General features: G+C 65.3%; 49 protein-coding genes and 1 pseudogene (2 of these 50 cut by a window edge). 29 read left to right on the top strand and 21 right to left on the bottom strand.

Going from position 1 to position 57,671, the window contains the following annotated elements:
* The 4 genes from ACFU5V_RS34190 to ACFU5V_RS34175 form a co-directional block, all read right to left on the bottom strand.
* Window positions 1-1,583, bottom strand: the 5' portion of a protein-coding gene (locus ACFU5V_RS34190; RefSeq protein WP_378704666.1) for a class I adenylate-forming enzyme family protein. The gene continues 31 nt to the left of window position 1, outside the view; the window shows 1,583 of its 1,614 coding nt (coding positions 1-1,583); it begins with the start codon at window positions 1,581-1,583; its stop codon lies off the left edge, out of view.
* A gap of 204 nt (window positions 1,584-1,787) precedes the next feature.
* Window positions 1,788-2,777 carry an amidohydrolase family protein gene (locus ACFU5V_RS34185; RefSeq protein WP_378704664.1) on the bottom strand — a complete coding sequence of 330 codons (990 nt, stop codon included), beginning with the start codon at window positions 2,775-2,777 and terminating at the stop codon, window positions 1,788-1,790.
* 70 nt (window positions 2,778-2,847) lie between these two features.
* Window positions 2,848-3,933 (bottom strand): aldo/keto reductase, encoded by a 1,086-nt coding sequence (locus ACFU5V_RS34180; protein ID WP_378704661.1) that lies wholly within the window; start codon window positions 3,931-3,933, stop codon window positions 2,848-2,850.
* A gap of 95 nt (window positions 3,934-4,028) precedes the next feature.
* Entirely contained in the window at window positions 4,029-4,406 is a 378-nt protein-coding gene (locus ACFU5V_RS34175; protein WP_378704659.1) for a putative quinol monooxygenase, read from the bottom strand.
* 237 nt (window positions 4,407-4,643) lie between these two features.
* Here ACFU5V_RS34175 and ACFU5V_RS34170 point away from each other — a divergent pair, with 237 nt between their 5' ends.
* The 10 genes from ACFU5V_RS34170 to ACFU5V_RS34125 all read left to right on the top strand — a co-directional run bounded on the left by ACFU5V_RS34170 (window position 4,644) and on the right by ACFU5V_RS34125 (window position 14,517).
* Window positions 4,644-6,002 carry an MFS transporter gene (locus tag ACFU5V_RS34170; RefSeq protein WP_378704657.1) on the top strand — a complete coding sequence of 453 codons (1,359 nt, stop codon included), beginning with the start codon at window positions 4,644-4,646 and terminating at the stop codon, window positions 6,000-6,002.
* Between the two features lie 124 nt (window positions 6,003-6,126).
* Complete coding sequence (locus ACFU5V_RS34165) at window positions 6,127-6,789, top strand: RraA family protein (RefSeq protein WP_378704655.1); 663 nt, start codon at window positions 6,127-6,129, stop codon at window positions 6,787-6,789.
* Window positions 6,786-7,442 carry an RraA family protein gene (locus ACFU5V_RS34160; protein ID WP_378704652.1) on the top strand — a complete coding sequence of 219 codons (657 nt, stop codon included), beginning with the start codon at window positions 6,786-6,788 and terminating at the stop codon, window positions 7,440-7,442. Before ACFU5V_RS34165 ends, ACFU5V_RS34160 begins: the two co-directional genes overlap by 4 nt.
* Complete coding sequence (locus tag ACFU5V_RS34155) at window positions 7,439-8,107, top strand: RraA family protein (protein ID WP_378704649.1); 669 nt, start codon at window positions 7,439-7,441, stop codon at window positions 8,105-8,107. Before ACFU5V_RS34160 ends, ACFU5V_RS34155 begins: the two co-directional genes overlap by 4 nt.
* Window positions 8,104-8,490: a RidA family protein gene (locus ACFU5V_RS34150; RefSeq protein ID WP_378704646.1), complete on the top strand. Its 387-nt coding sequence runs from the start codon at window positions 8,104-8,106 to the stop codon at window positions 8,488-8,490. Before ACFU5V_RS34155 ends, ACFU5V_RS34150 begins: the two co-directional genes overlap by 4 nt.
* 419 nt (window positions 8,491-8,909) lie before the next feature.
* Window positions 8,910-10,133 carry a cytochrome P450 gene (locus ACFU5V_RS34145; RefSeq protein WP_378704644.1) on the top strand — a complete coding sequence of 408 codons (1,224 nt, stop codon included), beginning with the start codon at window positions 8,910-8,912 and terminating at the stop codon, window positions 10,131-10,133.
* A gap of 3 nt (window positions 10,134-10,136) precedes the next feature.
* Complete coding sequence (locus ACFU5V_RS34140; RefSeq protein ID WP_378704641.1) at window positions 10,137-10,910, top strand: enoyl-CoA hydratase/isomerase family protein; 774 nt, start codon at window positions 10,137-10,139, stop codon at window positions 10,908-10,910.
* A gap of 61 nt (window positions 10,911-10,971) precedes the next feature.
* A complete protein-coding gene (locus ACFU5V_RS34135; protein ID WP_378704639.1) occupies window positions 10,972-12,582 on the top strand; it encodes an AMP-binding protein in 1,611 nt (536 codons plus the stop codon).
* The gene (locus tag ACFU5V_RS34130; RefSeq protein ID WP_378704636.1) at window positions 12,579-13,736 is read left to right on the top strand and encodes an acyl-CoA dehydrogenase family protein; all 1,158 of its coding nucleotides are present in this window, start codon (window positions 12,579-12,581) and stop codon (window positions 13,734-13,736) included. Before ACFU5V_RS34135 ends, ACFU5V_RS34130 begins: the two co-directional genes overlap by 4 nt.
* A 28-nt stretch (window positions 13,737-13,764) precedes the next feature.
* Window positions 13,765-14,517 (top strand): SDR family oxidoreductase, encoded by a 753-nt coding sequence (locus tag ACFU5V_RS34125; RefSeq protein ID WP_378704633.1) that lies wholly within the window; start codon window positions 13,765-13,767, stop codon window positions 14,515-14,517.
* 322 nt (window positions 14,518-14,839) lie between these two features.
* Here the strand turns inward: ACFU5V_RS34125 and ACFU5V_RS34120 are convergent, their stop codons facing one another.
* On the bottom strand, window positions 14,840-15,163 hold the full coding sequence (locus ACFU5V_RS34120; RefSeq protein ID WP_378704631.1) for a hypothetical protein: 324 nt from the start codon (window positions 15,161-15,163) through the stop codon (window positions 14,840-14,842).
* 466 nt (window positions 15,164-15,629) lie between these two features.
* Window positions 15,630-15,752: a hypothetical protein gene (locus ACFU5V_RS34115; RefSeq protein ID WP_378704628.1), complete on the bottom strand. Its 123-nt coding sequence runs from the start codon at window positions 15,750-15,752 to the stop codon at window positions 15,630-15,632.
* Window positions 15,753-16,070: 318 nt separating this feature from the next.
* Between ACFU5V_RS34115 and ACFU5V_RS34110 the strand changes: the two genes are divergently transcribed.
* Window positions 16,071-16,448, top strand: a complete 378-nt coding sequence (locus ACFU5V_RS34110; protein ID WP_378704627.1) for a serine recombinase — start codon at window positions 16,071-16,073, stop codon at window positions 16,446-16,448.
* Window positions 16,449-16,469: 21 nt separating this feature from the next.
* On the opposite strand, the gene ACFU5V_RS34105 is transcribed toward ACFU5V_RS34110, so the two are convergent.
* Entirely contained in the window at window positions 16,470-16,634 is a 165-nt protein-coding gene (locus tag ACFU5V_RS34105) for a hypothetical protein (RefSeq protein WP_378704624.1), read from the bottom strand.
* Window positions 16,635-17,732: 1,098 nt separating this feature from the next.
* On the opposite strand from ACFU5V_RS34105, the gene ACFU5V_RS34100 reads away from it, so the two are divergent.
* Window positions 17,733-18,401 (top strand): NADPH-dependent F420 reductase, encoded by a 669-nt coding sequence (locus ACFU5V_RS34100; RefSeq protein ID WP_378704735.1) that lies wholly within the window; start codon window positions 17,733-17,735, stop codon window positions 18,399-18,401.
* Window positions 18,402-18,670: 269 nt separating this feature from the next.
* On the opposite strand, the gene ACFU5V_RS34095 is transcribed toward ACFU5V_RS34100, so the two are convergent.
* Window positions 18,671-19,423, bottom strand: a complete 753-nt coding sequence (locus ACFU5V_RS34095) for a nucleotidyl transferase AbiEii/AbiGii toxin family protein (RefSeq protein ID WP_378704621.1) — start codon at window positions 19,421-19,423, stop codon at window positions 18,671-18,673.
* Window positions 19,413-20,480 (bottom strand): winged helix-turn-helix domain-containing protein, encoded by a 1,068-nt coding sequence (locus ACFU5V_RS34090; protein ID WP_378704619.1) that lies wholly within the window; start codon window positions 20,478-20,480, stop codon window positions 19,413-19,415. The genes ACFU5V_RS34095 and ACFU5V_RS34090 overlap by 11 nt, the downstream gene beginning before the upstream one ends.
* Window positions 20,481-20,964: 484 nt before the next feature.
* On the opposite strand from ACFU5V_RS34090, the gene ACFU5V_RS34085 reads away from it, so the two are divergent.
* The 3 genes from ACFU5V_RS34085 (at window position 20,965) to ACFU5V_RS34075 (ending at window position 22,577) form a co-directional block, all read left to right on the top strand.
* Complete coding sequence (locus ACFU5V_RS34085; RefSeq protein WP_378704618.1) at window positions 20,965-21,276, top strand: hypothetical protein; 312 nt, start codon at window positions 20,965-20,967, stop codon at window positions 21,274-21,276.
* Window positions 21,277-21,528: 252 nt separating this feature from the next.
* Window positions 21,529-21,876, top strand: coding sequence for a hypothetical protein (locus ACFU5V_RS34080; protein WP_378704616.1), 348 nt, complete (start codon window positions 21,529-21,531; stop codon window positions 21,874-21,876).
* Between the two features lie 530 nt (window positions 21,877-22,406).
* On the top strand, window positions 22,407-22,577 hold the full coding sequence (locus ACFU5V_RS34075; RefSeq protein ID WP_378704613.1) for a hypothetical protein: 171 nt from the start codon (window positions 22,407-22,409) through the stop codon (window positions 22,575-22,577).
* Window positions 22,578-22,726: 149 nt separating this feature from the next.
* On the opposite strand, the gene ACFU5V_RS34070 is transcribed toward ACFU5V_RS34075, so the two are convergent.
* A complete protein-coding gene (locus ACFU5V_RS34070; RefSeq protein WP_378704733.1) occupies window positions 22,727-23,338 on the bottom strand; it encodes a hypothetical protein in 612 nt (203 codons plus the stop codon).
* Window positions 23,339-24,361: 1,023 nt separating this feature from the next.
* Here ACFU5V_RS34070 and ACFU5V_RS34065 point away from each other — a divergent pair.
* The 4 genes and pseudogenes from ACFU5V_RS34065 (at window position 24,362) to ACFU5V_RS34050 (ending at window position 27,956) form a co-directional block, all read left to right on the top strand.
* On the top strand, window positions 24,362-25,423 hold the full coding sequence (locus tag ACFU5V_RS34065; RefSeq protein WP_378704611.1) for an IS110 family transposase: 1,062 nt from the start codon (window positions 24,362-24,364) through the stop codon (window positions 25,421-25,423).
* A 265-nt stretch (window positions 25,424-25,688) separates the two neighbouring features.
* A pseudogene (locus ACFU5V_RS34060) lies at window positions 25,689-26,660 on the top strand (IS481 family transposase).
* A gap of 87 nt (window positions 26,661-26,747) precedes the next feature.
* Entirely contained in the window at window positions 26,748-27,341 is a 594-nt protein-coding gene (locus ACFU5V_RS34055) for a hypothetical protein (protein WP_378704608.1), read from the top strand.
* Window positions 27,342-27,401: 60 nt separating this feature from the next.
* Window positions 27,402-27,956 (top strand): hypothetical protein, encoded by a 555-nt coding sequence (locus ACFU5V_RS34050; RefSeq protein WP_378704606.1) that lies wholly within the window; start codon window positions 27,402-27,404, stop codon window positions 27,954-27,956.
* Window positions 27,957-28,232: 276 nt separating this feature from the next.
* On the opposite strand, the gene ACFU5V_RS34045 is transcribed toward ACFU5V_RS34050, so the two are convergent.
* Entirely contained in the window at window positions 28,233-29,756 is a 1,524-nt protein-coding gene (locus tag ACFU5V_RS34045; protein WP_378704604.1) for an aldehyde dehydrogenase (NADP(+)), read from the bottom strand.
* A gap of 817 nt (window positions 29,757-30,573) precedes the next feature.
* Window positions 30,574-31,680, bottom strand: coding sequence for a mandelate racemase/muconate lactonizing enzyme family protein (locus tag ACFU5V_RS34040; RefSeq protein WP_378704602.1), 1,107 nt, complete (start codon window positions 31,678-31,680; stop codon window positions 30,574-30,576).
* A gap of 366 nt (window positions 31,681-32,046) precedes the next feature.
* Between ACFU5V_RS34040 and ACFU5V_RS34035 the strand changes: the two genes are divergently transcribed.
* From ACFU5V_RS34035 to ACFU5V_RS34015, 5 genes are all read left to right on the top strand, one after another.
* Window positions 32,047-33,336, top strand: a complete 1,290-nt coding sequence (locus tag ACFU5V_RS34035) for a D-arabinono-1,4-lactone oxidase (RefSeq protein ID WP_378704600.1) — start codon at window positions 32,047-32,049, stop codon at window positions 33,334-33,336.
* Between the two features lie 131 nt (window positions 33,337-33,467).
* Entirely contained in the window at window positions 33,468-34,154 is a 687-nt protein-coding gene (locus tag ACFU5V_RS34030; protein WP_378704597.1) for a GntR family transcriptional regulator, read from the top strand.
* Window positions 34,155-34,666: 512 nt separating this feature from the next.
* Window positions 34,667-36,139 carry an aldehyde dehydrogenase family protein gene (locus tag ACFU5V_RS34025; protein ID WP_378704594.1) on the top strand — a complete coding sequence of 491 codons (1,473 nt, stop codon included), beginning with the start codon at window positions 34,667-34,669 and terminating at the stop codon, window positions 36,137-36,139.
* Between the two features lie 157 nt (window positions 36,140-36,296).
* On the top strand, window positions 36,297-37,184 hold the full coding sequence (locus ACFU5V_RS34020; RefSeq protein ID WP_378704592.1) for a dihydrodipicolinate synthase family protein: 888 nt from the start codon (window positions 36,297-36,299) through the stop codon (window positions 37,182-37,184).
* Window positions 37,185-38,137: 953 nt separating this feature from the next.
* The gene (locus ACFU5V_RS34015; protein ID WP_378704589.1) at window positions 38,138-38,803 is read left to right on the top strand and encodes a GntR family transcriptional regulator; all 666 of its coding nucleotides are present in this window, start codon (window positions 38,138-38,140) and stop codon (window positions 38,801-38,803) included.
* Between the two features lie 619 nt (window positions 38,804-39,422).
* On the opposite strand, the gene ACFU5V_RS34010 is transcribed toward ACFU5V_RS34015, so the two are convergent.
* Genes ACFU5V_RS34010 through ACFU5V_RS33995 form a run of 4 tightly spaced genes read right to left on the bottom strand, consistent with a single transcriptional unit; the run spans window position 39,423 to window position 44,694 of the window.
* Entirely contained in the window at window positions 39,423-41,105 is a 1,683-nt protein-coding gene (locus ACFU5V_RS34010; RefSeq protein WP_378704586.1) for an ABC transporter ATP-binding protein, read from the bottom strand.
* Window positions 41,102-42,034, bottom strand: a complete 933-nt coding sequence (locus tag ACFU5V_RS34005) for an ABC transporter permease (RefSeq protein WP_378704584.1) — start codon at window positions 42,032-42,034, stop codon at window positions 41,102-41,104. The genes ACFU5V_RS34010 and ACFU5V_RS34005 overlap by 4 nt, the downstream gene beginning before the upstream one ends.
* The gene (locus tag ACFU5V_RS34000) at window positions 42,034-43,077 is read right to left on the bottom strand and encodes an ABC transporter permease (RefSeq protein ID WP_378704582.1); all 1,044 of its coding nucleotides are present in this window, start codon (window positions 43,075-43,077) and stop codon (window positions 42,034-42,036) included. Before ACFU5V_RS34000 ends, ACFU5V_RS34005 begins: the two co-directional genes overlap by 1 nt.
* 3 nt (window positions 43,078-43,080) lie before the next feature.
* Complete coding sequence (locus ACFU5V_RS33995) at window positions 43,081-44,694, bottom strand: ABC transporter substrate-binding protein (protein ID WP_378704579.1); 1,614 nt, start codon at window positions 44,692-44,694, stop codon at window positions 43,081-43,083.
* A gap of 305 nt (window positions 44,695-44,999) precedes the next feature.
* Between ACFU5V_RS33995 and ACFU5V_RS33990 the strand changes: the two genes are divergently transcribed.
* Together ACFU5V_RS33990 and ACFU5V_RS33985 are read left to right on the top strand one after the other, a co-directional pair.
* Entirely contained in the window at window positions 45,000-45,233 is a 234-nt protein-coding gene (locus ACFU5V_RS33990) for a hypothetical protein (RefSeq protein WP_378704576.1), read from the top strand.
* Window positions 45,234-45,446: 213 nt separating this feature from the next.
* Complete coding sequence (locus ACFU5V_RS33985) at window positions 45,447-46,607, top strand: MFS transporter (protein ID WP_378704574.1); 1,161 nt, start codon at window positions 45,447-45,449, stop codon at window positions 46,605-46,607.
* A 476-nt stretch (window positions 46,608-47,083) separates the two neighbouring features.
* Here ACFU5V_RS33985 and ACFU5V_RS33980 read toward each other — a convergent pair whose 3' ends face one another.
* The 3 genes from ACFU5V_RS33980 to ACFU5V_RS33970 are packed head-to-tail and all read right to left on the bottom strand — an operon-like array spanning window position 47,084 to window position 50,625.
* Window positions 47,084-48,172, bottom strand: coding sequence for a proline racemase family protein (locus tag ACFU5V_RS33980; protein WP_378704571.1), 1,089 nt, complete (start codon window positions 48,170-48,172; stop codon window positions 47,084-47,086).
* Between the two features lie 15 nt (window positions 48,173-48,187).
* On the bottom strand, window positions 48,188-49,105 hold the full coding sequence (locus ACFU5V_RS33975; protein ID WP_378704570.1) for a dihydrodipicolinate synthase family protein: 918 nt from the start codon (window positions 49,103-49,105) through the stop codon (window positions 48,188-48,190).
* 44 nt (window positions 49,106-49,149) lie between these two features.
* The gene (locus ACFU5V_RS33970) at window positions 49,150-50,625 is read right to left on the bottom strand and encodes an aldehyde dehydrogenase family protein (protein ID WP_378704567.1); all 1,476 of its coding nucleotides are present in this window, start codon (window positions 50,623-50,625) and stop codon (window positions 49,150-49,152) included.
* Between the two features lie 343 nt (window positions 50,626-50,968).
* Between ACFU5V_RS33970 and ACFU5V_RS33965 the strand changes: the two genes are divergently transcribed.
* The 3 genes from ACFU5V_RS33965 to ACFU5V_RS33955 all read left to right on the top strand — a co-directional run bounded on the left by ACFU5V_RS33965 (window position 50,969) and on the right by ACFU5V_RS33955 (window position 55,399).
* Window positions 50,969-52,585: a GMC family oxidoreductase gene (locus ACFU5V_RS33965; protein ID WP_378704565.1), complete on the top strand. Its 1,617-nt coding sequence runs from the start codon at window positions 50,969-50,971 to the stop codon at window positions 52,583-52,585.
* Window positions 52,582-53,088 (top strand): hypothetical protein, encoded by a 507-nt coding sequence (locus ACFU5V_RS33960; RefSeq protein ID WP_378704562.1) that lies wholly within the window; start codon window positions 52,582-52,584, stop codon window positions 53,086-53,088. The genes ACFU5V_RS33965 and ACFU5V_RS33960 overlap by 4 nt, the downstream gene beginning before the upstream one ends.
* 754 nt (window positions 53,089-53,842) lie before the next feature.
* Window positions 53,843-55,399: an APC family permease gene (locus ACFU5V_RS33955; protein WP_378704560.1), complete on the top strand. Its 1,557-nt coding sequence runs from the start codon at window positions 53,843-53,845 to the stop codon at window positions 55,397-55,399.
* An 812-nt stretch (window positions 55,400-56,211) separates the two neighbouring features.
* On the opposite strand, the gene ACFU5V_RS33950 is transcribed toward ACFU5V_RS33955, so the two are convergent.
* A complete protein-coding gene (locus ACFU5V_RS33950; protein WP_378704557.1) occupies window positions 56,212-57,411 on the bottom strand; it encodes an MFS transporter in 1,200 nt (399 codons plus the stop codon).
* 38 nt (window positions 57,412-57,449) lie between these two features.
* On the bottom strand, window positions 57,450-57,671 hold the final stretch of the coding sequence (locus tag ACFU5V_RS33945) for an ornithine cyclodeaminase family protein (RefSeq protein ID WP_378704731.1). 738 nt of this gene lie beyond the right edge of the window; 222 of the gene's 960 nt are visible here — the last part of the coding sequence; the start codon falls outside the window, past its right edge; it ends in the stop codon at window positions 57,450-57,452.

Raw genomic sequence — 57,671 nt, 5'->3', positions numbered from 1 at the left:
TCTACGAGCGCTACCAGTTCGGCGCGGCGAACCTTGCCGGTTCCGGTGCGCGGGAGCTGTCCGTCGGTCACGGCGACGTAGTCGACGGGGACGGCATACGAGGGCAACTGCTTTCGGCAGTGGGCGTCGAGTGCTGCCGGATCGGTGTCGGCGCCGGCGCCGGCGTCCCACTCCACGACCGCGACCGGAAGTTCGCCCCGGTCGGTGTCGGGTCGGCCGATGACGAACGCCTGGCGGACACCGGGGTAGGCCAGGAGAACATTCTCGACGCCGACCGGGGAGACATTGATTCCGCTGACCTTGAGCATTTCCTTCGTGCGACCGGAGTAGCGGATCCGTCCGTCGGTGCCGAGGCTGCCCATGTCACCGGTGTCGAACCAGCCGGGGCTCGGGAAGGCCACCTCGGTGCGGCCGGTGTCGCGGAAGTAGCCGCTCGTCACCCGCCCTTGAACCAGGATGAGCCCGGTCTCACCGGTCGGGACGGGCTCGCGCGTGGTGGGATCGACGATTCGGATGGTGAAGCCGGGCAACGGTTCACCCTGCGACGTCGCGCGCAGTTCGAGCGGTTCGGTGCAGTCGGTCACCGCGCAGTTGCCGTAGGTCTCGGTGAGACCGTACACATTGCAGATCCCGGGAACGAGCTCCGCTGTCATCCTGAATGTTTCAGGAGGGCCAATGGTGAGACCGGTCCGCAGCGACGGCAGAGCGACGCCGCGACGGTCACGTTCGTCGAGAATGGCCCGGGTCATGTGCCCCATGCCGTAGTAGACCGAGCACTGTTCACGCTCGATCAGGTCCACCGCGGCCGCTGGATCGAACTTCTCCTGGACGATCAGCGCAACACCATGCGTCAGGGCGGCCATCAGTGCGTTGGCGGAGCCGAAGCTGAAGAACAGGGGGATGCCGAGCCACAGTCGGTCATCAGATGTCAGATGCTGCCGTTCGCCGATCTCCCAGCCGTTGGTGATCAGGTCGTGGTGATGCAGCACAACGCCCTTCGGGTCGGCCGTGGTTCCGGATGTGTAGAGGATCGCCGCGGGATCGTTCGCCGCGGCATCCACGCCCTCGCTCCTCGCGGGGGCGGTCTGCGCCAACCGAGCCCACGACAGCGTGCCGGGCGCGGGGTCACCGATCACGACGAGGTGCTCGACGTCGGGGCATCGCGCGACCACGTCGCGAACCATCGGCAGCAGCGGCCGGCCGAACAGCTGTTCGCCGCAGACGACGACGCGTGCGCCGGAATGCCGAAGGACGAAGTCCAGGTCGTCGGCCTTGTACCAGGTGTTCAGTCCCATGAAGACCGCACCGATGGATGCGGCGGCGAGATCGGTGACGATCCACTCCGCGGAATTGGCGGCGATGACCGCCACACGATCTCCTCGCTCGACACCCAGGTCGAGCAGGCCGGCCCCGACACACGACACCAGATCGGCCAGCTCCGAGTAGCTGAGTCGAGTGTCGTTGCACACCAGGGACAGCTCATCCGGTCGGTTGATTGCGAGTTCACGGACCAGGGCCCCGACAGTTATCGCTTGCGGGCGCTCGCCCGCAAGCGATTTCCGGTCTGTACCAGGAGATGTCATTCGCGGTTCCTTCGACTCTGCGGCTCGTTGTTGCTATGGTCGAGCGTTCGGACAACTGAGGCAAGGAACCGTTCCCGTCAATGGAATAGCTTCCCCGCGGTTCCGTATCCGCATGACCTGTTCGGTATCGGTGTCCGGCTCGGATACGACACGGGGCGCACCCGGAAGTGGGTGCGCCCCGTGTCGTCGGCAAAAGCGCCGGTGTCACTTCAAGCGCGAGTACACCGTTCGTGCGTTGTCCTCGAAGACGGCCTGCACCTGATCGGGGGACAGGCTCGGCAGCGACTCGATGACCGGCTTGAGGTCGTCGAGCGGGTTGCCGCTGCCCGGCCGTTCGGTGCCGAACAGGACCCGGTCGGCACCGACGACCCGTACCAACAGGTCCAGCGCCTCGGCGGTGTAGAGGCAGGTGTCGAACCACAGGCGACGCAACGAGTCCTCGAACTCCTCGACATCGACGCCGGCCTCGCGGGACTTGACGTTGGCGGCCTTCCAGCGACCGAGCTGGTAGGGGATCGACCCGCCGCCGTGCGGCACGACGATCTTCAGGGTCGGGAACTGCTCAAGGACCTTACCTCGCGTCAGGGACAGGATCGCGAGGCTCTCCTCGGAGATGAAATGCTCACTGTAGGTTTCGCGGCCGTAGCATGCCGCAGGATGCAGCAGCGCCGGTAGATCGAGGGCCTCGAGCTTCTCGTAGAGCGGGAACCAGTACTCGTCCTCGAGCAGCGGGGACGTGCCGGCGCCTTCACTGGGGTCCGGATTGAGGATCACACCGATGAAACCCAGCTCGACCAGACGGTCGATCTCGTCGAAGGTCTCGGTGACGGGGCGGCCCGCCGACTGCGGCAGGGCACCGACCGGCTTGATCCGGTCCGGGTATTCGGCGGCCTGCAGCGCGATCGCGTCGTTGTTCAGCTCGATCCACTGGCGCACGAGGGGCGCCGCCCGGTGAGAGTGCTTGAGGACGAACGGCCGTGGTGATGTCAGCTGGATGTCGGTGCCGACCTGATCCATGAGTTCGATCTGGTATGCGGCACCGTCGAGCAGCTCGTCCGGATCCGCGGGCTTCGGCGTGGCGCCGGCCCGCCCGGATGCCTCCATGACGGTCCAACGGGCCATGAGGCTGTTGCCCGCAACGGAGGGTCCCTCACCGCGTCCGGCGACGGAATGGGCGTGACTGTCGATGATCATGACGGGTCTCCTGACACTGTCGAGGTCGAAGAAATGCGCGCTCACCGATGAGCGGCGAAAGTTCTCAGGATTACGGGACGAGGACGGGCCCGTCCCGCCAAACCCGGTCGAGTTCGGCGAGGGCATCGGCGGGCAGCGGGCCCTGCTCGGCGGAGGCGACGGCCTGCTCCATCTGCGAGAGGTCAGAGAAGCCACCGAGCACGGTGACCACGCCGGGGGCCGACAGCGTGAAGCGGTAGGCCAGGTCCGCGATGCTGATGCCGGCGCGCTCGGCAACCGGGCCGAAGGCGGCCGCGCGGCGGAGCTCCCGCCCGTAGTGCCCCTCGAACGGGAAGCGGTCCTTCCACTCCGAGACACTCGGCGGAAGAACTCCGGCCTGGGCCGCGGGGGTCAGCACGCCGGCCGCGACGGGGCTGATCACCGACACCGCACACCCGTTCGCGGCAGCGAAGTCGCAGACGTGGTCGTAGTCGACGAAGTTCTCCTCGATATCGGTGAAGAAGCCTTCGCCTCTCCGCCCGGTGACCGGGGTCGGGTTGAGGAGGTTCAGCGGCTGGTTCACGATGTCGAGCACCCCGGAAGCGATCAGGGCGCGCATCAGGTTCGGGTCGTTGTCCTGACCGCTCAGACCGAAGTGGCGGATCAGTCCCTCCCGCTTCAGGGCGGCGATCGTCTCCCACGCGCCGCCCTCGCCGAGAATCTCGTCGAAGGTCAGGTGCGGCAGGTCCTGCATCGGATGGTACGGAGCGTGCGGGTCCGCGATCAGCGGCGCCGACCGGGAGAAGTGGACCCCGTTGTGGATGAGCAGGATGTCGATCGAATCGCGCCGCAGTCGCTGAAGACTAGCCTGCACCGACCGGCGGATGCACTGACCGACCGAACCGGTCAGCAGATGCTCGGGCGTGACCGCTACCTTCGTGGTGACGACCGCGTCATCCCCGCTGCCGCGCAACGCGTTGCCCAGGTTCACCTCCGAGCAACCCATGCCGTAGATCGGCGAGGTGTCGAACGCATTGATTCCCAGGTCGAGTGCCCGTTCGACGGCGGCACGCTGCTCGTCGGGGGAACAGTGGATCATCAGCCCGGCAGCGGTGCCCGCCCCGAAACTGATCTCGGACACCTTCACACCGGTGGTGGGTAACTCTCGGTACTGCATCGAGTGGATCCTCCTGGACGAGTTGTGTTGCGCGGCAACGCTCGGCCGCTGAGTTCGCTGGTTTCGCACGGTGGCCCCTGACTCCGGTGCCCGGGTCAGGTGACCTCGTAGACGACGCTGTTCCAGTCGGCACGCGCGGCCGATGGATTCGAGAACATCCCCCGCGACGAACTCGAGACGGTCGGCTCGGTGCGGATCGTGTCCACCGGGCCACCGCGGAGTCCGTCCATGCCGTCCCGCATGTGACGCCGGGCCAGCGTGTGGAAGTGGTCCTCATAGACGTCGGTGTCGGCGTACGTTTCGTGCATCCACACCACGTTCGGGTCTTCGGCGTCGGCACCGACCACCAACACCTCGGCGACGCCGACCCCTTCCTCCCGGGCTTCGTCCACGTAGCGGGTCAAGACCTCGAGGACACGATCTCGGCAGCCGGGGACCACCGGGATCCGATTGATGACACCGATCCGAGTCATCTGACTCCCTCTCTGTTCGCGCCGTTCCGATCCGGCCCGGTGACCGACCAGGACACCGCGACCCGGCAACGACATTCCCACCAGGTGCGCGGCTTCGACAGGGCGCGTTCCGTTGGGCGGATCCCGGCGCACGCGGTTCCGGCAGACGGAATCCGACCTCGGTGCCGGGACGCAGCAGCCCATACCCTTCCGGCGAGCAGTCCAGTGCGCGAACATCCCCAGAGAGGAGTACCGGTGGTGACATCCCCGACGGACCGTGCCCATCAGCGTCGAGTCGTTCTCGCTGCGGGAGTGGGCACGATGATGGAGTTCTACGACTTCGCGATCTTCGGCACAGCCGCAGCGCTGCTCTTCGGTACGGTGTTCTTCCCCACCGCCTCACCGGGGGCCGGAACGCTCGCATCGTTCGCCACGTTTGCCGCGGCCTTCGTCGCGCGGCCGCTCGGTGGAATGGTCTTCGGGCACTTCGGTGATCGGCTCGGACGCAAGCGGTTGCTCCAGATCTCGCTGATCGGCATGGGTGTGTCCACCATGCTCATCGGTGTCCTGCCCACGTACGCCGAGGCGGGCATCCTCGCGCCCGTCCTGCTCGTGATCCTGCGGGTCCTTCAGGGAGTGGCAGCCGGCGGCGAGGTCGGCGGCGCGGTCGTGACCGTGCTCGAACATGCGCCGGTGAACCGGCGAGCAACACTCGGCGCGTATGTTTTCGCATGCCTGTCACTCGGAGGAGTGCTGGCCTCGGCGGTGTTTCTCGTCGTTTCCACTGCGCTCAGCCCGGAGCAGTTCGAGTCGTGGGGGTGGCGTATACCGTTCCTGCTCAGCATCGTTCTGCTGGGGACCGGTATGTACGTCCGCGCGCGGCTCGAGGAGACCCCCGACTTCCGGACGCTCGCCGAATCGGGTGGGACCGCGCGGATTCCCCTGTTCGAGGTGTTTCGCCGGCACTGGCGTCAGGTCCTGCTCGTGGTCGGCGTCGCGGGCGCGTACTCGATCGCGTCGTTTCTCGTCGCGGTGTACGTGATCAGTTTCCTCGCCGGCCCGGTCGGAGCAACCCGTACCTTCACCCTCGTCGCCTTCGTCCTAAGCATGTCGATCTGCGCGGTGTGTGCGGTTGCGGCGGGCCGTGCTGCCGATACCTACGGGCGCCGGCGAGTGCTGGCCGTCGGCCTGGCGGGGGTCGCCGGCGGTGCATACCCATTCTTCGCCGTGGTAGGCGACGGTTCGCCGATTCCGATCTTGATCGTGATGGGAGCGATGGGCGCTGTCGTCGGCATCGTCGGTGGGCCCCTCGGCACCCACTTCTCGGAGGTCTTCCCACCGCGCCTGCGATACAGCGGTTTCTCGGTCGGGTACCAGATGGCGTCCATCGTCGGTGGTGGGTTCGCCCCGTTCATCGCGGCCGCGCTCTACACGGTGGCCGGTGGTCGGGTGTGGGCGGTGGCGCTCTACCTGTCCGGTGCCGCCGTGATCGGCCTGATCTGCCTCACCTGGTTGCCGGACCGAGCTGGACCCCGGGACAGCCGTGACGTCGAGGACACGTCGTCCACCCTCGGGCGTAGCCCGCTCGCTGGGACCGAAGCGCCCTCTACACCATAGGAACAGGGCGAAACCGGCACGCACATTCGGCGACATGCGGTTCCTGTCGCGGTGCCCCGCAACACCCGGGCGATCCCACACCGTGGACGGCCCGGCAACAGCTTCGGAAAGGAAAGGTGGAATTGTGAGTTCCTCACTGTTCGATGGCCTCGACGCGTGCGTCGTGTCCGACGCGATGGACAGCCTTGGGATAGCGAGCCAGGTGGCCGACGGTATCCGTTCACTGTGGGAGGGCGGCCGGGTCGCCGGTCGGATCGTCACCGTGCAGCTAACGGAGGGGACACCGCCTCCCGGACACCCGGTCGTCCACCTGGGCGTGACCGCCATCGAACGATGCGCCGCGGGTGAGGTGATCGTCGTCGACAACGGTGGCCGGACCGCGATGGGAAGTTGGGGTGGCCTCCTCAGCCGTGCCGCGCAACTCGCCGGTGTCGCGGGGATCGTCACCGACGGTGCGGTGCGGGACGTCGACGAAGCCAGGTCGCTGCGATTCCCCGTGTTCGGGCGGGGCGGAGCGGTCCGCACCGCCCGGGGGCGGATCTACGAGCTGGCCACCGGGGCACCCGTGACCGTGGGTGGGTTCGAGGTATCGACCGGTGACTGGGTCGTCGCAGACGGCAGCGGCGTGGTATTCGTGCCCGCCGACCGTGTCGACGAGGTCGCTGCGACCGCCCGGGGCCTCGTGGATCGGGAAGCTGTCCTGCTCGGTCGCGCGGAGGGTGGAGAGTCCCTCGCCTCCGTATTCGGAATCTCGTACGAATCGATGCTCGAAGGAGGACGACGGTGACAATAGCCTCGGAGAACACCACCGTATTCGATGCGGTGACGATCGATCGGGCCGTCCGGTTGGGGACGGCGACGCTGCACGAAGCCGCCGGCCGGATCGGGGCACTGCCCTCGCAGATCGCGCGGATCACCCCCGGACAGTCGTTCGCCGGACCGGCGGTCACCGTGTCCGGACCGCCGGCGGACAATTTATGGCTGCATCGAGGCCTGCTGGCCTCCTCTCTCGGTGACGTGATGGTGGTGACCGTCGGCGGCCACCACGAAGCCGGGTACTGGGGTGAGGTGATGGCGGTGGCCGCCCGATCCCGCGGTGTCGCGGGCGTGGTGATCGACGGGTGCGTGCGGGACAGCGACGCTCTCGCCAACGTGGGCGTGCCGGTGTTCGCGCGCGGACTGTGCATCCGCGGCACCGACAAGGACCCAGACGGTGTGGGGGGCGTGAATGAACCGCTCACGCTGGGCGACGTTGTCGTGTATCCCGGAGACCTGGTGGTGGGCGACGCCGACGGTGTCGTCGACCTTCCGGCGGCCCGCGTCGACGAGATCCTCGACGCCGCGGACGCCCGCATCGCGAAGGAGGCGCGCATCATGGCCGCACTGCGCCGTGGCGAGACCACCGTTGACCTACTCGACCTGCCCAAGGAGACCCGATGACCACCACCGGCACCCGCGACATCGTTGCCGAACTCGCCCGTTACTCCACGTCGGCCCTCTCCGACGCCCTCGACCGACTCGGGATCGAAGGCCAGGCCCTCGGCATCAAGCCGCTCGATCGCGAATTCCGTTTGGCAGGGCGCGCTTTCACCGGCCTCTACCAGCCGGTCGGGGCTGCGGGTGGCACGGTGGGGGACTACATCGACGACGTCCCGCCCGGTAGCGTCGTGGTCCTCGACAATCGGGGCCGGATGGACGCCACCGTCTGGGGTGACATCCTCACCGCTGTCGCGCACCGCCGCGGCCTGGCCGGCACCGTCATCGACGGTGTCTGCCGGGACAGCGCCCGTGCCCTGGAGGTCGGCTACCCGCTCTTCACCCGCGGTTCGACGATGCGCACCGGGAAGGACCGGGTCACCCTTGCCGCGGTGGATGTGCCGGTGACAGTGGGTGAGGTGGTCGTGCATCCGGGGGACATCCTGATCGGCGACGCCGACGGGATCGTCGTGGTACCCGCGTCCAGTGAGGACGAGGTCCTCGAGGCGGCAACCGCGATCGAGGAGGCCGAGGACCGGATTCGTGCGGCGGTCGAGTCGGGTGAACGGCTCGACGAGGCCCGGCGCCGTCTGGCATACCATTCGCTACAGACCAGGATTGACGCGTGAGTGGGCGCCGCGCCGTGCACGTCGAGGGGCTCGAGCACGGGACCAACCCGATTCCCGCGGCGTCCCGTCGTGGCCCGATGCTGTTTACGAGCAACGTGTTCGGCAGAGACCGAACCGACGGCTCCACACCGGAGTCGGTGTCCGACGAGATCGCCCGGACCTTCGACAACCTGCAGACGATCCTGCGGGCCGGTGGATCCGATCTCGGCGCGGTCCTCAAGATCGAGGTGACCCTGTCCTCGCCGAACTACAGGGCCGAGTTGAACGAGCACTGGGAACGGCAGTTCCCGGATGCGAGCGACCGCCCTGCTCGGCACGTCGCGGTGGGGGACCTCCCCGCCGGATTCCGGGTGCAGTTCGCCGCCGTCGCCTACGACGGCTGAACCCGTACCCGAGCCCGCCCGACCTGCAGCACACCACGGTGTGGGCAGGCCGGGCGGTTGGGTGAACTCGGCACCTCGCGACCTGACGGCCCTGTCAATGAGGGCGGGGTGGAGTAAATCGTTGTAGTGCAGTGTCATTCGACGTCCAGTCGGTCCGGCTCGGATCGTCCGATGGGACATCTGCAGCGGGTTTCCAGGTCCATTCCACCATTCGGAACCCTGGATCGGTGATTCCGTCCGGCGCGGGATACCGTGACGACGAACACTCCCCGGAAGTCGTCACCGGTGGAACGCCGCACCTCACGGTACCGGGCGCGCATGAAGGGCCGGTCGGGCACGGTCCCCGGCGGGGAGTGAATGTGGATTTCCGAACCGCTGAACCCACCGGCTGGACCGGTCGAGGAAACGGAGTGACAACGATGTCGGTCGAGACTCAAGAGCTGCGCAGCTACCCGCAGGTTCGGGGAGGGTGCCCGCTGCACCCGCCGAAGGAGTATGCCGGGTGGCGTAAGGAAGACGACGGGATCAGCAGGGTCGGTCTCTGGGACGGGCGGACCGCGTGGGTGATCACCGGGCTCGAGCACGCCCAGGTGCTGCTGAAGGACCCTCGTCTGTGCGCCGATCGGATGCACCCGGACTACCCGTCGGAGGGGCCCGCCCACGCGGTGAAGGGTCCGACCCGGCGGGCGTTCCGGGCGATGGACGGTGAACAGCATTCCTACTACCGGCGCCTGCTCGCCCGTGACTTCGCCCTCCGGACGATCAACGCGATGCGCCCCCGGATGCGGACGATCATCGACGACCTGATTACCGCAATGAGGCAGAAGGGTGCGCCGGCGGACCTGTTCACCGACTTCGCGCTGCCCCTCCCGCTGAAGGTCACCTGCGATCTGCTCGGAGTTCCGGTCGAGGACCAGTCGACCTTCGACCGCTGGATCAACGAGATGCTCGCTAGCAACGGCGACCCGCAGATCGCCGAGAGGGCGGGACAGAACCTGAGCCGCTACCTGCTCGACCTCCTCGACCGCAAGAACACCGTTCCCCAGGACGATCTGATGAGCCGTCTGGCCTCGGGGCCGCTGGCCGCCGGGGAGATCAGCCGCGACGACGCCCTGGTCACCGTGATGATCCTGCTGCTCGGGGGATACGAGTCGACGGCGTCGTCGATCGCGTCGGGCCTTCTCGCGCTGATGCAGAACCCGGAGCAGCTGGCGCGGGTGCGCGCCGGGCTCGAGCCGGACGAGGTCGCCCGGATGGTCGAGGAACTGCTGCGGTTCACCTCGGTGACCGACGTCGGCGCGAATCGATTCGCGCTCGAACGTATCGAGATCGGTGGCAAGGTGATCGAGGCGGGCGAGGGCATCATCTTCCACTTCCCGAGCATCAACCGGGACGAGTCGGTCTACCCCGACCCCGACACACTCGATATCGACCGCAGGACCAACCCCCATCAGGCGTTCGGGTTCGGCCCGCACCAGTGCGTCGGCCAGAATCTCGCGCGCGCCGAGATTCAGGAGGCGATTCCGGCGATCCTGTCGGCGCTCCCGAACCTGCGTCTGGCGGTGCCGGAGGACGAACTGCGGTACCGCGAGCACATGCTCGTCGTCGGCGTCGCCTCGCTGCCCGTCACCTGGGACGAGTGACACATGTCCGACGAAGTCCTCGTGGACCGCGACGGTGCCGTCGCCGTGGTGTCACTGAACCGGCCCGCGGTCAAGAACGCTATCTCGTTCCGGATGTGGGACGAACTGCTGGACATCTTCTCGGGCTTCGCACACGACGACGGTGTCCGGGCGATCGTGCTCCGCGGTACCGGCCGCAATTTCAGTGCTGGCACCGATATTGGGGATCTCAGTGCCGGATCGGGTGAGGCGCCGGACGTGCGTGCCCGGCAGTCGATGCAGCGGATGCGGGTCGTCACCGACGTCGTCGAGATGATGGACGCCCTGCCACAGCCGATCGTGTGTGCGGTACATGGCGTCGCGATCGGCGGCGGGATGGGATTGGCGCTCGGCGGTGACCTCGTCGTCGCCGCGCCTGACGCCTGGTTCCGGGTGGGCACGGTGTCGCTGGGCTCGATGCCCGACGCCGGTGTTCCGATGCAGCTCTATCGTACGGTCGGACTGCGGAGGGCCAAGCAGATCTGCATGCTCGACGAGCCGCTCACCGCGGACGATGCGGAGCGGATCGGGCTGGTCAACCGGGTGCTGGACGCCGACGATGTCGACACCTACGCCCTGACGGTCGCCCGGACACTCGCAGCCGCCCCGGGCGGGCAGCAGGTCCGGATCAAGCGGATGCTGAACGCGCTGCCGGACCGTGGCCTGTCCGGCCATCTCCGGCAGGAGATCCTCGACGTCGGGGACTGTGTCCGTGACGCTGCATACGTTGCGGTCGTGGACGGTTTCGTCACACGCTGACCGGTGCATTCGGCCCGGAGCCCCGGGGCAAAGCGGACTTTGGAGAAGGAAGGGAACAGTCATGGTCGTGTCGCTACCGGAGATGATGATGGCCGCGGCCGAGAGCGAACCGGATCGCGTCGTGCTCCGTGAGGTATCCGGATTGCAACTGGCGAACGACGACCTCGTCCGGCTCGCCGATGCCTGGGGAGCGATGCTGGCAGCCCAGGGCGTCGGACGCGGCGACCCCGTCGCAACCATGCTGCCCAACGGTGCAGCGGGGCATCTCGGCTGGGCCGGAGCCGCCTGGATCGGCGCGATCGAGTTCCCGGTGAACCACGCATTCCCGGTCGACTGGATCGAGCGCATCGTCCGGCAGGCCGGCGTGCGGGTTGCCGTGATCGCCACGGAGTTCGCGGGATTATGGGAACCATTGCTCGGCTCCGGGGCGCTGGAGCGTCTGATCGTGATCTCGGGATTAGAGTGCGCCGAGGTGTGGACGAGCGGCGGAGTCCGCGAGACCGTGCCCCTCGACCCCACCGGGGCCGCGCCGGTCCGGGCCGACCGTTACGACGTGTCCTGCATTGTCCTCACCTCCGGGACGACCGGGCCGAGCAAGGGCGTCGTAATCCCGTGGGGCCAGTGGGAGGCGCGCAGTGTCTCACCGAACATTCCGCTCCGGCACCGAACCCGCGAGTCGGTCTTCTACTGCCCCCTGCCGGTCTTCCACACCGGCGGTCGGGTGTACTTCTACGATGTCGTCCGCCAGCGCAGCGTCCTGGTGACCAGGGAGCGTTTCAAAACCGAGGATTGGCTCGACGACATTCGCAGTGAAGGGTGTACGGGCACCATCCTGATGGGAGCGACCGCCGCCTTCGTGCGCAACGTGCCGCCACGGGAAGATGACCGGGACTTGCCGCTGCAATACGCGCTCATGGCGCCGGTTCCTCGGTGGGTGGACGAATTCAAGCAGCGATTCGGTGTGACCGTGTACACCTCGTTCAGCGCGTCGGAGTACGCCTATCCGATTGTGTCCGGGGACCATTTCGAAGTGTCCGCCGCGAGCGCCGGAAGTTGCGGCATGCCGGACCCGGCGTACGACGTGAGGCTGGTCTCCGCGGACGGACGGGATGCCGGCGTGGATGAGGAGGGGGAGCTGCTGGTGCGGTCCGTACCCTGGGCGAACTCGCTCGGCTACTGGCGACAGCCGGAGCAGTCGGCAGCGGCGTGGCGTGACGGATGGTTCCACACCGGCGACGTCCTGCGCCGCGACGCAAAGGGACGTTTCCACTTCGTCGACCGGGTGAAGGACATGATCCGCCGGCGTGCGGAGAACATCTCGTCCCTCGAGGTCGAGACGGCGGCGCTCGAGCATGCCGACGTCATCGCGGCCGCGGCCTACGGTGTGCCGTCCGACTACGGCGAGGACGAGGTGATGCTCGCCGTTGAGCTCCGCCCCGAGGCCACGGCGGACCCCGACGAACTCCACCGGAATCTCTCGGAACGGTTGCCGCGCTTCGCCGTTCCACGGTATATCGATGTCGTCCCGGTGCTTCCGCGCAATCACACGGCGAAAGTGCTCAAACGCGAGTTGAAAGCGCGGGGAATCACCTCGAGCACCTGGACCTGCCCCGACCAGCGCCCGGCAGCCATGGCGACCGCAACACCCGACCAGAATGGGGAAGCACAGTGAGAGTTGCCTATCTGCCGGAACATCGGGACTACAAGCAGGCGCTCGACGACTTCGTCGCCGGGCACGTCCGACCGTTGCTCGACGATTTCGATCTCGACGACACGATGACTCGTGAGCGGTCACACGAACTGTGGGATGAACTGTTCGGGAACGGAATCCTCGATGAGGTGCCGCGTGACGCGGACGGTGCCTTGGACTGGACCGCAGCCGGAATCCTGCTGGAGTCCCTGGCCTACGGGAACGGCTCGCTGTCATTCATGGCGTTGTCGACCCTGGTGTTCCCGGCGCTGACGTTCGACACGCTCACTCCCGAACAACAACACATCTACGGTCACCTCTTCGCGCGAGGACAATTCCTGGCGGGTGCCTACTCCGAACCCGGGGCAGGATCAAACCCGGCGGAACTGCGCACCACCGCGCGGCGCGTGGATGGCGAGTGGGTGGTGAACGGTACGAAGCTGTGGATCTCGGGTGCCCACCACTCGGACGGGCTGCTGCTGAACTGTTTGATCGACGAGGGCGACGGCAGTGCCCCGACGATGGGGCAACTGCTGCTCGACCGGGCGGTGACCGCATACGAGACCAACGTGATCGACACGATCGGGCTCCGGGCGCACGGGTTGTGCGAGGTCGTCCTCGACGACGTCAGGGCCCCACTCCACGCCCACCTCTCAGCCGACGCGGCGAACAAGACGGAACTGCAGCGAACCCTGCAGCGAGGCCGATTGCTCATGGCGGCGATCGCGGTCGGGATGGCCCAGCGTGCGCTGGACATCACGGTGAACTATGCCGGACAACGCACACAATTCGGTCGCAGTATCGCGGGCTTCCAGCTGATCCAGGAACTCCTCGCGCAGATGTACACCGACGTCACACTGGCGCGGGTCGGCATGTTCTACGGCTTCAGCCGTCTCGACGAGGGACATCCGGTGGCCAAGGAGAGTTCGATGGCGAAGGCGTATGCCACCGAGGCCGCGCTGCGCGTCGCCAACGCCGGCATCCAGGTCCATGGTGCGATGGGCCTGAGCAAGGAAAGCGAGATCGAGACGATCGTCAGAGACGCACGGATGTGCACGATCCCCGACGGGACGACGCAGATTCACAGCCTGATCATCGGACGCGACCTCACCGGTCGATCGGCGTTCGCGTCGTGATCGACGAGACCGGATCGGAGGCAGGGCTGTGGGACGGGTGCAGGACAAGATCGTGATCGTGACCGGTGGAGCCCGGGGGATGGGCGCCGAGCACGCGCGGTTGCTCATATCCGAGGGCGCCCGAGTAGTGATCGGCGACATTCTCGACGACCCAGGACGAGCACTCGCTGCCGAACTCGGCGACACGGCCCGGTTCTACCACCTCGACGTCGCGAGCCCTTCGGATTGGGACGACATCGTCGCATACACGATCGCGGAGTTCGGTGGGGTGGACGTGTTGGTGAACAATGCGGGAATCACCCTTTGGGGTGGTATCGACACTCTCGGACTGGAGCAGTGGCATCGGATGATGGACATCGATGTCACGGGGCCCTTCCTCGGAATGCGGGCTTGCGCAGCGGAGCTGAAGAAATCGACCCGAAATCCGTCGATCGTCAACGTGTCGTCCATCGCCGGCCTGATTGGGTACTCGGATCTCGTCGGCTATGTCAGCGCCAAGTGGGCGGTGCGTGGTATGACGAAAGCGGCGGCACTGGACTTGGCGCCGTTCGGGATTCGCGTCAACTCGGTTCATCCCGGAGTCATCGAGACACCAGCGGCGACCGATCTGGCGGCGGCCCGTAAACACCGCAATCCCATGGGACGTCCCGGTCGTGCGGAGGAAGTATCACGACTTGTATTGTTCCTGGCCGGCGACGAGTCCAGCTTTAGCAACGGCGCTGAATTCGTCGCCGATGGCGGCGACACTGTGGGCTTCCATCAGATTCGTGTAGCCGTGTGAGCACATCTGATTGCCGGCCCATCGACAGAACCTGCGCATCTGGAGCCGGAGCCGATGAATTTCGCAACCATCGAATCAAACATGGTGACAGCGCAGGGTGTCGTTCTGCCGTTGTGAACAGAGCCCCTGCCAGGGATCCCCACTCTGGCGCAAGACACAAAGGAATACCGCGATGACGTCGACTCCCGACCACGCTGCGCGCTCTTGCCCGCCGAGCCCCGAGTTCACCGCCACGGTGAACGCCGGCCCCGAACTGCAGGCTGCCGCAGACGAGGACCGACTTGGAGCCAGATAGAAAAGTCTCCGGAGAAGCGGGGGAAGCTCAGCCGATATAGGGATGTGCCGGGCCGTCAGGCACACGGTGCCTGTCGAGTGCGAGGCCGAAGGTGACCAGGGGGCTGCTGCGAACGACGAGGTGCCGGAACGCCAGCAACCGTGCGTGGGGTCCATCGTCTCCGGTGATGGTGGCGGGGCTGATGCGGGCGGGCAGGAACGGTTCGACCTTCTCGACCGCGGACACCGGGACCGGGTCGGCGCTTTCGACGATATCCAACGGCAGCAGGATGACCCGCAACATGGCCCGGCGTCTCCCGGGCGACGGCGAGGTCGGGTCGCGCCGGCGGGTGACGAGGTCGAGACGTTTCATTTTGTGTTCCATCAATTCTCGACACATCCGGCACTCCAGCGCCGACCCAGGGGTTGGCAGGGGAGATGGTCATCTCACCGGATGTTGTGTGAGTGCGCCTGTCTCGCTCATCCCCGAACTTCCCGGGAAACACGCCCGCTCCGGCCGCGAAGGGGCCGGGGCGGGCGTGCCTGAGGCCGGAAGTTGGCCCCCGATCGGGTGGTTACGCGCGGGGCGGACCGAGAAAACTGCGGTGTGCTTCCATTGAAGTCGGCAGGGTTTTGTGAGCCGTTTTCGCTGCCGTAGAAGATCTGAAAGAGGATGCAGTCGCTGATATTTCCACGTTCCGGACCGTTGTCTTTCCGAAGCTGCTACCTCTGATACGGGCGCGGGTCAGGGCTGTGGGGGCCGAGTTCCCGGGGGCAAAATCATCGATCCTCAGGCAGTGAGGAGGGTGGCGGGGTGCGGTGTTGGCGCCAGTGTCGCGTCAGCTCTTCCGCTTTCGGATGGACTGAGTCGACGCGAGCGCCTTCTCTCGCTTCTCCGCCCGGCGCTCCTTGAGGGCACGTGCGGACTGTTTCGAACTCTTGACGGCGGACTTGTCAGTCATTGTCGGTCCTTTCCGAATCGGCAACCGCGAACTGACCTCGACCATACCCAACAAAAGAAATAAGTCCAGTTCAGCGGCCGAAACGCGGCGGTTCGGTGATGCGCGGGCCGCGGCGACGGGGTCGGTGGGTGCGTCGGCGGCCTGTTCCCGATCCGAGATACTCCCCGACCCCAGTGGCGGCCGGTGCGGTCGTCGTGCGATGTCCGTCGGGAGGTTCCGAGGTGTAAGGGGCGCAGGAAATTTCACGGACTTGCTTATTTCCCACCGATGGCTATGGTGCAGGGCAGCAATAGTGGCATCAATGTGGAGGACTGAAATGTGAGTGCAGCTACCGATCGTCAGTGGGCGGTTCGTGACGCTGTTCTGCGTTGGCTTCTCGCGAAGACAACGGAGGGATATCGCAGCCCGATTCTGGACGCGGATGCCATCGGAGCCGAAGTCGGTTGGGTGGCCTCGGCGCTCACCCGCGACGAAGTCGCCGACGCCTCGATGTTTCTCTTCAAGGAGAATTATGTGACCGGCGTGCCGGTGATGGGTATCGGGATTCCCCGACCGATGCTGACTGTCGCCGGACGTCGGGTGGCCAAGACCGGCAAACCCCTGCGGTACAAGGATGACGCTCACGAAGCGAAGATGCGCCAGCCTCTGGCGGCTCCACTCGCAGAGACCTCCGCGATGACGGCGGCAGTGAAATGACGTAGAGAACGGCTCGGCCGGTCACTCGACGATGAGTACGTGAGCTATGGGGTTGAGCTCGCAACCGCTGCGATCGGCACCGCCTTCGGTGCAGACCACGCCGACACCGACGAGGTCACCCTCGGGACCTTCGTCGCCGAGGTGGGTGTCCGCGAACGCCCACCCCGCGGCGAAGGTCCGACCCACATCGGTCGACTGTTCCAGCGGCCTGCGATCGATACGGCCCGGCCCGCATGCCGGCGACGTCCAGGCCAGGGAACATCACCGCAACAGTCGGAACGATAGCAGGATTCACCTGAGGGTCTCATGGACGTCAAGGTGCTCCGGAGTTCGCAGCGTGGCTGCTGGACGGATCGTGCCGATGGCCCGCAGAGCGACTTACAGTCTCGCCGGTCCGTCGCCGTTCGCGTGGTTCGGCGACGGGCCCGTTGTTCGCCGGTGAGGGTGTAGCGGTCGGCGACCACGTCGCGGCGTTCGCGTAGGGGACCGCATATGACCCTCGCCGGTGCCGGGTCGATCAGTACCGCGGAGATCAAGGCCCGACTCGCCGTGATGTTCGGTGACGACACCCCCGACCCCCTTCGCCCTCATTGCCGACCGCGCGGCTGCGGGCGAACTGAGCCCCACCACATCATGATCCGCACCGGCCGCCCCATTTGGCCCACCCCCGAGGAGGACCTGTCCCGTGAACCTCAATGTCGCCCTGCTGTTACTTGTCCTCGTCGGCGGAATCGGTGGCACCGCCGCCATCCAGGCCGCGTTGCGCCGCGGCGTTTGATCACGCCCCCCGCCAGTCCGACTTGATGTGCTCATCCGGATGTAGCCGCATGCGGGTGTCCCCGTGTGACCCCAGGGAAAGGTGTGGCTGGGTGTCCGAGCGTGGCAGGCCGTCATTTGGGACACTCATGCCTCTCACGCTTCGTCATATCTGGGGGTGTGATCGACAAGGGGAGGGAACGCTTTTGGTGTACAACGTGAGCCCGAATGCGCCGCCGACCTGTTGGACCCGGAGGCCGGCATCAGTACGGACCCCCGCGTCGAAGTCGGCCGGCTACCCGGCCAGCGGCCACCTACGATGACCGCGCACAGGAGCGTGACTCGGCCCGGGGAGCTGGACCAGATGGTGGCGACGCAGCGGGACATCGGCATTCTGAGCCGAACTGTCAAGTATTTGCATCTTATCGAGCGGAATGCGTTCACGCGGAACTATCCGACGGTGTCCGTTGTTGACGCATGCAGTAGGCGTGAAGTATCGCGGCACTACGGCGAAGGGGTACAAGAAATATTCGCATTGGAATCATCGGAGCTGGTCAGATCGGTGGCACGCTGACACGGAGGCTGACTGCGCTCGGTCATGATGTGCGCGTGTCGAACTCTCGGACACCCGACACCCTCGCAGACCTCGAGGCGGAGACCGGCGCAAAGGCGGCACTGAACACCGAAGCCGCCGAGGGTGCAGACCTGGTGATCGTGAGCATCCCGCAGAAGAACGTCGTGGACCTTCCCTCCGACATCCTCGCAGGCGCTGCCGATGGAGCTCCGGTGATCGAGACCAACAACTACTACCCGCAGCAGCGAGACGGATTGATCGCCGCCATCGAAGACGGTCAGGTAGAAAGTGAATGGGTGCAAGAACACCTCGGAGTGCCGGTGTTCAAGGCATTCAACGGAATCTGGTGGAAGCACCTTCTCGAGAAGGGCCTACCGGAAGGGTCGAGCGGCCGGATCGCGCTCCCCGTCGCCGGCGACGACGCACTGAAGAAGCAGGTGGTGTTCGATCTGATCAATCAACTCGGCTTTGACCCCGTCGACGCCGGCACCGTCGAAGATTCCTGGCGGCAGCAGCCGGGAACCCCGATCTACGCCAAGGATTTTGATCGAGAAGCGACGTTGCAGGCACTGGCGCAGGCAACGCCTGAGCGCACAGACGAGTGGCGTGCTGTGGCGGAGTGAGCGATCGGGGCCGAACGGCGGTTGCTGAAAAGAACCACGCCGCGCGGCCGGTGGGTTGGTCCTGGGTGCGACGCGCGCCCAGGCGGCATCGGTACCGAGACCGGGCGGGCGCCCGATCCGGTGGACGGCAAGCCGCTGGGCAGCGTGCGGGCGGTGGACCCGGATCGGGACCTGGTCGATGATTCGACCCCTGGCTCCGGGGCGGCCGGTCTGCACCACACCACATCGCGACCAGCGTTGATTTCGTCTCTCAGCTTGACGTGGCGGCGCTAGCGTTGTGTCGCGTCGGTCAACAGTTCGGCGACCAGGTCGAGGTCGTCGGTGGTGATGTCGCGGCCGCCGACTGCATGGATCCGTTGAAGCGATTGTGGGCGTTTGCGGGTGAACCACAGATCGACGTGGAGAGCGATGTCCTGCGCGGTGGCGGCGTCGACGGAGCGAATCTGGGCCAGTGCCGCCGGGCGGGTGCTCTCGTCGAGCATCAGGTGCACGATGTCGAGCAGGTCGGTGCCCTGCTTGTCCGCCGAGCGATTCATCACCGCTTGGAGTTTCATTGCGATCAGCGGCCCGGGCTCGGCGACCGGGGTGGTGACCGCGACGCGGTCACCGTTGGTGCGGATCACCTCGATGGTCATGTCGGTTGCGGTGTCGTTGGCCCAGGCGTGTGCCGAGGCGTGAAGGCGGTCTCCGGGGTCGTCGCTGGGGTGGTCGAGTTCGACCTGCCGGACTTCGAGCACGTCGACCTTGACTGCTCCGTATCGGGTGGGCAGCAGGACGGCCGCCGGCTCGACCGGTTCGGCGCCGTCGGCGGCGCGCAGGACCTCGAGTTGGGGGAGGTCGCCGAGAAGTCGGTCGACGAGGTCGAGATCGACGGTGGCGCGGTAGGGGTTCGACAACCGTGACAGCACGGCGAGGCCGCCGACGATGACAGGTGCCTGGCCGATGAGTGTACGAACCTCGATGACACCGGCGGCGACGGCGGCCATGGCATCGCCGACGAAGGTGACGTGGTTACCAGACACGGGTCCACCGATCGCCGGGTGTCCAGGCATCGAGGATTTCCCGGCCCCGCCCGAGGTCTTCGGCGAGATCGAGGGCAACGAAGAGCGGATGCGTGAGCGGCCATTCGAGTGGGTTGGTGTCCAGGTCGATCCGGGGCTGGACGGCCGCGGGAACCGGGGCGACCCGCACGGTGGCGTGCGCGTGCCGGGCGGACTCCGCGGTGCCGAGCAGGGTGCTCGCGCGCCGGAGGGTCGAGGGGTCGGGGACGAAGAAGTCGAGGGATTGACCTTCACGGTATGCGAGGGGTGCACCGTAGGCGGCGGCGGCAGCGGAGTCGGTCAGTGCCCACCCGGGCCCGTCGAGCGCGTCGAGACCGAGCCGGAGTGTGCGTTGCAGACTGGTATCGCCCGGTGTCGGGGGCCGGGCCAGGTGAACACGCCGGCTCGTCCACCGGTCGGCGACCTGCCAGAACAGGTCGGTGCCGATCAGGGTGTTGTTCGCGTCGAGGAGGCCGTCTCGTCGCAGGGCGGCGAGGATCTCCGAGACCGTGCTGGGGGAGCGGCCGACCTCGCGCGCCAGCCCGCGCACCGTGCCGGCTCGTTCGGGGCGGCGCAGGATGGCGGTGGCGACCTCGAGTCCGGCCTTGCCGGCGAGCGCCTCGGACCGTGCGGCGCGTTCCTTGACCGGCGCCACGTCGGCGTCGATCACCAGGCGGCCGGTGCGCAGTGCGAGTCGGCCACGCAGGTCGAGGTAGCCGCCGTGGTGGCGGATGAGCACGGTGCGCGCTGCGTCGGTCACCCGGTCGGCCACGACGAGCAACGGTGTGGACGCGGCCGAGGTGGTCGGGGGCGCAATGTCGGTGAGCAGTCGCTCGGCGACGTCGTCGGTGACTAACGTGCGGAACTCCAGTCGGATCGGCACTGCCACGCCGTCCGGGTCCACGACCAGGTCGGCGCGGCTCCCGGATGCGGTCACGGGCGGGCGGGCCTGAATGTCCAACTGCGCGAAGGCATCGACCACGGAGACCTCGATGCCCGCACCCGCGCGCCTCTGGCGCCGTCCGTTCACCGGTCCCATCCTTACAGGTGTTCGGTGTTCGGTCAATACCGAACGCCGAACACGGAACAAATGCCCACGGTGGGGTGTCGGGCGTGCAGGGGGCGGTCACGCGTGGTGTCGCGGCCCGGCCCCGGCCGCGGTGTCGGTGGCCGGCGGTGCGGAGTTGTGTGTGCAGCGCCTTTGAATTCGCTAGAGGTTGTCAGGCGTAGAGGAAATCGATGAAACCGAGCTCGTGCAGCCGCGAGTGACGAGAGTCGAGTAAGGACAGGGCGTTCATGACAATGGCGAGCGCAGGGAATGGGGGACGATGTTGCACTGCTTCTGTCGCGCCACTGAGTGTGGGTTGCTGTACCCGGGTGGCCACCCCCGGCCCCATGACAGGCGACTGCGTCGGGGGCGTTTCTGATCGTGGGTGGTGTTCGTGCAGGTCGGGTCGCGTAACGGGCCGGGCGGTGCCTATGCTCGATCTCGGGAGTTTCACCGAGCGAAGAGGTGCATCAGCATGGCCCGAAACAGCGGCAACCGGCCGGTCGATGGCCCGGAACTGACGGTCGGTGTCCGGGTGCTGGTCCGCAGGAGCGCCGGGGCCGATCTCACCGGTGCGGTGGTCGAGGACTATGGGGCGGTGACCGACCCGGGCGGTGGTGGGCACGAGTGGGCGCCGGTGCATCGGTGGGCGGTCGCGCTCGACGATGGGCGGCTGGTCTTTGCCGACACTGAAGACCTGACCATCGATCCGGGCTCCTTTCGCTCCGCCCCGAATCCGGGCCCGGGTTCGGCCGTGCGGGCACCCGGCCGGCACCGGGGAGAATGATCGGCGGCGGCCGCTTCGTGGCCGGTTCTGGGCGGCGCCAAGCACACTGCACACGAATTGCGCTAGCAGTGAGTCGATTACATGAATGACCGGCTGAGGTCCTGAAGGGGTTACGGCGATCTCACCGCACGATCTGTTGGGGTATGCGTGAGTCGTGGTACAGCTGCACCGGAATGTGTCGTGCGCTGTGGTGTTGTTCGGAACTGACGTTTCAGGCTTACCGTGTCCGGCATGAGAGATGATGAGGCCCGCGTGGCCCGGGCTTTCGCGGGGTGGTTGTCGTCTCAGGGGTGGACGGTCCGTACCGAGGCGGATTTCGTCGAGATCGTTGCCGAGAAGGACGGCCAGAGGCTCTACGTCGAGATCAAGGCTGCGTCGACCGCGCCGGGATTGGATGTCGATACCGCGATCGGGCAGCTCGTTCGGCGGATGCCGAGTGAGGCAGATCAGTCGGTGTCGTTTGCGTTGGTCGTTCGGGACGAGCCTCTTTCGGTGGAGGCTGCGGTGCGGGCACCTCAGCGGATTCTGGATTTGTTGGGGATGGCGCTGTATGCGGTCGATGAGGGCGGTCGTGTGCGGCAGCTCTTCGGCCGCGTGTGACGACAGCCCTGGGCACGAGCCGGGGCCCGTTGCCCCAATGCTGGTTTGTCGTTGTCTGGGGCATCCCGGTCGTTCATGCGGTCAGTGGCCGTGTCGGTGCTCGCGTTTGCGAGCTTGCTCTGACGGGAGCCGGGGGCTGGGAGACTTCGTCTCATGCAGCACTTTCTCGCCGATCATGAACCCCTCGTCACGGTGGTGATGGTTGTGGTCGTGGTAGCGCTCGCCGCTGCTGCGGTGTGGACGATCTTCCGCTGACCGGCACGGTGCCGGACGGTGTCGGTGTCGTCAGTGACGATGTGGCCGGCTGGGTGTGCGCCGACCGTTTGAGATGGCGACGGTGATCCGGGCGGCGGCGGGGTGCGCGATGCGGCGAGCGGTCGTGCCCTGGCGGCTGCTCTGTTGACCAGCGGAGAGGGCATGTCCCCGTCAGTGAGGCATGTGGTCGCGCATGCTGCGCGGCCAGCGGCCGTCTCGATGTCGTCGAGGGTGGCACGATTCTGATGGCGGCTCGCTCGGGCAGGATGAGAGTCGTGAGCGACCGGACTGCAGCCGACCTCGAGCGTGAACTCACGATGCTCGCCTTCGTTCGTGATCGTCTCCGGGCGTCGGAGGGCGATGATGTTCGTCTCCCGACCGCCGCCGTCGATGAGGTTCTCGACGAGCTGGGCAGCCTCGCACGGTCGCCGCGGGTCCCGACCTGATCCGCGCAGTGTTCGGGTCGAGATGACACGTCGTCCCGCTGGTGCTTCGAACGCAGCGGCGCTCGGCCATCGCGCTGGCACGATGGCCGCCGGGTGACATTGTCGGTTTGCTCGGCAGGGGGCTGGAGTGCGCAATCCGTCGCGCGAGGCTATCTCGGTGGTCTGTCGAACTGTTTCCATTCGTGTGCCCAGCGCCGCAGCCGGTTTCGGTGAAACAGTCGGTGTGCGAGGGCTGCAATCAGCAGGATGGTGCCGGCGGTGAGGGCCCAGAGGCCGCAGGCGGCGGTCACCGCGAGGGCGGTGTTTTCCTGGCTGTCGGGGATGGGGCCGGTGAGGTTGCCGTCGGCGTCGACGCTGATGGTGATGGTCTGCCCGGCCTTTGCCGGGGTGTCGGTGGGGACGGCTCCGGTGTGTTCCCCGTGGGGTGTGGTCCAGCGGGCTCGGGCGGTGTTCTGGGTGCCGGCGGGTCGAATCGCGTACTCGGGAATGTCGGGGGCGAGGTAGGTGTCCTCGAGCAGGACCGCGGATACCTGGTGCATGCCGGCGCGCAGCGTCTGGGTTTGCTGTTCGAGCCGGGTATGGGTCGCGGTGCCGAAGGCGGCGACGGGGATCAGCAGCAGAACCACAGTGGCGGTGAGCAGCATGAGGGTGGCCTCGACGCGGTCGCTGGGACGCATCAGGTGGTTGCGGCTCCACGGGCCAAGCCGCCACCACCGAATCGGTGCGGCCACGGGTACCGGTGCCGGTTCCTCCCGACGCATGGTCACCTCCCGCAGGATTTCTGCTTCCCCGTCCTTCGATTGTGCGACGTAATCCGACGCGGCGTTTCCGCACGTTGCTTTGTGAGCGCAGGAAAGGCTCACCCGGGTGTTTCAGCCGGAAGGTTCGCGGCGGTATTCCTCGCCCGGCTCGTGAATGAGTTCGCTGGGTTTGCGGTGCTGGCGCTGCGCGAGTTCGCCGAGCTTGTTGCTCAGCGGCAGTGGCAGTGGAAGTCGGACATGCCGTTTGGGGGAGGCGCCGCTGATGCCCGCGTCTTGCACCAGGGACGGGCAGCCGGCGCCGGGCTCTCGTGCAGGGCTCGGCCCACTCGGTGAGCTCGGCCCACTCGGTGAGCTCGTCGTAATCGGTGTTCTTATCGGTGCTGTTTATCGGTATGTCACCTCTTGTGGGTGGTGGTGCTGGGTGCGCTGTTCGGATACCTGCGTGGATCGGTGGTGCATCGTGTTGCGGTGCAGGGAGCGTCTTCGTCCCCGGCTCCTGACGGATCAGGGACGGTCTCATACGGGCAAGATGCCCGCGCGTCCATCACATGGAAGACCACCATGCCCCCATGCCCATGGTGGGCGATCGCCCATGTCTCGGGAGAGCCGGCACAGAGCGACAGCCCGGCTCGGCGCTCACGAATCTCGACGGGCATCGACACGACGTACCTTCCTCGTGGACTGCGCACCCCTCGGAACAGGCGCTTGCGAGGAGTGGTGCGTTGACAGGGGTGTTGCGTTCTCTACGGCTCTCTAGTTGTAGTTCCGACTTGTATGGGTGTCAGCGGTCGTGATCGGGTCAGCTACCCGTAGCGTTCCGTAGCAGACCGGAAGGGCTGACTCGTGTAGTTCCTGTCGCCCGGATCGTCGGGTTGACCCTGCCTGGGTGTGTCGAACCCTTCCGGTCTGCGTTCGCGGAGTGACTGGAGAGAGGCGTGACCCCAAGCTGCTGTGAGAGGTTACTTGAAGTCGGATTGTCCTCCGCGGATACCCAACCCCTGGCAGAGAAGGGAACCGTCTTCCATGATCGTCATCGGCATCGATCCCCACAAGTCCAGCCACACCGCGACCGCGGTCGACCCCGGCACCAACACCGACCTCGGGTCGATCCGCATCGACTCCACCCTAACCGGCTACAAGACACTGATCGCCTGGGCCAAGACCTGGCCGCAGCGCACCTGGGCGGTCGAGAACGCCTACGGTCTCGGACATCACCTCGCGCAGTGGCTCCTGGCACTCGGGGAGGTCGTCCTCGATGTCCCCACGACCGCCACTGCCCGCGTGCGGGAACTCTCCCGCGGCGGCCGCCGCAAGAACGACCGCATCGACGCAGCCGCGGCGGCGTGCGTAGCCGCAATGCAAGGCGACGCCCGTCCGGTCGATCCGGAGGGCTCGGCCGAGATTCTCGGACTGCTCGATGAGCGACGAAATAATATGTCGAGCAGTAGAACTCGGATCATGAATCAGCTTCACGCGCTACTTCGGCAGCTGCTTGCCGGTGGTGCTCCGACCTCGCTGACCGCTGCTGCGGCGGCAGCCTTGTTGCGGGGCTTCCGCGCCAAGAGCGCTGTCGATCGGATGCGGGTCGGGCTGTGTCGGGAGTTGATCGCGGACGTCCGCCGTCTCGACGACCAGCTCGCGGCGAACGAGAAGCAGATGGCCCAAACGCTCGACGAGCACGGCACCCGCCTGCGCGAGGTCGACGGGATCGGTGCGGTGACCGCGGCCCGGCTGATCGGCCGCACCGGCCGGCCCGACCGGTTCCCGACCGCGGCGGCCTTTGCGAACTACAACGGCTCGGCACCGGTGCAGATCGCCAGCGCCGACACCGACCGTCACCGCCTGTCCCGCTACGGGGACCGGCAGCTCAACAGCGCGCTCTACACCGTCGCGGTGGTTCAGATTCGGATGCCCGCCAGCGCCGGGCGCAACTATTACGACAAGAAGATCGCCGAGGGCAAGAAGCCGGCAGCGGCCAGGCGCGCCCTCAAACGTCACCTGTCCGATCACGTCTGGCGCATCATGCTGGCCGACGAAAATCGGCATCTTCGACCACATACAAATCAATCCGACAGAGCTGCTTGACAAACAGAGAGGCACCCAGGCAGGTTGTGAACGGCGTGGGGGCCGTTTCAAAATCGCAGTGGCGCTCGAAGTTGAGTGTTTTTGCCCAATCGGCGGAGGGTGATTTGATCCCTCAAACCACTCTCCGTCGATGTGGGAGCGTCTGTTAGCGGTCCTCAGGATTGTCACCAGTCAAAACGCAACAGCCCCCGTGGCGAACAGAAATAGGTGAGGACCTCCGGTATCGGTGTGGTTACCACACACACGCCGCTACCGAGAGGCCCTCATGACACACCGTAATGCCTTCCTGACTCCACGGGGACGTTCCACACTCGCGCGACTGGTCCTCGAAGACGGCTGGTCGCTACGCCGGGTAGCGGAGCGGTTCTAGTGCTCGCCAGCGACGGTCAAGAAATGGGTCGACCGCTACCGCGACGGCGGCGAGACCGCAATGGACGATCACTCGAGTCGACCACGTCACTGCCCACACCAGACCCCGACCCACACCGAACGACGGATCATCAAGGTGCGATTCACCCGCCGCTGGGGACCACACCGCATCGCCCACCACCTGCGCGTGGCCCGCTCGACCGTCGAAGCGGTCCTGCGCCGGTACCGGATGCCGAAGCTGGCTCACCTCGACCAGGCCACCGGTCTGCCGGTCCGCCGGCCGCCGGCGCACCGCTACGAGCACGACGCACCGGGCGACCTGGTCCACGTCGACATCAAGAAGCTCGGCCGCATCCCGGACGGCGGTGGCCACCGCAAACTCGGCCGCGCCGCCGGACGTCGCAACCGCTCCGGAGTGGGCTACTCGTATCTGCATCACGCCGTCGACGATCATTCGCGGCTCGTGTACTCGGAAATTCTGTGCGATGAGAGGAAGGAGACCGCTTCCGGGTTCTGGTCCCGAGCGAACGACTTCTTCGCGGCCCACCACATCACCGTCACACGGGTGTTGACCGACAATGGATCCTGTTACCGTTCAAAAGCTTTCGCTGATGCACTCGGCCCGGACATTGCGCACAAGCGAACCCGGCCGTACCGACCCCAGACCAACGGCAAAGTCGAACGATTCAACCGGACCCTCGCCGCGGAGTGGGCGTACGCAGAGACCTACCTCAGCGACGAGGCCCGCTCATCGACCTACCAAGCCTGGCTGCATGACTACAATCACCACCGACCCCATACCGGGATCGGCGGCAACTCACCCATCGACCGCGTCGGCGTTCACAACGTCCCCAGGAATTACATCTAGTGACCACGGGATGGGGCTACCCCAGAATCCGCGCGGGTGGGCGTGGCGCCGGGACCTCCGCCGGGCCAGGTGGCTAGGGTCGGGCAGGTGAGCGGCAGCGAGCGGGTGGTGATGTTCGACATCGACGGCGGCCTGGCGGACCTGTCGGCATTCACCCACCTCCTGACCGGCGACTCGGAAGGGAGCCGCCGACAGGCGTGGCAGCGGTTCTTCGACCATGTCGGGCAGGCGGCGGTCATCGAACCGGGCCGAGATCTAGCGGAGGCGGTAGCCGGTCTGGGGTTCGTGGTGGTGTATTCCACGACCCGGCCCCTCTCCTGCGCGGACCAGACCCGGATGTGGCTCGGGGGGAACGGATTTCCGCCCGGTCGCGCGCTGTTGTGCCGCTCCCGCAATGATGTCCGGTCGGCGGTCGAGGTCAAGGCCGGCCACTGCCGGGCCGTGGAGAAATGGTTGTCGGCGTTCGTCGACGACGAACCGGACACCGTGGACGCACTCCGCTTGGGCGGGGTGCGGACGCACTGGTTCGACGAGTTGTCGGGCCTGCGGGTACGCGAGCTCAAGACAGTGCTGGTCGCAGGCACGACCGCCGCGCAGAGCGGCAACGGGACGAACCGGCGACGGCGTCAACGCGCTACACCCCACCACCGACCGGGCCGGGTGGCACAGAGATCGCCCTGAACCGGAACTTGACCAGACTCCGGTGATCGGTGTCGCAGCGGCTCCCTAGACTCTTCACTCATGCTGACTGCCTGGGGCGATGAGAGCGGATCGCAGCCCGACCGCGATCCCGACACGTACCTGATCGCGGCGGCGTTGTGCGACGAGGACGACGTCCCGGAAATCCGCAAAACGATGGAAGCGCTACGGCTCACGACGGAGAAGAAGGTCCATTGGCACGGCAGCAGCACCGACCGTCGGCACGATCTCATCGAGGCAGTCGCAGCCCTCCCACTGGCAGGTCTCGTCGTCATTCACACCGAAGCCGCGGTCTCCGACCGGCGCCACCGCAGAAAGTGCCTGGAGTATCTGCTCCCCAACCTGGCCGAGATGCCCTGCAGTCACATCACACTCGAATCCCGCAGCCACCTCGATGCCAGCGACGTCGACATCCTGCAGAAGTTCCGAGCGCAGAAGGTGATCACGTCATCGCTGCGGGTGAATCACGCCGTCGGCATGGTCGAGCCGGCGCTCTGGGGCGCGGACATCGTGTGTGGTGCGGTGGTCCAATCCCGGGTCGGGAATCCCAGCTACCTGGCGAAACTCGCGGGTGCGGTCGACCTGCGACAGATTTGATCCGGAAACGACGCGAGCCACAGGCCTCGTCGTCCGGCGAGTTGTCCTGTGGCTCACTTCCAGCCCCACCTCGATGGGGTGGCTTCACACGGAATATACCACCCACCGAGGTGTCAGTACCCGCGCTCACGATCCAGCATCCGAAGTCGGGGGACGATCCGCCTCGACAACACCGGTATCGCGGTGCCAGAGAGGGGCCCGGATTCGGGGACGTTGCTGTGCGGGTTGAGGCAAACCACGCGCGGGACGTTCGGCTGTCCCGCGCGCGCCGACGACCTAGCGCACCGCGCCGCGGAGCTCACCGTCGATGCGGCGTGGGATGCCGGTGTAGCTGTCCCGGAGTTCCTCGGGGAGAACTGCTTCGGGTGCGTTCTGGTAGGTGATCGGGCGGACGAATCGGCGGATCGCGGTGGCCCCGACGGAGGTGTGCAGCGAGTTCGTCGACGGCCACGGTCCGCCGTGGGTCTGGGCCCAGGACACGGCCACGCCGGTGGGGAATCCGTCGAAGACGATGCGGCCTGCGCGGGTCGCGGCGAGTGTCGTGAGGGCGGCGACGAGAGTGCTTTCGTCATCGGTCACATGCAATGTTGCGGTCAGCGAGGACGGGAATGTGTCGAAGACCTGGGCCGCCGCCTCCTGCGTCTTTTCCGGGTTGTATCGGGCGATGACCGCCACGGGCCCGAACACCTCGTGGACGATCGTGTGGTCGAGTTCGTCGAGGGTGGTCTCGAAGAGCATGGGAGTCACGGCGAATCCGGTGCCGGAGTCGCCGGGGGCCTTCAACGCTCGAAGGTCGGCCCGATCGTCGAGGGCGGAGGTTTCTTCGGTGTAGGTGGTGAAGATGCGTTCGTTGAGCAGGACGTGGCCCTTCGCGGCTGCCAGCGCATCCCGTGCGGACTCGATCAGGCGATCACCGGCGTCGCCGATGGGCACCAACACGAACCCGGGCTTCGTGCACAGCTGTCCGGACCCGACGGTGAACGAGGTGACCAGGCCGGTCCCGATCTCGGCGCCGCGTTCGGATGCCGCACCCGGTGTGACGATGACCGGGTTGAGGCTGCTGAGTTCGCCGTAAAACGGGATCGGCTCCTCACGGCCGCCGATGATGTCGAGCAGCGCCTTGCCGCCCGACAGCGATCCGGTGAACCCGACCGCCTTGATCGCGGGGTGAGCGACCAGTCGTGCGCCGCCTTGGGTGCCGAAGACGATCCCGATGACACCGTCGGGTGCCGCACTGGCATCGAGCACCGATTTCAGGATCTCGTACGACAGCTGGGAGGTGGCGGGGTGTGATCCGTGCGCCTTGACGATCACCGGTGATCCCGCCGCCAACGAGGAGGCGGTGTCGCCGCCGAGCACCGAGAAGGCGAACGGGAAATTGCTGGCGCCGAACACCGCAACGGCGCCGATCGAGGTGAGGATCCGGCGCAGGTCCGGGCGGGGTCCCATGGGGGTCTCGGCGGCGGGGTCGATGGTCGCTTCGAGATAGCTGCCTTCACGGAGCACGTCGGCGAAGAACCGGAACTGGAAGGCGGTGCGGGTCAGCTCGCCCCCGAGCTTTGCCTCGCCGAATCCGGTCTCCCGCGAGGCGGTCTCGATCAGTTCGGCGCGGCGGCGCTCGACCTCGTCGGCGATCTGATCGAGTATCTCGGCGCGGGTGTCGCGGCTGAGCGCCGCGAACGCGGCCGCAGCGTCGTCGGCCGCGCGAGCGAGTGCATCGACCTGGTCGGCAGTGGTGGATGCGGCGACCGGGGGGAGGGCGTCGCCGGTTCGGGGGTCGGTGCCCGCGATCATGGTCATGGGGTTTCCTTTCGTGGTGACCAGGGTGCGTGGTCCGTGGTGTCGGAGTCAGCGCGATGTGGAGGGCGTGAGGAGTGATCCTGTGGTCACGGGATCGCCGCCGCCTGCGGCATGGTCGTTCGCGAGATCGCCGGCGAGGGCGATGAACAGCCCCGCCGTGGTAAGGGCATCATCGAGGGCGTGGTGGGGGTGTGGATCGGGAGGTTGAGCGCAGTCGCTGACTTCTCGGGCGGCACCACGCAGTCCGGTTCGACGGCGACATCGAGCAGCGGCATCGCGAGTGGAGCTGTATCGACGATGGGGCGTGCGACGGTGCGATGAGAGAGTTGGAATGCGGGGCGGAGCAGGGTCCATTCGACCCGGGGACCGCACTTGCACGACTTCGTACCTGGACACGGGTCGCCAGTGGAGGTGTCGCCTCCAGATCCCGAGTTCGGATGCCGTGGATCCGGATCGAATCTCCCGGCACGGATCAAGTGACGGTGACGAGGTCGTGCACCGACTCTGCGAAACGCATGCGACGGTCGCGGACCGGCCGGGACCGGTGGGGATGGTGCACATCGCCTCAGGAGATGAGGCCGGTGGCTTCAGGGTCGACCACGGTGAATTCGTCGTCTCGCCAGTTTCGCTGCAGCAGTGATCGTCCCGACGATTCGTCGCCCGCACCGCCAATGGGGGAGGGAGACCGGCCGGCGCCGAGACGTGCTCGGAGATAGCACCGCGACCGTGGATGGTCGTGGTGCGGCGGCGATCGAGGATTTCGACGAACTCCTTCATCTCGCCTCCCCCGATTTGATCGTGGTGTCGAACCTGAGTTTCAGTTTCCGACGACGAACAATGGCGCGCCGAGCGCTTCGACGTCGACGGTGATACCGAGGCCGGGACCGGTGGGGGCCGAACCGCGCCCCTTGACCGAGCGCGGCTGGTGTCCGGCGACGTGGCCATCGGTCCAGTCGTTGAAGAACGGAGTCATCAGCAGGCTCTCAGGACGGGTGGTCGCCGCGACATGGCTGGTGGCGGCGGTGATGACATCCCCACCCCACATGTCTTCGACGGAGACGAGCATGTTCAGTTCCTGGACGAGGTCGCGCATGCGGGCGACGTTGGTCAGTCCGCCCAGCTTTCCGAACTTGAGGTTGATCGAGACCGCGTTGGCGTCGTTCTTGGCCCGGAAGACCTCGGTGGAGTCGATGATCGACTCGTCGAGCACGAGTGGCACATCCGATCCGCGGTGGGCGAGGATACAGTCGGTGGTGGTGCGGCAGGGCTGTTCGACGAAAATCGGCAGGTCCGCCATGCCTTTGAGGGCGATCTTCGCATCCGAAATGTTCCATCCACCGTTGGAGTCGGCGACGATGACGGTGTCCCGGTCGCCGGCCTCGACACAGGCCCGGGCCCGGACCGTGTCCTCGTGCGGATTGTTGCCGACCTTGAGCTGGAACCGGTTGATGCCTTCGGCCCGGCGTGCGCTGATGAAGTCGGCCATGGACTCGGGGCTGCCGAGCGGGACTGCCTCGTAGAGCGGAAAGTCGCTGTTGAGCACACCACCGAGCAGCGCCGAGATCGGCTGTTCCGTGGACTTTCCGAGCAGGTCCCAACAAGCGATGTCGATGGCACTCTTGGCGAATCCCTGTCCCATCAGGGCCGAGTCCATCACCTGGTAGACGTTACGAACATTCGTCGGGTCCAGCCCGATCAGTCCGGGGCCGAGTTCCGCGAGAGCAGCCCGGATGCCGCGAGGAAAGGTAGGAAGATAAGTGGTGCCGAGCGTGGTGATCTCCCCCCACCCATCGAGCCCCTCGTCGGTCCGAATGCGAACCAGGGTGCCGTCCTCGGTCACGGCGGCCCGATTACCCGACATGACGTACTCGCCGTGGGCGTATCCCAGCTCGTATCCAAAGACGTCGATTCCCACGATCTTCATGGTGAAGCTCCTCCACGCGATGTAGCGGCGACTACGCAGCACTCGTACCCGATATAGAATGTAATCGGTAATCGACTACTGTACACCTGCCGTCTCCGGGCGGCAACGGTTCTCGCGGGTGGTGGGGGTGAACGATCGATGCCGCAACCGGCTTCGATCAGCGATCCGCTGCGGCGCGGAACAGGGGTTCCGGGTCCTGGTGCGCCGGGAGGTGTGGTTCAGGTCACCGCAATATAGTACATTACCTGTAACATCTTACTAGGCGGTTCTTCGCCGGACGCCGTCTCGGCGCCACGGCACCGCATCCAGGCGCATCGCCACGTTACGACTGCCGTACCGACAGCCCCATGTCGGGAAAGGACGACCATGCCCGAGCACACTCCCACCTCGATCGTTTCCGGCGACCTCCCCGCGCAGGACTTCGTCACCGCCGACGAGGCGGACGACAAGAAGTGGTCCAACTGGGGTGGAAACCAGAGCTTCGCCTTCAGCTCCTTCGCTAAGCCCACTACCGACGACGACGTCGCGCACACTGTGCGCCAGGCGGCGCACAACGGCACCGGGGTCCGGGTAGCCGGTAGTGGCCATTCCTTCACGCCGATCGTGCAGACCGATCACACCCTGATGAGTCTCGAATCCCTCTCCGGGGTGACCGGAACGGACTCCGCCAACCGGCGTGCGAACGTGCGCGCCGGAACGCGGCTGTGTGACATCGGAGCACCCCTGTGGGATGCGGGACTGTCGCTGGCGAACCAGGGCGACATCGACGCTCAGGCGCTTGCCGGCGCCATCGCAACGGGCACGAAGGGCTCCGGGCCCGCGTACGGCAGCCTGTCCGCGATGGTCCGCACGGTCCGCCTCGTCGACGGCACGGGCCAGATCGTCGAGATCTCCGAGAGCGACACCGAGCGGCTGCGCGCAGCGCAAGTCTCGCTCGGCATGCTCGGAGTCTTCCTCGACATCGGGATCGAAACGCTGCCCGCATACAAGCTCCGTGAACGCAACGCGGTCCTCCCGTTCGCCGAGGTGCAGGAGAACTGGGGCCGATTCCTCGGCGACTACCGCCACTTCTCGTTCTGGTGGATGCCGACCGCGGAATCGTCCGCCATGTACGACCTCGGGACCGTTCCTCAGGATCACTGCGTCGTCAAACTGCTCGGGCAGTTGCCCGCCGACGCCGAGGACGTCCACGCCGAACCCGGTCAGCGCACCGGCCGCGCGCACCTGATCTACCCGGACGCCACCACCGAGGCCCGGTTCCACGAACTCGAGTACATGGTCCCCGCCGACCGCGGCGTCGAAGCACTCGACGTCGTACGGAACTTGATGCTGCGCAAACACCCCGACCAGATCTCGCCGGTGCAGGTCCGCTGGCAGAGAGCCGACGAGGGCTACCTGTCTGCGCACTACCGGCGCGACACGATGTCGGTATCGGTATCGGGTCAGGTCGGGACGGTCTACGAGCCGTTCCTGCGCGAACTCGATCGCGAACTGCAGCGGTTCGACGCTCGCCCGCACTGGGGAAAGATCCACTTCCTCACCCGCGACCGTGTCGAAGCCTTGTATCCCATGTACGACGAGTTCCAGTCAATCCGTAGGGAATTCGACCCCAAGGGGATCTTCCTCAACCCGCACCTGCGCGAACTGTTCGGCTGACCGCCGAGCAGTACCCGCGCCGCAGGGCTTCCGCAAAGACTCGGTGCAACGTAGTGTGTTACATTGCACAGTAGCTTCGGATGGTCCGGTGGAGTGCCTTCCAGCTTCGTCGTCGATCTTGGAGGTCCGTGATGATCACACCCACGTCGAGTCTCAAGCGTGCGAGTTTGCGCGACCAGGCACTGGCGGTGATCCGCGAAGGCATGGTCTCGGGAGAACTCGAGCCCGGTGGCATCTACTCGGCAACAGCATTGGCTGCCGAACTCGGCGTCTCCGCGAGTCCCGTCCGAGAGGCCATGCTCACCCTGGTCAACCAGGGTTTGATGGAAGCGGTACGCAATCGCGGCTTCCGCGTGGTGCCCCTCGGCGACGCGGATCGCCGCGAGATCTATGAACTGCGTGTGATGCTCGAGATTCCCGCGACCCAGAAGGTCGCGGAAATCTCGAGCATGAAGGATCACTACGACGAGTACCTGGGCATCGCCCATGAAATCGTCGTTGCCGCGCGAGAAGGTGACCTGATTGCCTACCTCGACGCGGATCGTCGATTCCACCTGGGACTCCTCGGGTTCCTGGGTAACGAGCGACTCGTTGCCATGGTGGACGGTCTGCGGGATCAGACCCGACTGTTCGGGCTGAAGGAGATGTCCGAGCGTGGCGACCTGACCGCCTCGGCGGAAGAGCACGAACCGATTCTCGACGCCATTGTCGCCGGCGACGCCGACAAGACCGGCGCGCTGATGTACAAGCATTTCGAGCACATCAAGGGCGACTGGGCGGCCGGCACCCCCCGCCGCGCCACACTGACGGTGATCTGACTGCGGGGCTGACGGTGATCCGTCGGCAGGTGGCTGTTGACACCACCCCCCTGCGCCAAGGTAGAATATTACCGATTACACGGTACGTTATGGGTGTGATCGAAGGCAGGCCGAAACCGCGTTCGCGAAGGTGATCCTGTAGTGGACCAACAAGACTCGGAATACCTGAAGGCGCACGGGTGCACGCGGCAGGTGGATCGCACGTTGGGTTCGTTCTCGACCTTCGCTGCCGGATTCAGCCTCGGTCCCTCGGCCTCGCCGGGTGGGGGACGCCGGTCAATCTCGTCGCGGTCGGGACGGGCTTGTCCGCGGTGACCCTTGTGGTCGCGATCGTGGTGCTCGCGAGGTCGGGTGGAACGGCTACACCGACGACGCGACTCGCCGACACCTGCGGCGGAACCGACACGGTCGGTGATTCTCCGACTCGGACAACCGAACTCGACTGATGCTCGACATGAGCCCGATTCACAACAACCCCCGCTGGCAGCACGCTGCCGATTGGAGAGCGATTCATGACCACGACACTCCCGGCAACGGTGCGCACCCAGGCGTACATCGACGGCACGTTCGTCGACGCCGAAGGCGGTGCCACCTTCGACAACCTCTCGCCGGCCACCGGTCAGGTCCTGAACAAGGTGGCAGCGGCCTCCGAGGCGGACGTGGATACCGCCGTCGCCGCGGCGCGCCGTGCGTTCGACGGTGGCGCGTGGAGCAAGATCGCACCTGCCGAACGCAAGGCCGTCCTGCTGAAGTTCGCCGACCTGATCGAGCAGAACACGACCGAGCTCGCCCTGATCGACTCGATCGACGCGGGCAAGCCGATCACCGACTGCGAGCAGCTCGACATTCCGGATGTGGTGCTCACCATCCGCTGGTACGCCGAGGCGATCGACAAGGTCTTCGGCAAGGTCTCGCCGACCGGTGCCGACAACCTGGGGTTTATCGTGCGTGAACCCGCCGGCGTCGTCGGTGTCGTCGTGCCGTGGAACTTCCCCTCGAACACCCTGTCGTGGAAGATCGGTCCGGCACTGGCAGCCGGTAACTCGATCGTGGTCAAGCCTGCCGAGCTGTCTCCGCTCAGCGCCCTCCGGTACGCCGAGCTCGCCACCGAGGCCGGTATCCCTGATGGTGTGTTCAACGTCGTACCGGGACTCGGCCACATCGCGGGCAAAGCCCTCGGCCTCCATGGGGACGTCGACGTCGTCACCTTCACCGGCTCGACCGAGGTCGGGCGGATGTTCCTCAAGTACGCCGCCGACAGCAACCTCAAGCAGGTCGCCCTCGAAATGGGCGGCAAGAGCCCCCAGATCGTGTTCGCGGATATGCGCGACGAACTGCAGTCGGTCGCCGAGGATCTCGCCGGCGCCGCGTTCTGGAACGGTGGGCAGAACTGCTCCGCCGGATCACGCATCCTGGTCCACAACTCGATCAAGGACGACTTCGTCAAGCTGATCGCGGACCTGGCCGCATCCCGCAAGGTGGGCGATCCGCTCGATCGCGAGACCGAGATCGGCCCCCTGATCGAGGCTTCCGCGCGCGAGCGGGTGCTGCGGTACGTCGAGGACGCGAAGTCCGCCGGAGCGAAGGTCTTCGGGGGCGAGCGCATCCTGGACGAAACCGGTGGATTCTTCGTCTCCCCGGCGGTCATCGACGAGGTCGAACCTTCCGCCGCCGTGGTCCGGGAGGAGGTCTTCGGCCCCGTGGTTGCCGTCCTCGGCTTCGAGTCCGAGGACGAGGCGATCGCCCTCGCCAACGACACCGTCTACGGTCTCGCGGCCAACGTGTGGACCCGAGACATCAACGTGGCGCTGCGGGTCGCGCGATCCGTGCGGGCCGGCACGGTGGCCGTCAACGGATTCAGCGAAGGCGACATCTCGACACCGTTCGGCGGCTTCGGTCTGTCCGGGTTCGGTGGACACGACAAGGGAGTCGAGGCGTTCGATCAGTACAGCGAACTGAAGACGATCTGGGTCACCCTGCACTGATCACGTTGCCCCCGGGGCTCTCGGGCCACCCAGCAGCCGGCGAGCCCCGGGGGAGCAGCTCGAAGATTCTCGAATTTCCCGCTCACAATAGGTAGAATGTTACCGGTTACCGGTGATACGATTTCGGTAATCGCCCCACCAGAGAAGAGGCTCTTTCATGACCGCCAAGCCATGGCACGGAATCGTCGTCGCGGCCACCCTGCCGTTCAAGGACGATCTGTCAATCGATTACGACCGTTTCCAGGATCACGTCCGGTTCCTGGCCGAGAACGGCGCTCACGGTGTCACCCCGAACGGTTCGCTCGGTGAGTACCAGGTCCTGACCGCCGAGGAACGTGCCCGGGTGGTCGAGCTGGCCGTGGAGGCGGCACCGGAGGGCTTCAACGTTGTTCCGGGTGTCGGTGCCTACGGTTCGGCGGAGTCGCGGCGCTGGACCGAGCAGGCTCAGCAGGCCGGTGCGCACGCGGTGCTGGCGTTGCCGCCGAACTCCTACCGGGCCAGCGACGAAGAGGTCGTCGACCACTACCAGGCGATTTCGCGGGTGGGCCTGCCGATCGTGGCCTACAACAACCCGTACGACACCCGAGTGGATCTGACCGCGGAGCTGCTCGGGCGGCTTGCAGAAATCGACAATGTTGTTGCGGTGAAGGAATTCTCCGGCGACATCCGTCGGATCACGGCCATCCAGCGTATTGCCCCCCAGCTCGACGTGCTGTCCGGCGCCGACGACAACGTGCTCGAGGCGACGTTGCTCGGTGCGGTCGGCTGGATCGGCGGCTTCTCCAACGCCCTGCCCAAGGCGTGCTCGAAGATCTACGAACTCGGAACCACCGGGCAGATCGAGGAAGCCCGCAAGCTCTACGCCCTGCTGCAGCCGGCGTTCTTCTGGGACACCAAGCACACCTTCGTGCAGGCAATCAAGCTCGCGCAGAAGGTGGCCGGTCACTACGGCGGACCGACCCGGCCGCCGCGCAACCCCCTCAGCGACGAGGACCGCGCCCAGGTCATCAAGGATGTCGAGCTGGCTCTGACCGCCGAGGTCTGATCCACCCCGCCGCCCACCTGCGGCGTCACACCTCGTGAGTACGCCACGCACGGGATCACCGTTCGGCGTTCACACGACCAAAAGGTCCCCTTCTGGAATCGCCTTACCCGACAGATTCCGGAAGGGGACCTTCCCCACTCGCCTGCCTCGTCCGCGATGACGGCAGCCACCCATCTCATATCCTTGCCAGCCCGCCGAGGGAGACCGATGATGGACCTTCGCATACAGCACCGCTGTGGAATCGACACCTTTCGCGGCTATTCGACCGCGCACCTTCTCGACTGCGGAACACTGCGAATCATCGGCGTGGACAGAGAAATCCAGGCAACATATCCCCCTGCCGGCTGGACAATACTTGTCGCCGCGCAGCAATCGTGAGAATCGGCGCTCGCACTGAAGTAGTCGGTGCAGCTGCTGCTGCACGGTAACTCAACACCCGGGACCAGTCTGGATCTGAGCCGTGACAGCGATCTGTTCGCCGTATTCCGGCGAGGGTGCGGGCTGATCACCCGTCGCCCACTCATTCGCACGAGCGTCGGACCAATACCGAGCGTGGCCGTAGGGCGATGCCGGAGAGCTCGGCGCCGGCCGACGTGGAACCGATCACCCATCGACTGTTGCCGAAAATCGCTCAGGCACGAATCTCCCTAATCGGGCGGCGGCCGCGGTTGAAGGATCGCCCGGCCAGCAGTAGGCGGAAAATCCGCTAGTTCGGAATCCCTGGCTCAGCGGCGCAAGACCAAAGTCATCGTCGAGCACGCGTGCCGACACCCGCAGCAGGCGATGAGACGCTTCCGCGTGAAGACCCGACCCGATCTACCGTCGCTGCACCGCATCGCAAGGAAATGTGTGACCGAATCGGTCGAAACGCCCCTTCTCTGGGAAGGCACGCCGATCTGTCCGGCCTACAATGAGCGGTAATAGGTAGCATGTGACGGGTTGAGAGGGCGCGAGTGGTCAGGACTGAGCAACTCGAACGGACGAGCCTGCGGGATCAGGCGTTGGCTGTCATCCGGCAGCGGATGGTCACCGGTGAGATCGCCCCTGGGGAGATTTACTCTGCAGCCGGGATCGCGGCGACCCTGGGCGTATCGAACAGCCCGGTTCGCGAGGCAATGCTCGCATTGGTCGAGCAAGGACTGATGGAGCCTATCCGCAACCGAGGATTCCGGGTGATCCCGCTGTCGGACGCCGACCGCGATCACATCCATCAGCTGCGACTGATGCTCGAAGTCCCCGCCATGGGGCAGGTCGCGGCGGCCAAGCTGGTAAAGGGCCGCAAGGCGCACTTCCAGGCAATGGTCGATTCGATCATCGCGCTCGAGGCTGCCGGCGATTACGTCGGGTTTCTCGAATCCGACCGGAAGTTTCACCTCGGTCTGCTGGAGCTATTGGGCAACCCGTACCTGAACACCATCGTCGGGAACCTGCGCGATCAAACGCGGTTGTTCGGCCTGAGGGATTTGGCCGAGCAGGGACTGTTGGCGGCCGCGGCGAAGGAGCACCGAGGGATCCTGAACGCCATGGTCAAGGGTGACGCCTCGTTGACCGAGAAGCTCATGACCGAGCACCTCGAACACATCCGGCAGCACCAGTTCGGCGAGATTCCCGCGCAGTAGCGGCTCAAGTTTCCTGTAGCAGCAGCGCGAAGCCGCGAACCGAGAAGTAGGGCGACTCTCGGTGACCATATCGAGGAACCTCGCCCCCGAGGTCGGTACCGGACTCCGTCGAGTCCGGTACCGAACGGTGCCAGACCGGGTAGCCCCGTTTTCGAGAATCGTGTCGACAGGCGATGCCGAGATCACCTACCTACGAACGAACCCGGTCACCGCTGACAAGACAGACACGACGAGGTCGTGCGCATGGGTGTACATATCGGCCTCGGTGGCCGGGCATTCCTGCCACAAGGTTGTCATGAGTCCTGTTCCTGGGGCGAAGTTGAGGATCGACCTACCTACCCGTCGGTGGACGGGATCGATCGGGTCGCAGTGGTGATTCGGCGGAGCGCTCGTGTCGCCCGCGCTGACCGTGGGGCGAGCTCGTCGAACCGGACCGTCGATACGCGGCTGGGACTCGATGAACCAAGCACTTGCTGATCGCAACCGACTTTCGACGCCGCGGGGATCAGGGGTTCATCTGCGTGCGCGAGATCGTGTCCGCGAGTTCTCCAGGCCGAGGAGGAATTGCAGCCCTCATGGCTGCAGCTGTCCGCCTCGGCTGGTGCGATGAGTTGACCTGTCAGCACAGGGTCGGAACCGCAGCAACCAGACGCCGGCCGTAGTCCGAGGTAGGTGACTCCAATACTTCCTTTGCCGAGCCGCGTTCGCTGACCTGTCCGTTCTCGAGGATCATCACCGTGTCCGCGATCCCGGCCACAACGCCGAGGTCGTGGGTGATGAACAGCAGGGCGACACCGAGATCACGCCGCAGCTCGTTGAGCAGTTCGAGAACGGCGGCCTGGACTGTGACGTCGAGGGCGGAGGTAATTTCATCGCACACGATCACCTTCGGTGATGCGGCGAGTGCCCGGGCTATACATACGCGCTGGCGCTCGCCACCCGAGAGCTCACGAGGGAGCCGATTCGCGCAATTTTCTCGGATACGCACCATCGCGAGCAGTTCCGGCGTCGTTGTGGTGATGGAGGGATCAGCCTTCTTCGTCTGTCGCAGGACCCGTTCGATCGCGGTGTGCACGGTTTCCCGTGGATTCAAGGCCTGGGTAGCGTTTTGGAAGACGATTTGGAGGTCGCGCCGTTGCTCGACGGTACGGGCGGCGCTGTTCGATGGCAGTTGCCGGCCGCCCAGGACGAACTGACCGGAGTCAATCTTCTGAATTCCCGCGACCGCCCGGGCGATGGTGGTCTTGCCGCTCCCGGACTGGCCCACCAAGGCCAGGCACTCACCCCGCTTCAGGTCGAAGCTGATGTCGCGGACCGACGCTGCCGCGACACCACGAACACGGTGGGTGATGTTCAAGCCACGAACATCCAACACGGCGTCGGTGGGTTCACTCTCCGGTATCTGACTCGATCGCGCCTCCAGAGGGCGCGCGCGGTCGTCCTCATCTCGACCGAACGCGCGGGGGCGATGGATATCGGGCCGTGATTCGAGGAGTCCTCGGGTGTATGGGTGTGACGGGCGCCGGAGAACGTCGTCGGTGGGGCCGATTTCGACGACTTGCCCGGCGTACATGACGGCGACGCGGGTGGCGAGCTGGGACACGACGGCGAGGTCGTGCGAGATGTACACCATCGAGACGCCGAACTCGGATCGCAGTCTCTGGAGTTCGCGGATCACCGCGGCTTGGGTGATGACGTCGAGCCCGGTGGTGGGTTCATCGAGAACGATCGCCTTGGAGCCGGACAGCAGCGCCATGGCGATGCATACTCGTTGTTGTTGCCCACCAGAGAGCTGATGGGGGTACCGCTTACGGAACTCCCCGGTTGTCGGGAGTCCGACGATGTCGAGGGCCTCGGTCGTCATCACTTCGCGGCGTTCCCGGAAATCCGGGTCCACTGCCGCCCGGCGGTCACCGACCTCGCGCAGCAACTTCCCGATACGCATGGTGGGATTCAATGCGGTACCCGGGTTTTGGGGAACATAGCTGAAGTACCGCCCCCGCAGATCGCGCATATTCGTGGCAGTGGGCAGGTCGATGGGATCGCGACCGGGGACTGTGACAGCGCCGTCGACGAACCTCGCGCCGTGCTGAGCGAATCCGAAGAACGCCAGAACGGAGGTGGTCTTTCCGCTGCCGGACTCGCCGACCACGCCGAGGATTTCGCCGGCGTGAAGGTCGAGCGAGACGTCGTCGACGATGCACAGACCATCGCCCGTCTCCACTCGCAGATTGTTGACGGCAGCCACGGGCTGGACCGACTGGCGGTCGGCGATGTCGCCGGTAGATCGGGAGCTGGTCATCGCAGCGTGACACCTTCGCTGTCCGTAGGATCGATCACCGGTTGTGTGATGCCGAGGCGATCGTTCTTCGTTTTCTTCATCCGCCGGGTGGTCCCGCGACCGGCGACGGCCTTGACATAGGCGTCCGCGACGAGGTTCACACCGATCGACAGCAGTGCGAGCATGATGCCGGGCGCAACGATCGCCAGCGGGTTGAGGGTGACGAGGCTTTGGTTTTCCGAGGTCATCAGACCCCAGTCGGAGGCCGGCGGTGCGAGACCCAGTCCGAGGAAGTTCATGCTCGCCACCAGGATGATCGACAATCCGAATCGAATACCGAAGTCCGCCAAGACAGTCGGAAGGATATTCGGCAGAATGTCGCGCTTCCAGATCGTGGGCGTCCGTTCCCCGCGGGCCTTGGCCACTTCGACGTAGGCCGACCGTGCGACGGCGGCGGTCGATGCACGAGTGATTCTGACGATGTTGGGAATCTGAACGATCACGACGCCGAGGATCAACACCCAGATGTGCGATTGGAGGCCACCGACGAGCAGCAGCAAGACCAGAAGGGGAGGGAAGGCCAGAATGACATCGACACACCGCATGACGGCGGCACCGACGTATTTCTCCACATACCCGGCGAGTAGGCCGAGCGTGACTCCGACCAGGTACGCGATCAGTGTTGCGGTCAACCCGATCGCGATGACCGACAGCCCGCCGGACAGCACCCGGGAGAGCACATCGCGGCCGAGATAGTCGGAGCCGAGCAGCAGGTACCCGGTCCCGAGAACACTCGGGCCGGGGCCCATCCCCGGGGCGGTGATCGGCTCGGTCGGCGAGTAGGGGGCCATGAATGGCCCGCCTACTGCGACGACGCCGACGAAGGCCAGGAGAATGCAGCCGACGCGGCCGCTGGTCTGGGACAGTATCTGCGTGAGACGGGTTTTCATTACACTGCCGTCCTAATCTTCGGATCCAACACGATGCAGATCAGGTCGGCGACGAGGTTGATCAGAATGTACGTCGCCGCCAGAATCGTTGCGATAACGACGATTTCTTGGGTGTCGCGCACGGCGATGGCGCGCACCAAGGTACTGCCGATGCCGGGGTAGTTGAACACTGCCTCGACGACGATGATGCCACCGATGAGGTATTGCAGCTGTTGAGCGAAGATCTGCACGGTGGAGACCAGCGAGTTGGGCAGGACGTACTTGCGTATCACCTCGCGCGCGGGAAACCCGCTCAATCGGGCCATGGTGACGTAGTCCTGCGCCATCACGTCGATCACCGTGGCCCGGAGCATGCGAGAGCCGAATGCCAGACTCACCGTGAGGAGGGTGAGGACCGGGAGCGCCATCATGTCCGGATGTGACAATGCGACATCACCAGCGGGGATCGCGCTGATGGGTGGCAGCCAACCCAGCCACGAGAAGAAGATGGTGATCAGGGCCGACGCGACCAGGAACTCGGGCAGCGCACTGATCGCGAGAGATGTCATCGATACGACATGGTCGGTGGGCTTGTATGCCCGGATTCCGGTGAGGAGCCCGAGTCCCAGTGCCAGGGGAATGAACAGGATCATGGTCACTGCTGCCAGAACAGCGGAGTTGGCAAACGCAGGGCCGATGATGTCCGCAACCGGGATCTGGACCCCCTGGACGAGCCCGGCGGTCGAGTAGCCCAGATTTCCGGTGAACAGGTCGCCGAGGAACTGGAAATACCGTTCGTAGACCGGTGCATCGAGATTCAGCTGTGCTTCGACCTCGGCGATGCGTTCGGGGGTTGCGTTTCGCCCGAGAATCACGGTCGCCACATCACCGGGCAGCACCATGATGGCCGCATAGACCAGAGCCGACGCGGCGAAGACCGTGGCGATACCTGCGAGGATGCGGCGGAGGATCATCGCGCCGAGAGGATAGCGATAGCGGAGGGGGCGGCGGCCGGTGTCCTTCTCAGCGCTCTCCGGTGCGGCCGCCAGTTGGGTCGTGGACATTGCTCAGCCTTCCAGCCAGGTGGAACTGAAATCGAAGTTGTTGCACGGCCCTGCGTTCGTGGTCTTGGTCCCGCGCACGCCGAGTCCGTAGCCGTCGAGCCAGTTGTAGTTGGCGTAGTTCAGCGTTCCACCTTCGTTGTGCTGAAGTACTTGCACGTCGTGCCACTTCTGGGCTGCACGTGCCTCGTCCTTCTCGGCCATGGCCGCGTAGGCAAGCTCGTCGTGTTCGGGGCTGCCCCAGTAGGACACCTGGAACGGTGCACCCTCGACCAGGTCGAGGAGGTAGAACAAGGTCAGGGAATTGACGCCGTTGGTCCACAGTTCCATGCTGAACGGGCGGGTCTGGTAGCCCCCCGCGGGCGTGAAGTAGGTCGAGGGGTCACTCTGGTTGACGGTGACGTCGATTCCCGCCTTCTTGGCCTGCTCCTTGAACAGGGTCGCCAGGGAATTGGTTTGGCCGGAGAGTGCGGCCGTGTCGAGTGAGACGGCCAGCCCGTCGAAGCCCGCCGACTTCAGCAGCGATTTCGCCTTGTCCGGGTCGTAGGACGAGGTCAGGTCATTCGCGAAGTATTGACCGGTGTAGCCGCAGCAGTCGTTGCCGGCGGTGGCGTATCCGCTGAAGACCAGGTCGACCGCCGCCTGCCGATCCAGGCTCAGCTTGAGGGCCTCACGGACCCGTTGGTCGCGGAAGGGTTCGGTGTCGACGCGAAAGACCGGGCCGGTCCAACCCGGGCCCGGCTGATTGCCGAGGTTGATTCGCCCGGCCGACTGGTTCGCGCGGGCGAGCGCGGGCGGAATTCCCGGCATGATGTCGATCGACTTCGCCAGCAACGCGTTGAGGCGGGTGTCGTCCTGGGCGAAGGACGAATCGATGATGAGCGAATCGACGGGAGGCCGGCCCGAACCACGCCAGTAGTTCTCGTTCGCGACGAATTCGCTCTGGCGGCCGGCGGTGAAACTCTTGAACTTGAACGGACCGGTGCCGACCGGACGGTCCCAACTGGTGAACCCGTCGGGGACGACGTAGCAGTTCTGAATGCTCGCCACGGTCGGGAACTGTGCGAGGCGACGCTTGAGGGGAACAACGACGGTGAACTCGCCGTCGGCCCGCACGTTCGGGGCATCGATGATCTGCTGCAGGACCGCACCGAATCCGTTCTCCGGGGCCACCCAGGAATTCTGGATCGTGTAGACGACATCCGCGGCGGTGAAGGACTTGCCGTCGTGCCACTGGACGCCTCTGCGCAGTTGGATCGTCCACACGTCGGCGGCGTCGTTCGAGTCCCACGATTCCGCGAGTCCGGCGACGACCGTCCCTCGCTCGCCGACGAACCACAGGGGGTCGTACAGGGCGGAGACTCGCGCGATATCGGGTACCTGCGTCGTTCGCCGGACGTCGAGTGTTTCCGCGTTGCCACCCGAGATCAGCCCCACCCGAAGTGTTCCACCAGGGGTGGGAACTCCGTCCTGTGGTGGACCGAACGAGTAGGCGTTCGGGTCGGTCATGGACCCGCGCGAGGCGCAGCCTGTCAACGCTCCGCTGCCGAGCAACGCGGCGCCCCCGGCGGCCAAGGCGCCCAGACGCAGGGCCTCGCGGCGACTGAAATGCTGGCTCATCGCGTGGCTCCTAGGGGATGCGGTGTAAGTATCGGGCTGGCGGCGCTCGTCGTGGGCGAGGATCGGAGTCTGTGCCCGTCGTGGCGCGGTCGTGCCGGGGGACTGCATATGGCCGAGTGACGCACGCGTGGTCCTTCGTTCGGAGAGTCACGAACCTCAATCGCGATGGCAGATCGGTCGGCGACGAGCGGGGTTCGCCCTGAAACCCGCTCGAAGGGTGGTGGATGCACCACCGGCCGTTCGTGCCGCTCTCGCATGAGTCGTGGATCACATATGGAATGTAATCGGTAGTATATGACTGCCTCGTGCGGCTGGTCAAGGCGGTGATCCGGCCGTGGAGCACCCTGCGCTTCGTGGTCGGAAAAGTCGGTGGCCGACCGGCCGGCAGGGGTGCGCGACATCGCCGGGGGTCGAATGTGGCGGCTGCGGGGGCGGGATTCGTGGACGTCACGCGTCAGTCACTCGAGCCGCGGGAACCGTTGGGTCTGCTCGGCAACAAGCTCGCCCCTTGGGGCGAATTCGTCAGCGGCGCAATATAAGAAACGCGGAATTTACCGCGCCGACCCCGGGCCATCCGAGGCGTGTCCTATATTACATGTCAGCGGTCACATATTGCCCGCTGCGAAGATGTGAACCTCAGCGGCAGTTCGGAGATGCAAGTGCACGGTCATACCCCTACCAACAGCACGCCCGGGGAGGGCAAAAGCGCCGAGACCGCTGAGGTCGACTGGCATCGACGAGCCATATGGGCAGTGGGCGGCACCTTCATGCTGCACGGCTTCATCTTCGCGACGTGGATCTCCCGTATTCCCACGCTGCGCGGTGCGCTCGGACTCACGAACGGTCAACTGGGAGCGCTGATGCTCGCGCTGTCGGCCGGAGCACTGATCGTCCTGCCATTCACCGGATTGGTGGTGGGACGCTTCGGCGCAAACAAGACAGTTGTCCGTACTTCGATGATGTTCGCGGTGGGCCTGGCGACGGTGGCGTTCAGCGCGAACTACAGCGTGGTGCCTGTGGTCGTAGGACTGTTCGTGCTGGGAGTCGGGCACGCGACCTGGGATGTCGCGATGAACTGTCAAGCGACAACTCTGGAAGGGCAGCTGAAGCGTCCTTTGATTCCTCGACTGCACGCCGGCTTCAGCATCGGGGCTGTGGTGGGTGCGGGATTCGGGTCGTTGATGCTTCGTTTCGATATTCCGTTCCTTGTTCATGTGCTGATCGTCGCCGCAGTATTGCTCGGCCTCACGCCCCTGATCACCCGCAACTTTCCCACCGATACGGCTGCAGTGGCGTCTTCGGAGTCGAGTGCCGGAGGTGCGCTTTCTGCGTGGCGCGAGCCCCGCACCCTGATCATCGGTGCGTTCATCGCCATGTTCTCGTTCTGCGAAGGAACGGGAAATGACTGGCTAGCGGTGGCGAGTATCGACGGGCACGGTGTGTCCGAGTCGAATGGTTCGTTGATGTTCGCCGCTTTCACCGCGGCGATGACCATTGGTCGGTTCGTGGGGCCGGTCGCCATCGAGCGCCTCGGCCGGCAATGGTCGGCAGTGCTGTGTTCGGTGTCCGCGATCCTGGGAGTACTGAGCGTGGCCCTCACCTCGTCTACCGCGTTCGTGATCGCCGGAGCTGTGTTCTGGGGTATCGGTGCGTCTTTGGGGATTCCGTTGGGTATCAGCGCTGCGGGCGATGATCCGCAACGCGCGGCGGGACGCGTCAGCGCTGTGCTCACGATCAGCTATGTGTCGTTCCTTTCCGGGCCGCCGCTCATCGGCTTCCTGGCCGATCACACCGGCGTTCTGAACGCGATCATCCTCGCGGCCGGCGCTGCTGCGGTCGGTCTGCTTCTGAGTCCCATTCTTCGGACGACTCGAGCAAGCGAAGAGGAGCCGCAGCCGACCAGTGCGAAATGATGTGTGCGACCTGCTGACTGTGTGTCGGTGCATTCGCCCGAGGCGCAGCCCCCGAACCCGGAAGTCTGCAATCGATCGACGCGACCTAACACCGGTGCGCGTCCTCTGAGCTGGTGCCGTGGGTGCCCCACCTCTGTGGGGATCCATGGCACCGCTGCACAAGGCGGGGTAACGACGGAACATCTCATCGTCGTGGCGTGAACGTCGGCCCTGGTCGCCGGTGTGCGGGTTCGGGAGCTGGCGCTGCCGCTTCACATCGGGTGCCAAGACCTGGATCGTCCGAGTGCCTCGACGGACAACGAGACCTTCGGTATCCGGCTGCGTGCATTTGCACGCAACGTGCGACTGTCGACCGAACGCCGCGGTCGAAACCCTCGGCTGGCCGGAAGATGCTGCTGAACAGACAAGCGCCGAAAGCCTGTAGCCCCACCAATGCTCTGGTGGGGCTACAGGCTTTCGGGGACGATACCTGCCGGCTAGCTCGAGGAGTTGACGGCGGGCCTTCCGGGCCACATGTCGCCGACGGTGAAACCATGAGCCAGCGGATCATTCTCGTTGATGACGATGTCGGAGCGGGCAATGATCCAGCCCGTTCCGGTGAGTTCCGGAATGATCGCAGGCTTGCCGTGGAATTCCACTTCCTCGGCGACCTTGGCGATGTACACCTCGTCGATGATCGACTCCATGCGGAAATCCTCGCCGACGGCGAGCTTTCCCTTCGCCCGCAGAGCGGCGATCATCGCCGATGTCCCGGTACCGCAGGGGCAGCGGTCGATCAACGCGGGCAGACCGGTGGGATACGCGGGTGGGCCGGGGAGCATCGGCATGACGACGCCGTTGCGGCAGTTGTTCTCCGCGAACTTCGGCGGACCGTAAATCATCACGGCGTCTACGGCGCTGAGCCCCTCAGCGGCCGGATTGTCGATCACGACCGACTCGATTGCGGCGGCCCGTACGCGCTCGCCCATTTCGCCGATGACGGCGGCGTTGTCGGCGGTGAGTTCGATACCGAGCGCCTCGGCTTCGACCAGCGCGTAGAACATTCCACCGTAGGCGATGTCGGCGGTGACTGTGCCGATTCCGGGGATCTGGAGTGGGACGTCGAGGTGCGTGGCGTAGGAGGGAACGTTGGCCACCGTGACATGTTCGACCTTGCCGGCGGGACCGATCTTCGCCGTCGCTGACACCAGGCCGGCGGGGGTGTCGACGTTCACCGTGGTGATGTCGGAGTCAGGATTGACCGGTACCACGCCGGATTCGAGGATCGCGGTGAGGAACGCCAGAATATTTCCACCCGACATCAGTGGGGCGATGGGACGCTGGTTGAGGATCACCAGGCCGACATCGGCGCGCTCGTCGCACGGCGGAAGCACCAGATCTGCGTTGAGAGCGACGTTGCCACGTGGTTCCTTCAACAATGCGGTGCGAAACCAATCGAGGTTCTGCTCGATGTACTTCTTCTTCTCGAGCATTGTCGAACCTTGAACCCCGAGCTGGTCGAGACCGTCGATGACGATCCGACACGGAGCGCCCGAGGAGTGGACGTCGATAACCTTGAATTCCATGATCAGGTCCTTCATTCAGCCTTGGGAGGCAGCAACCGCCGCGGTCGCGGTGAGCAGCGTCGGGTCGATCTGTTCGATGATGGCCTCGAGTGCCTTGACCTGTGCATCGTCGGGCATCAGGTACGGTGCGCGCGTCACGCCGATGTCGTGGCCGAGGATGCGGAGCACGGCCTTCAGCTTGCCGTTGTACGGGCCGTCCTGAAAGGACTCGAACAGGGGCTTGAGTTCGCGCGCGATCGATGCGACGACATCCTTGTCGCCCGACTGTGCTGCGCGGAACATCGTCACCAGGCCCGGGCCGGCGACGTTCGCAGCCCCGACAATCGCGCCTTTCGATCCTCGCAGGAGCGTGTCGCCGACGAGCGTGTCCTCACCGTTGAAGACGGTGAAGCCCTCGGGGTCGGGACTGTCGAAGTGGTCCATGAGCACGGTCTCGCCCGAGGAATCCTTGAGGAACTTCACCGACGGTACTTCGCGGAGCAGCGTCTCGAGGGTGTCGACCTGCCAGGCGAAGTTCATTGCGGGCGGAAAGTTGTAGGCCACGATCGGCAGCGTCGAGGCGCGGGCGACGTCCTTGAAGTAGGGAAGGACGTTGTCGAACGTGAGCGGCTCGTAGTAGGGCGTTGCCAACATCAGCGCAGCGGCACCGACCTGCTGTGCATGCGCGGACAGTTCGGCCGCTTCACGGGTGGTCGTCGCACCGGTTTGGGCGACGATGTCCATTCGGCCGTCGTTCTGTTCCACGACGATCTCGAGGACCTGTTTGCGTTCTTGATGATTCAAGGTGGCGAACTCGCCCGTTCCACCACCGACGATCAGGCCGGCCAGGCCGTCGGCCGCACCGCGGTCGACGAGCGCGCGCAGTGCGTCCTCGTCGACCTTGTCGTCCGCGGTGAAGGGGGTCAGCATCGCTGAGAGAATGCCTTCGAGCATGAGTTGGTGTCCTTCGCAGTGTGGGGGAGTTGCGGGCGTGGTGGTCAGAAGAACGGGGTGCGGGGGGTCGTGCGGATACCGATGGTCTTGGTCTCGGTGAACTCCCGGAGCCCCTCGGCGCCCTTCTCACGGCCGATCCCGCTGATCTTGTACCCGCCGAAGGGAAGTTGAGGCTGTCCCTCGAGCGAGGTGTTGATCTCGATCGTTCCGGTCCGCACCCGGCGTGCCACGGTCAGCGCGGTGTCGATGTTCGTCGTCCAGACGCTGCCGGCCAACCCGTACTGGGACATGTTCGCAAGTTCGACTGCTTCGTCGACGGACGTGAACCGGGTGGTGGTCAACACCGGACCGAAGACCTCGTCGCGGAAAACCGGCATGTCGGGAGTCACCCCGTTCAGGACGACCGGCGGATAGAACGCCGTCCCCTGCGGAACCTCGGGAAGCGCGTTGGTGGTTCCGAGCGAGGCGCCGTCCTGAACAGCGCGGTCGACGAACCCGGCCACGAGGTCGCGGTGCTGTTCCGAGATCAGCGGCCCCAGATCGACCGAGGCGTCCGCCGGATCTCCCACGGACAACTGGTTGACGCGATCGGCCAAGCGTGCAAGGAACTCGTCGCCGATCGAATCCTCCACCAGCAGACGCGATCCGGCGCAGCAGACCTGACCCTGGTTCATGTAGATCGAGAACAGAACGCCGTCGATCGCCGCGTCGATGTTCGCGTCGGCGAACACGATGGCCGCGGACTTGCCGCCGAGCTCGAGGGACACGCGCTTGAAGTTGACTTCCTGCCCCTTGAGCACCTGCAAACCGGTACGGGTGGATCCGGTGAACGAGATCATGTCGACATCCTCGCTGCGGACGAGGGTGTCGCCGACAGGAACGCCGTAACCGGTCACCACGTTCAAGGCGGAGGCGGGAATGCCGGCCTCGTGTCCGAGCCGAGTCATCTCGATGGCGGTACCGGAGGTCATCTCGGACGGCTTGACGACGACGGTGCACCCGGCGGCCAGTGCGAACGGCACCTTCTGCGCAAAGATGATGCTGGGGAAGTTCCAGGGCACGATCGCTCCGACGACGCCCACGGGTTCGTGGACGACCATGGCCTGCAGATCGGACCCGAAGTCGGTGTGCGATTCACCGGTCAAGTTCTGGGCGAGCGCTGCGGCATACGACGTCAGGGCGACAACGCCCTCGATGTCTCCGCGGGCAACCCGGGCCGGCTTTCCGCCTTCCTCGATCTCGATGCGCACCAGGGTCTCGGCGTGTGCCTCGATCAGATCGCTCCACCGTTGAAGGATCCGGGAGCGCTGGGTTCCCGACAGCTGCGGCCAGGTGCCCGAGTCGAATTCGTTTCGTGCTGCCGCAATGGCGGACAGTGTTTCTTCTACCGTGCCATTTGCGTACATCGCAACGACCTCGCCGGTGGCGGGGTTCACCCGGGAGATGTACCCATCCTCCGGTTGTACATCGCGGCCGCCGATGACATGGGCATGCTGCCTGACACTTTCGGAAACAACCATCTGTTACCTACCCGTCTAGTTCGTGGGTATCCATCGCACGCCTATCAGACGTCGTGACCACCACAGATTAAGGAGAGCTTCGCGTACATCTACTTCATCACTCTATGGGTAGCATGTCAAGTGTAATATACTACCTACGACCACCCTGTTTCGCGCATTCGGAACAGGGGCGGGTAACTGCCCGCGCAGGGGAGGGGTAGTCGCTCGGGGCTCTGCATTCCTGCAGGTGGGAGATGGGTTTGTGGCCGGCCGCATCTGGGTCGATTGCGAGGCTATGCTTCGCTCGCTCTCATTGGTAGTATACAACCGACTACACGTAACATTGTATACTTGAGGAGCCAGGGTGACTGTAGAACAGCCCGACCAGACACAAGTGCTCGTCATCGGTGGAGGGCCGTCCGGTGCTGTTGTCGCGCATTCGCTCGCAGTCGCCGGCATCTCGGTTACCTGTCTGGAACAGGGTGATTGGCTCAATCCGACGGACTACGCTGCCAACCATCGAATGTGGGAATTGGTCGCTCGCACCCACTGGGGCCTCGAGCCGAACCACCGACGCAACCAGGCCGACTACCCGCTCGAGGTGAGCGACGCGGAACTGCCACCGTCGATGTACAGCGCCGTCGGTGGCTCCACCATTCACTTCGGTGGACTGTGGCCACGCCTGGCTGCGTCGGACTTCCATCTCAAAACGCTCGATGGAATCGCAGACGACTGGCCGATCACCTACGACGACCTGGTTCCGTTCTACTCCGAAACCGACAGCTTCATCGGTGCCTCCGGACTGGACGACGACCCGGCCTACCCGGACGGGCTCGAATTCCCGCAACCACCACACCCGCTGGGCAAAGCCGGCAAACGGGTCGCCGAAGGTCTGAACAAGCTCGGCTGGCACTGGTGGTACGGAGCCAACGCCATCCCCACCCACAAACACGGTGATCTGGCGGCATGCGCACGCTGGGGCACCTGCGTACAAGGCTGTCCGGAGGGCGCGAAGGCGTCCTTCGACCTGGCCTATTGGCCTGCCGCGATCAGGGCGGGCGCCCGCCTGATCACCGGCGCCAGAGTCAAACGCATCCTCACCGATTCCGAAAATCGCGCGATCGGCGCGGAATGGATCGACAGCACGACCGACAGCGTCAAAACGATCTCCGCAACCCACGTCGTGCTCTGTGCGAACGGCATCGGAACGCCCCGACTTCTGTTGATGTCGGGCAAGGACGAAACCGGCTTGGCCAACTCATCCGGCCTCGTCGGCAAGAACCTCATGCTGCATCCGAACTCGATGGTGCTCGGCTATTACGAAGACGACCTCGAAACCTGGCGCGGACCGCTTGGCGCCGTCATCAGTTCGATGGAGTTCTACGAGACGGACCTGGACCGAGGGTTCTACCGCGGCCTGAAGATGCATGCGTCCACCGCGCCCGGGTTGCTGATGAACGGCGTTGAGCCTGCGCGCTCGCTGGGTTTCGACGCACTATGGGGGCAGAACTTCCATCAGATCGTCGACGATGCGCGTAGCGCCGTCCTGTGGGCGTGCAACATCGAGGACCTGCCCGAAGAGTGCAATCGGGTCGAACTCGATCACAGCATCAGTGACAGCTCCGGCCTGCCCGCCGCGAAAATTCATTACCGGTACAGCGAAAATACGCTCAAGATACGGGATTTCGCGGTAGCGAAGATGAGCGAGGCGCACCGCGCTGCCGGGGCGAAGCGGATTCTCCCGATTCCCGATATGCCGGGCGAACCAGGCCATCTGCTCGGGACGGCTCGAATGGGTGTCGATCCCGCCACCTCCGTGGTCGACCCCACGGGCCGCTGTCATGACGTCCCCAACCTCCGGATCGCCGACGGCAGCATCTTCGTCACCAGCGGATCGGCCAATCCCACAAGCACGATTGCCGCGCTCGCATTGCGGATCGCGCGCGATCTGGCCGATGAAATCAAGGAAGGCGCGAAATGACTCAACCCACCACGGTTGCCACCCCGAGTCTCCAGAGGCTTTCTGCGCCGACAGTCCGCAAGACCGCACGCCGCAAACTCACCGACGCCGAGATGCAGAACCTTCGCCGGATCGCTGCCGCCCTGATACCCGAGGCGCCCGGGCACATCGCGGCCGATCGGATCGGAACGTTCGAGGACCTCGTGGATGAGGCTCTTGCGGTCCTCGACCCACATTTCGACACCATCGCGGTGGCACTCGAATCGTTGCAGGACGTCGCCGACGAGGAACTGTTCACATCACTGAAAGCGCTGGACACGACCTCCCCGGAGACCTTCTACCCGCTCTCGTTACTCGTGGTGGGCGTCTATCTGTACTCGCCCGAGGTCGAGGCAAAACTGCAGTACCCGCACCCTCACCGCAATCCCGCCGGCGCCATGGATGCTGCTGACGAGATCGAATCCGGCATTCTCGACCCGGTGATCGAACGCGGGCCCATCTTCGTCGCACCTCCGGCCAAGTGACGGTCCGGTAGGGAAGGGGCGTCGATCCTACTGGGCCGGGCCGATCCGGCTGTCGCACCCAGGCGGCTATCAGGTTGCCCGCGGTGCGTGCTGAGGCATCGTCCACGGTAGTGATTGAGCGGCGGATCGTGACATTCGACGGCACTACCGCGGCGGGTCACATGGTGGCGGGTGGGTGTGGGATCGGCGGATTGCCGCCGATCCCACACCCTTTGGCATTTCATTCGCTTCGTCGAGTGGAAATGCTCTTGCCCGCGGATGCGGTGTGCAATGCGAGGGCCGACACGACTTGGAACCATTGCCGGAGCGGCATACGCCAGTCGGTGCCAAGGCGGTGAGCGACGTGGCGCAGGTGTGCGGCCGCCCGCGCCGGATTCTCCTCGTTCGCGAATGCACAGGTCGACCGCGGGTGCCACGCCCTGAAGCGGGCAGCAGCGTCACCCTCCTCGGCTCGAGCACAAGGACGGCAGCGGGGCGTGATCGCCGGCGAACAGCACGGCGATCACGGCTGAACTGCGGGGAAGCCATGGAGGCTTCGACGTGTTCCAGGCGCTCACTATGCGCGCGAAGGCCCGCACCGGCAGCTATCTCTCATCGCCTTTTCGTGCCGTTGCGGCGCGACGATCCCCTCGCCGGTCGGCAATGGCCCGCGAACTCTCGTGAACCCGTTGTAAATCCTCATCGCGACCCTTGACGTCTTCGTGCCGTCCGTAATATGTTACCGATCACACATCACGGAAAGAATCGAGCGACGATGGCGATCACTCAGAACGAGAATCCACAGCAATCCGGCGCCGTCCCCCGTGACGGCGCGTCCGCCAACCACGGGTTGAAGAGGAACTCACTTGGCGTCTCGGCGATCGTGTTCTACATCATCGCCGCGGCATCACCGCTGACCGGTGTCGTCGCCATCGTCCCGATCATGATCGGCCTCGGCAACGGTGCCGGCACGCCCGCCAGTTTCGTCGTCGCCGCCGGAATCCTCGTGCTCTTTGCCGTGGGATATCTCGCCATGGGCCGCCATGTCACCAACGCGGGCGCCCTGTATTCCTATGTCACGTGCGGACTGGGCCGGGTCACGGGCCTGGGATCGGCGTCGCTGACCGTGTTCTCCTACAGCTGCATTCAGTTCTCGCTGTACGGTGGCTTCGGGTACTACCTCAGTAGCCTGGTCCACAACGCCACTGGAATCGACGTGCCATGGTGGGCGTGCGCGGTGCTTGCGATGGTGCTGTGTCTCGGTCTCGGTCTGCGCGGTGCACACGCTGGCGGGATCATTCTGGGGGTGCTCATCACGCTCGAATGCCTGATGCTGATCGTGCTCGGCGCCGGCATCGTGTTCAGCCCTGACACCCAGGCCGCCGACGGCCTCACCCTCCAGCCGTTCAGCACCTCTGCACTGTTCGCATCGGGAGTTGGCGTGTCGGTCATGTTCGCGCTGACGACGTTCATCGGCTTCGAAGGCAGCGCGATCTACTGCGAAGAGGCGAAGAACCCGCGGCGCACCATTCCGCGGGCCACCTACTTCGCCGTTGTCTTCATGGCCGCTGTCTACGCCGTGACATCGTTCCTGATCGTCAACGCGACAGGCACAGCCGACGCGAAGAGCGTCGCACAGTCCGAGTCCGGCAATCTGATCTTCTTCGTCAGTGGTCAGGCCCTCGGACCGTGGGCTGCCCACCTTTTCCAGGTGCTGATCGTCACCGCGATCTTCGCTGCGATCGTCACCTTCCACAACAACCTCGCGCGATACCTGTACGCCATCGGACGGCAGGGACTGGTGTGGAAGCGACTCGGTCACACAAGCCGCGTGAACAAGACCCCCCACGTCGCAGCGATCACCCAGACCATCAGCGCCGCCATCGTCGTGCTCGCATTCGCGGTGATCGGCCTCGACCCGTACACAACGCTGTTCACCTGGCTGGCGGGCATCGGCACTCTCGGAATCATCGGAGCGCAGACCATAGCGGCCGTCGCGATCCTCGTGTTCTTCCGACGCACCAAAGTCGACACACGACTGTGGCATACCAAGATCGCGCCCACCCTGGCGATCCTCGGCATGCTGGCCGTCTTCATCGTGGCAGTAAGTAGCGTCGAACTTCTCCTCGGGACCTCAGGTGCGCTCACCACGATTCTGGTCGGCTTGGTACCGGCCAGCGCCCTCCTCGGTGTCGGATACGCGCTGTGGCTCCGTAGCCGATCGCCGGAGAAGTACGAACAGATGCGCGTGCTGCTCACATCGAGCGACCCGTCCATCCCGGCTCCGGCCGAGCCCGAACGCGAAACAACATGGATCCGCACTGAGGCATAGACAGACTGCACCGCGAGCCATTCTCATCAGTAGCCGGGGAGGAGATTGCGTGGAACGTCGGACGAGCTACCGGGGAATGAGTTGCGGTGGCATACGTACCCGCCGGTCAGCGCGAGCGAGAAGTCCCCGCAAGGCATCGCTGCGACAAGCGGCACCACAAAGCCGAACCGTCCCCGACCTTCCTGGATATGTGAAATCCCATGAACACTTACGAGTATCACCGATGGCTCGACAGGCGTCGCGCCGCTCTTGCCGAAGCCAACCGTAAGCGCCGCCATTCTGACGTCGAAGCGGAGCTCCTCATCGAGTTCGCCAGTGTATGGGCGCCATATGGAGGAGCAACCGAGGAGGACATTCTCGTCCACTTCGGCATGACGACGAGCCGATTCGTCGAGCGTTTGTGGCAGGTACTCCCCGAAGCTATAACTGCCGCCCCGAGGAGATACGCAGTTTGGCGATCGCATACCCGCATGACGGAAACGGTCCGGCCCAACGTTCAGCGCCCGGCTCCGCCGACGGGTGCGTCCACGCCGCCGTGGCCCCAGAGAGGGCGCGGACTCACTGCGCTGCGCCGGCAGCCGGCGCCGAGGACGTCCGGCGGTTTGATAGGCGTGGGCACGCCTCAGCATCGACGGATGGGCGCAGGACTTCCCCGACGGGCACTTGGGCTGCGCGCACGTGGTGGTAAACGCCGCGGCAGATCCTCTCGGAAGGGCAAAACGTACCTTGATGATCCATCGCTCGATCCGGGTGCGGGTGTAGTCGACGATCCGCGAGGCCTCCTCCGTCTTCGCCGTGCCGGTCTCCGGGAACTATCTCCCGGCGCTGCGTGGCGTACGTGCCGCGGCGCCCGAGGCAAGCACTGCCAGTACCGCGGCGCCCACGACTGCGTAGAACGAGTTGAGCAGCCCCAAGTGTTCGCCGAGAAGACCCAGAAATGGCGGGCCGACGAGAAATGCCGTGTAGCCGAGGATCGAGACCGCGCCTACCTGCTCTGCGGCGGCGCCGTCCGTCGCGGCCGCAGCGGAAATAGCGAGGGGAAACCCGAGCGCCACACCAGTACCCCACAACGCGCAACCAGCAACGAGTGCGACAAGGGGCGCATCACTCGACAACACGACGAGCAGTACACCGACTGTCGCGATCCCGGCCGAGGTTCGAATGCACGCGACGCGTCCGAAGCGGTCCACGAAGCCTCCGCCGAGGAGGCGGGTGACCGTCATCGATGCGACGAACACGATGTAGCACGCCGACGCGGCCGTGGGGGAGACCGAATAGCCGTCCACTATCGACAAGGTCAGCCAGTCATTGGCCGTCCCCTCCACAAAGGCCATGCCGAGCGCGATGAGACCGATAAGGAGGATCTGTGGGTTCTTCCATACCGCAACACCGCTGCTTGCCGACTTGCTGGCGGCGGTGGCGACTTTTCCGGTATGGGGAGGGAAGAATCGAACCACGCCCAAACTGCAGCTGGCTACCGACACTGCGATCACGCAGAAGTGCCACACAAGCGGAACATCCAAGAATTCGGCGAGGGCTCCGAGAGCCGCTCCGAGCAACGTGCCGAGGCTGAACGCACCGTGTAACAGTGGAAGGAAGCTGCGGTTGCGGCGCTTCTCCAGCGCGGATCCTTCGACGTTGAGTGCCACTTCCCCAATCCCGGAGCCCGCCCCCAAGAGGGCGAGCCCGCCTGCCGCAAGAGGTTCGGAGGACACTGCCGTGCCCACGCCGAGCAACGCCATGCCAAGACACATCGCGATCACCGAGACGACGATGGAACTTCTGCCCCCCAGTCGCGCTACCAAACGGCCGGCGAGGAAAAGTCCAGTCATCGAGCCGATCGACAGGCACAGGATGACAACACCCATGCCGAAAGTCGACACATCCAGGGCGGTGCGAATAGCGGGAGTACGGACGACCCACGAGGAGGCAACGACGCCAATGCCCATGAAGCCGACAAACGTCGCAACTCGCCACCATCGATCTGAGCGGACATTAACAGCGACCGGCAAGACGATTCCTTTTCACGGTGGGGTGTTTGATCGACGCTCTACAGCGTCGACGGGGTACGGCTCGATGCCACCTCGAAACAGTGCGATGCGACGACGACGTCTTCCCAGGACATTCCAATCCCGTTGTAGACGAGCGGTCCGACCTCAGGGATGAAGGCGTCTCCATTCACGAGATCGGCAATATTGGGGAGCGGGCGTGACTTCCACTCGTCGATTGTTCTGGCGGGTATGAGATTTCCGCCCTCCCGGAGAGCCGACGC

Source organism: Rhodococcus sp. NPDC057529, from assembly GCF_042802055.1.
In the GTDB taxonomy this organism is placed as follows: domain Bacteria; phylum Actinomycetota; class Actinomycetes; order Mycobacteriales; family Mycobacteriaceae; genus Rhodococcus_F.
Note: the sequence above shows the minus strand (reverse complement) of the source record. Positions and strands in the feature narration are given on the sequence as shown.

Excerpts from the sequence above, each read along its gene's own strand:
- ACFU5V_RS34050 (WP_378704606.1), top strand. The coding sequence starts at position 27,402 with ATGCTGACTGCCTGGGGCGATGAGAGCGGATCGCAGCCCGACCGCGAT.
- ACFU5V_RS34065 (WP_378704611.1), top strand. The coding sequence starts at position 24,362 with ATGATCGTCATCGGCATCGATCCCCACAAGTCCAGCCACACCGCGACC.
- ACFU5V_RS34030 (WP_378704597.1), top strand. The coding sequence starts at position 33,468 with ATGATCACACCCACGTCGAGTCTCAAGCGTGCGAGTTTGCGCGACCAG.
- ACFU5V_RS34040 (WP_378704602.1), bottom strand. The coding sequence starts at position 31,680 with ATGAAGATCGTGGGAATCGACGTCTTTGGATACGAGCTGGGATACGCC.
- ACFU5V_RS34090 (WP_378704619.1), bottom strand. The coding sequence starts at position 20,480 with ATGGGACCGGTGAACGGACGGCGCCAGAGGCGCGCGGGTGCGGGCATC.
- ACFU5V_RS34185 (WP_378704664.1), bottom strand. The coding sequence starts at position 2,777 with ATGATCATCGACAGTCACGCCCATTCCGTCGCCGGACGCGGTGAGGGA.
- ACFU5V_RS34005 (WP_378704584.1), bottom strand. The coding sequence starts at position 42,034 with ATGAAAACCCGTCTCACGCAGATACTGTCCCAGACCAGCGGCCGCGTC.
- ACFU5V_RS34145 (WP_378704644.1), top strand. The coding sequence starts at position 8,910 with ATGTCGGTCGAGACTCAAGAGCTGCGCAGCTACCCGCAGGTTCGGGGA.
- ACFU5V_RS34070 (WP_378704733.1), bottom strand. The coding sequence starts at position 23,338 with ATGCGTCGGGAGGAACCGGCACCGGTACCCGTGGCCGCACCGATTCGG.
- ACFU5V_RS34085 (WP_378704618.1), top strand. The coding sequence starts at position 20,965 with ATGGCCCGAAACAGCGGCAACCGGCCGGTCGATGGCCCGGAACTGACG.
- ACFU5V_RS33995 (WP_378704579.1), bottom strand. The coding sequence starts at position 44,694 with ATGAGCCAGCATTTCAGTCGCCGCGAGGCCCTGCGTCTGGGCGCCTTG.
- ACFU5V_RS34000 (WP_378704582.1), bottom strand. The coding sequence starts at position 43,077 with ATGTCCACGACCCAACTGGCGGCCGCACCGGAGAGCGCTGAGAAGGAC.
- ACFU5V_RS34155 (WP_378704649.1), top strand. The coding sequence starts at position 7,439 with ATGACCACCACCGGCACCCGCGACATCGTTGCCGAACTCGCCCGTTAC.
- ACFU5V_RS33955 (WP_378704560.1), top strand. The coding sequence starts at position 53,843 with ATGGCGATCACTCAGAACGAGAATCCACAGCAATCCGGCGCCGTCCCC.
- ACFU5V_RS34035 (WP_378704600.1), top strand. The coding sequence starts at position 32,047 with ATGCCCGAGCACACTCCCACCTCGATCGTTTCCGGCGACCTCCCCGCG.
- ACFU5V_RS34135 (WP_378704639.1), top strand. The coding sequence starts at position 10,972 with ATGGTCGTGTCGCTACCGGAGATGATGATGGCCGCGGCCGAGAGCGAA.
- ACFU5V_RS34175 (WP_378704659.1), bottom strand. The coding sequence starts at position 4,406 with ATGACTCGGATCGGTGTCATCAATCGGATCCCGGTGGTCCCCGGCTGC.
- ACFU5V_RS34045 (WP_378704604.1), bottom strand. The coding sequence starts at position 29,756 with ATGACCATGATCGCGGGCACCGACCCCCGAACCGGCGACGCCCTCCCC.
- ACFU5V_RS33970 (WP_378704567.1), bottom strand. The coding sequence starts at position 50,625 with ATGGTTGTTTCCGAAAGTGTCAGGCAGCATGCCCATGTCATCGGCGGC.
- ACFU5V_RS33960 (WP_378704562.1), top strand. The coding sequence starts at position 52,582 with ATGACTCAACCCACCACGGTTGCCACCCCGAGTCTCCAGAGGCTTTCT.
- ACFU5V_RS33975 (WP_378704570.1), bottom strand. The coding sequence starts at position 49,105 with ATGCTCGAAGGCATTCTCTCAGCGATGCTGACCCCCTTCACCGCGGAC.
- ACFU5V_RS33980 (WP_378704571.1), bottom strand. The coding sequence starts at position 48,172 with ATGGAATTCAAGGTTATCGACGTCCACTCCTCGGGCGCTCCGTGTCGG.
- ACFU5V_RS34140 (WP_378704641.1), top strand. The coding sequence starts at position 10,137 with ATGTCCGACGAAGTCCTCGTGGACCGCGACGGTGCCGTCGCCGTGGTG.
- ACFU5V_RS34120 (WP_378704631.1), bottom strand. The coding sequence starts at position 15,163 with ATGAAACGTCTCGACCTCGTCACCCGCCGGCGCGACCCGACCTCGCCG.
- ACFU5V_RS34020 (WP_378704592.1), top strand. The coding sequence starts at position 36,297 with ATGACCGCCAAGCCATGGCACGGAATCGTCGTCGCGGCCACCCTGCCG.
- ACFU5V_RS34010 (WP_378704586.1), bottom strand. The coding sequence starts at position 41,105 with ATGACCAGCTCCCGATCTACCGGCGACATCGCCGACCGCCAGTCGGTC.
- ACFU5V_RS34115 (WP_378704628.1), bottom strand. The coding sequence starts at position 15,752 with ATGACTGACAAGTCCGCCGTCAAGAGTTCGAAACAGTCCGCACGTGCC.
- ACFU5V_RS34025 (WP_378704594.1), top strand. The coding sequence starts at position 34,667 with ATGACCACGACACTCCCGGCAACGGTGCGCACCCAGGCGTACATCGAC.
- ACFU5V_RS34180 (WP_378704661.1), bottom strand. The coding sequence starts at position 3,933 with ATGCAGTACCGAGAGTTACCCACCACCGGTGTGAAGGTGTCCGAGATC.